This is a genomic window from Desulfosarcina cetonica JCM 12296 (genome assembly GCF_001311845.1).
GTDB lineage: Bacteria > Desulfobacterota > Desulfobacteria > Desulfobacterales > Desulfosarcinaceae > Desulfosarcina > Desulfosarcina cetonica.
Genome location: NZ_BBCC01000026.1, coordinates 1 through 51,986 on the forward strand (window position 1 = coordinate 1; position 51,986 = coordinate 51,986).

The following is a 51,986-nucleotide window of genomic DNA, read 5'->3' on the forward strand; positions in this document are numbered from 1 at the left end:
GGCCGTTGCCGCGTCCCGGGGACGGACGTACAGCAAAAGCCCTTTTCCCCGGGCGGTGATCAGCTCCCGGGCCTGCTGGAGCTTGCGTCCGCAGTCGCAAAGCAGCGAGCCCATGAAATCCCCCAGAAAACACTCGCGGTGAATCCTTACCAGCACCTCGTCCTCGGGCTGGATAGCTCCCTTGATCAAGGCGATGTAAGCATCATCCGGTGAGAATTCGGATGTGTAGGCGGCCACCTTCAGGGGACCGGCAGCCCTTGGCAGAGAGGTTTGCAGCAGGGTACGCCGGACCAATTGCTCCCGTGCGGTTCGATAGCGAATCAGATCGGCAATGGTAACGATGTTGAGATCATGCGTTTTGGCAAAACGGCAAAGGTCCGGCATCCGGGCCATGCTGCCGTCTTCGTTCATGATTTCACAGATGACACCGGCGGGTTCAAAACCGGCCAGCCGGGCCAGATCCACGGAGCCTTCGGTTTGGCCGGTGCGAACCAGAACGCCGCCGCGCCGCGCCCGCAGGGGAAAAATGTGGCCGGGACGAACGAAATCCGACGGGTTGGCCGTGGGCGACATGGCCTGGCGGATGGTATGCGCCCGATCCTGAGCCGAGATGCCGGTGGTGATGCCACAGGCCGCGTCGATGGAGACCGTGAACGCGGTCTCAAATGGGGAGTTGTTTTCCCGGACCATCGGATTCAGGCCCAGCTGATCCGCTTTTTGCGGCTCCAGGGTCAGGCAGATCAGCCCCCGGCCGTGGATAGCCATGAAATTGATGAATTCGGGTGTGACGGCTTCGGCGGCACAACACAGATCGCCCTCATTCTCACGGCCCTCATCATCGACCAGGATCACCATCCTGCCGTCCCGGATCTCTTGGATAGCAGTTTCGATGCCGACAATCAGGGAGTCTGACGCCATGGTCGCCTATGCCCCTTCCGCCCGCAGCATGGTGATGGCATTGTTCAATTTGTGGCTTCCCCACCTTTGAAAACAGCGGTTCTCAATATGGAACATGTCCAGAACCTTGCCCACGAGGTGGTTGACGATATCGTCTATGGTCTGGGGCAGGCAGTAAAACGCGGGAACCGGTGGAAGAATCGTCGCGCCCATGTCGGCAAGCTGCAGCATGAGGTTGAGGTGTCCTTTGTGAAAAGGCGTTTCCCGAGCAACAATAACCAGTTTGCGTTGTTCTTTCAGGTTGACGTCCGCAGCCCGAACGAGAAGGTTGTCATTGTAGGAGTGGGCGATGCCAGAGAGGGTTTTCATGGCACAGGGAATCACCACCATGCCTTCCACCAGAAACGAACCGCTGGCGATGTTGGCACCGATGTCGCGGATATCGTAGCAGGTGTGGGCCAGGGAAATTACATCGTCCACCGCCCAATTGGTTTCCATGTCGATGGTCTTTCGGGCGGCATCCGATATGACCAGATGCGTTTCGATATTGCTATTGGCAAGGGTTTCCAGAAGACGGATGCCGTAAATGGCACCGGTTGCTCCAGACATCCCGACGACCAGTCTTTTTTTCATGGGGCCCCCTTTCGATGGGTTATTGGTAGTTCATGGCCACGGTTAGCGCATGCTCGGGAAAACTGATTTTTTCAAACCCCTCCCGGCGGGGGCGGGTTGCATCGATGCCGATTTTGGCGGTCCGGAATCCCGGTTTTGCCGACGGATCGAGGACCTGCCCGCAAAGACCCGGAATGACGATCAGATCATCGTCCGGCTGAAAGCGGGTGGCCATGGCCCATTCCACGGCCAGCGGATCCCGAACATCGACATCCTCGTTGACGATGACGGCTTTTTTAATGGACTGAAACGAGAGCGCCATGGCGAGCAAACGACGGATCTCTCCCGGCCGGGCGCTGTCGATGGAAACGACCACGTGCGAGCCAAAGGTGCCGGGGACGAAGTGCAGATTGCGGATCGTGGGAAAAAGCATTTTCAGTTTCGGCAGTACATTGAGGCGGTGGACGAAGGCCAAGAGGTGATCCACTTCAAGGCCCTGGGGCAGCAGGGCTTGAAAGAACGGTGTTTGGTGAAGGGAAATGGATCGGACGTGGATGGTTGGGCTGGCAAAAGAGAGGTAGTAGCCGCTCACTTCTCCCAGCACCCCATCGATTTCTTTTTCCGCCGGGTCGATATGGCCTTCGATGATGATTTCGGCCTCAGCCGGTACCTGGAGTTCGGTGGTGGCCGCCGGCATCAGAACCACGGGTTGGCCGGTCAGCCCGCCCGCGGCACTGAACTTGTCCATATTGCCGGGGACTTTCAGCACCGTGGCAATGACCACTGCCGGATCGACTCCGATGGCCACGGCGATCTCCATGGGGGCTCCGGTCCGCCGATGATGCTGGTAGATGTCTGACAGCGGCGGATTGAGCAGGGAAATTCCCAGCTCGGCCGGGCCTCTGACCTCCAGGCGGTGCAGCCCCCGGCGCATGCCCCCGTTGTTGGGATCCCGGACCGATGAGACCCCGCAGGTAATGAAGGGGGCAGAATCCTTGGCATAGTGCGTCAGTACGGGCAGATACTCGCGAAGATCGAAGTTTTTGCCCGCCTCGATCACCCTTCGATCCGGATCACCATTTTGCAGAACCGGGTCGATCCACTGATCCTGGCTGGGCAGGTGTCCGCTTAAAAGGGTCTCCTCGGAGATGCACAGGGCGCTGGCCAGGCGTCGTTGGGCGCCCAGAATGTTGCCGACGATGGGCATCTGGTGGCCGTTGACCGTTTCGAAAAGGATGGCCGAACTGTCTTCACGATCCAGTTGGGCCAAAATCGCGGCCACCTCGAACCGGGGATCGACAGGCGTGCGGATGCGCCGGACATCCCCCTGTTGCTCCAAGTGCTCGATAAACCCCCTTAACCTTCCGATGGGTCTGGTCATATTCCCCTCCAACCAAAAGAAAGACTAATTTGACGTCTGCAAAGGCGTGATGGTGATTTTTTCGTCTATCCCGTGCTGCCCGTTGCGCCGCCTTCCCGGAGAGGCGATTTTCAACGATGAAAAGCCTCATCCCGGGAAGGACCGTGTGTCACTGGCGTTAGAATTTGCTGACTTCTTTGATCAGTTCGATGGACCAGGGTGTGTCGAGCAATTGACCCCGGCCGAGGCGGACCTTGAGAATATCCGAATATTTGGATTCGGATTTGGAGATCAGGGCCTTGGCGTAGAATGAGCGGTATTTGTACCTTCGATCGTCGGGGGTGAGTTCGCGGACGACCAATTCCAGCTCCTGATCCTCGGGCACGCTTGCCGGATCTTCCAGGACGAATGTATCGTATTCTCTGGCCATGTGTTTTTCTCCTTAATTTTTGTATCCGTAATTTTCCCAGTTGCTGAGAACTTTTTCCTGAATGTCCTTGGGATAGTTGGTGCTGAAGGCCACCTTCAGGGGCAAGTCGGACGTCGGCCAGTCCAGCGGGAAGAGACAATCGAACAGAACTTTGGCACCGACGCCCATCTTGCGCTCCTCAGGCGAGGCGTAGGGATTTAAGGGGGTGCCGATGTCATTTTCATACTTTCGGATACCGCGGATGGGATGGCACTTGGTGGAGAGGGCGTGGATCACTTCATCCTTGTTGTAAATATCGGTTTTGTCATCCACCACCACGATCATGTGGAACCAGGGGCCCAGTTTACTGCCAAAGGCCAGATTGGCGATTTGCGAGGCGATCCCGCTGTAGGCATGTTTGACGCCCACGACCACCATGTGGTGGGTCGACTCGGGCATCATGTAAACACCGGTAATGGGAATGCCCTGACTCTCGAGCAGTTTACGCATCTCCAGGCCGAGGGAGAAGGAGCGCAGGAGCTGGTTCTCGTCCGTGGGAATGCCCGGATTGCTCACCATGATCATGGGATTGTTGCGGTGGGTAATCGCCTTGATGCGGTATACCGTTCGCGGATCTCGCGGAGAGGTACGATAGCCGGTATATTCACCGAAGGGCGCTTCCAGGATACTGACGCTGGGATGAATTTCACCCTCGATAATGATTTCGGCATGGGCGGGAACTTCCAGGTCGCAGGTTTCGCACTTGACCAGTTCGACCGGTTCTCCGTGCAGCATGCCGGCCAGCTGATCCTCGGGAATCTGCGAGGGGGCGCACGAGGCGATGCTGGAGAGCGGATCGGCGGCAAGGACCACGGCAAAGGGCATGGGTTCGTTGCGCGGCACGTGCTTGCCGTGAAACATTTTGCCCATGTCGGAGAAGGGCAGCACCGGACCGACCATGGTCTTTTCATCGAACACCATGATGCGGTACATGCCCCAGTTGATCGCCCGGGTGTCCGGGTCCTTGGCGACCACGAAATGCCAGGTGGCCAGATAGCGGCCGCCGTCGCCTTCATGAACCATCGGTCCGGGCAGATGGAAGAGATTGGCATCGTCGCCGAGCAGGATATTTTCCTTGCAGGGTGCATCGGTGGCGTCGACCATCACCGGGGGAATGGGTTTCTCTTGGGTTCGGCGCACATACTCGTCGGCGATTTCCGGAATGGTAGCGTTCGGGTTCATCCCCATGCCAACGGCCAATCGACGATACGTGGACAAGGGACCTCCGAGGGCTTCGAACCCCGGATAATCGGTGATGTTTTGAAGTGGGGGCGGGCAGCTGGTTTTCACAAACTCTTCTGACAATGGCGCCCAGTTCGAGATCCCAGTCGACTTCCTGCTCGACCGTGACCAGGTCCCCACTCTCTTTCAATCGGGCGATAAATTCCCGGTTGTCTTTCGGACTGTTATAGCTCATGTTGAACTCCCGTTAAATGTGTCGCGCTTTTTGTTCATGATCGCGTCTTCTTATTGTCCGTATCCGTAATTCTCCCAGTTGCTGAGAACCTTTTCCTGAATGTGTTGCGGGTAGTTGGTGCTGAAGGCCACTTTAAGCGGCAGATCGGATGCCGGCCAATCCAGCGGGAAGAGACAGTCAAAGAGCACCTTGGCGCCCTGGCTCATCCTGCGTTCAGCCGGCGAGGCATACGGATTTAGCGGTGTTCCAACCTGATTGTCATACTTATGGATCCCTCGGACCGGATGACATTTGGTGGACAAGGCATGAATCACCTCATCTTTACTGTAGATGTCGGTTTTTTCATCCACGACCACGACCATGTGGAACCAGGGACTTAATTTGCTACCAAATATCAGGTTGGCGATCTGTGAGGCGATACCGGTGTAGGCCGGTTTGACGCCCACCACCACGAGATGGTGGGTGGATTCGGGCAACATGTAGACGCCCGTGATGGGAATCCCCTGGCTTTCGAGCAGTTTGTGCATTTCCAGCCCAAGCGAAAACGAGCGTAATAACTGGCCCTCGTCGGTCGGTACCCCCATGTTGGATACCATCATGATCGGGTCGTTGCGGTAGGTGATCGTTTTGACCCGGTACACGGTTCGTTTTTCTCTTGGCGAGGTGCGATAGCCGGTATATTCGCCAAAGGGGGCTTCCTCAATCATGACATTGGGGATGACTTCGCCTTCGATAATGATTTCCGAATGTGCAGGCACATACAGATCGCAGGTTTCACATTTGACCAGTTCCACTGGCTCGCCTCGCAGCATACCGGCAAGTTGATCCTCGGGAATCGGCGATGGGGCACAGGCGGCCAGACTGGAGATGGGATCGGCGGACAGTACCGCAGCAAATGGCATGGGCTCATTCCTGGGGACATATTTCCCATAAAACATTTTGCCCATATCGGAGAAGGGCAGTACCGGGCCCACCATGGTCTTCTCATCAAACACCATCATGCGGTACATGCCCCAGTTAATGGCTTGGGTGTCGGGGTCTTTTGACACAACAAAATGCCAGGTCGCCAGATAACGACCGCCGTCGCCATCATGGACCATGGGACCTGGCAGGTGAAGCAGATTGGCGTCGTCGCCGGTCAGGATGTTGGCTTTGCAGGGCGCCTCGCTCGCTCGATGATTACAGGATCGATGGGCTTTTCCTTGGTCCTCTGAACATAGGTGTTGGCGATTTCAGGAATGGGTGTGGCCGCATCCAGCCCCATGGCGATGGCCAATCGCCGATACGTGGCCATGGGTGCGCCGAATGCTTCAAATTCAGGATAATCGGTAATTTTCTTGAAGTAGGGGGCGGACAACTGGCCTTCACATACTCTTCTCACAATGGCGCCCATTTCAAGATCCCAATCGACTTCCTGGTTGACAGTGACCAGATCGCCGGACGCCTTCAATCGTTCGATGAATTCTCGATTGTCTTTTGGACTGTTGTAGGACATTTAATTTCTCCCTTCTTCGCCCTAAGACAGGCCGCCGTTTGATAATTGGGTGGTCACCGTTTCCCATTTGTCCTGGGCTTTGAGGATGAATTCGGCCAGTTCGCGGACCACCCCCTGGCCCCCGTCGGATTTCGTGATCAGGGCGGCCACGGCCTTGGCCTCGACGGCGCCGTTGGCCGGTGCCACGGGGAAACCGACCCGCCGCATGACACCCAGGTCGATCATTTCATCGCCGACATAGCAGAAATCCTGATCCGTCAGGCCGGACTCCTTTTCAAATTCGTCCAGCTTGGCGATTTTGGCGCTGGTTCCCCAGCGTTTGTCCGGCGGGACATTGTAGATTTCACCGACCACATCCATGGCCCGGGAGACCTTGCTGGTCAAAAACGAGACACCGATGCCGCCGGCCATCAGGCTTTGCAGCCGATTCGGTCAGCCAGGGAAAAACACTCGGATTTGGTGCCTTCGTTGGTGTAGTACAAGGTGTTGTCCGTTAAGATGCCATGGATGTCGAGGATGACGAATTTGACTGCTTTTGCCTGTTCGATCGCCGTTTGTGTATCAGTCATTTTTTTCTCCCTATATCCGGTTACTTGTAGCCCATCTTGGTGACCTTCTCGACCCAGCCGTCCCATTTGCCCATGGATCGCAGAATAAATTCGCACGATTCCCGGATCGGTCCGCGACCACCCGGCGCCGAAGTGATATAGTCAGCCGCCGCTTTTACTTCCGGAATGGCGTCGGCTGTGGCGATGGCGAGTCCAGCCTTCTTCATCGCTTCCAAATCCGTTATTTCACAGCCGACATAGGCCACCGCCTCATCCGTAATATCCAGCTCTTTGGTCAGCTCCTCGATCTTGGCCACTTTGTCATCCACCTTGTAGTAGTACTTGTCGAGCTTCAGCTCTTTGGCGCGGAAATACCCTTCACCATCAACGGAAGTAGCATCCAGAAAGGCGATGCGGATCCCGTTGGCCATCAGCGAAAGGTCGCCGAATCCATCCATGTGCCAGAAACCATAGCGGCGGTTGCCCTCGACATCGCAGTAAAATGTGTTTGGCGTGAGCACGCCGTGAATATCATGCCCGAACAGTTTTACTTTTTCTGCTTTTTTCATGGCACTGGCGGTGTCTTTTTGCGCTTCCATCACGACCTCCTTCATCTGAGCCGTTATAGGGGTAGTAGTGGGATCCGTTGCGCTGTCCAATTTGGCGAAAAGAAAAATGAATCCGGTTGTTGGATGCGGTCAACGGGTCGAGACTGAATGACACTGTTGGGAACGTCACTGTGTTTCCCAGGAAGAAATCGATAGAGCGGGCCGAAAGGCGTTGCCGGTTCATGTCCGATATTGGCGAAGATACGCGTAGGATGTCAATTTCATTAATATTATGCAAACCATAAAATCAAGTTATAGCTTTATGCGTAAATGATTAACGTGAATAATCATAAGTTGAGCTTATAGTTGAAATAAAATTTATGATTTTGACATTTCACGAATTCTCATTAATGCTTCCGGCAGTATTCTGCCATATCCTTCCTTACCCCAATGACAATTTTCAAAGGAGAATTCGTATGGACCCATCCGTATACTGGAATCCGATACTGGAAACGATGCCGCGAGAAAAGCTGCAGGCGTTGCAGCTGAAGAAATTCAAGCGTATTTTCACGTGGGCCTATGATAATTCACCCTTTTACCGTCGGTTATATCGTGATGCAGGCATCGAACCCGGCGATATCAAGACCTTCGCCGATATTCGCAAGGTTCCCAAAATCGAAAAATCGATGATGCGAGAAATACAGGGGCCGGGGAAGAACAACTATCCGTATGGCGATATTCTCTGTGTGCCCAAAACCGATGTTTGTTCCTATCGCCAGACCAGTGGGACCACCGGTCAGCCGGTCTACCAGGCCGACTCCTGGCAGGACTGGGAATGGGGCATTGAAGCATACAGCCACGCGCTCTGGGCTCAGACCTATCGCAATACCGACCGCATGCTGCTGCCCTTTGGTTACAATATTTTCGTCGCCTTTTGGGCGGCGCATTATGCTGCCGAGAAACTCGGCGTTGAAGTGGTTCCCGGCGGCGTGCTCAACACCGAGGCACGCATCCTGAAAATGCAGGAACTCGAAGCCAACGCCATGGCGGCCACGGTCAGCTATGTGTTGAACATGGGACGGGTGGCTCGGGAAAAAATGGGTATTGATCCGGCCAAGGACTTGAATATCCAGAAAATTACTGTCGCCGGCGAACCCGGCGGAAGCATCCCGGCCACCCGTCAACGCATGGAGGAGCTATGGGGTGCCAAGGTGTATGATCAGTGCGGCAGCACGGAGATCGGCCATTGGGGCTGGGAATGCCATCACCAGGCGGGGCTGCATGTCAACGAGGCGTTTTTCCTTTTTGAAATCGAAGACCTGGAGACCGGTGAGATCATCACCGAACCGGGCAAAAAGGGGCGTCTGGTGGCCACCGCCCTGGATCGCACGGCTCAACCCTGTATCCGTTTCGACGCCAAGGATATCATTCAGTGGAACGCGGAACCCTGTGCCTGTGGCCGTTCGTTTTGGCGACTGGACGGCGGCATCATCGGCCGGGCCGATGACATCACCAAGGTAAAAGGTGTTCTTTGGGCGCCATCGGCCGTGGAGGAAGTGGTTCGCGGGTTTGCCCAGCTCAGTGACGAGTACCAGATTATTCTCTCCAAGAAGGGCGATGCCGACCAGATCGAACTCAAGGTGGAATTGATGCCCGGTTATGAGAACAACGAGGCGGATGTTCGGCACGCGCTTTTGGCCAAATTACGGCTTCAGACCAACTTGAATTATCTCCTCGATTTTAAAACCTATGGCGACCTGCCGCGGTTCGAAGGCAAGGGAAAGCGTTTTCAGGATTTACGGCACAACTAGACGAAAGGAAAGGGCATATGAAACCGGAATTCGATCTTAACGCAATGGTGCAAAAAATCCAGACCCTTAAACAAAACGCCGCCGAGCTGAAAGCCGTGGCGGGTGGAATCGTCGCGGTGGATCGCAACATCAATCGCATTTCGGCCAGTATCCGGGTGATGGAACTGGATATCTGTGACGCGGCGGACATTCTGTTGGCAGGGGATTGAGGTCGATGGAGAACGCAAAGAGAAAGGATTGGCCAAGATGATGCCAAGATCATTGAAAGGGTTGGTCTGCTGGATCGGTTGTGTCGGATGGGTTTTGGGGGCCGTGTTTTCTTCCGAGGCCGCCACGCTGGGATCGCACTACCCTTTCGGCGGCGAAGGGGTGCTCGCCGCCACCGTCCCCCCACCGGGGTTTCACTACCGAGTCTACAACACCTGGTATAATCCCACCACCTTGAAGGATGACAATGGCGACGACGAAGATGTCGGTCTGGACCTGGACGTCTTTTCCATGGTGCACCGTTTCATCCATGTGACTGAGAAAAAAATTCTCGGTGCCGACTATTTCTACGATATCATCGTTCCCCTGGTCGACAAAGATCTCACCATTGCCGCGGCCGGGGTATCCGACAGCCAGTCCCTGGCCTTGGGGGACACGGTTTTCGAACTCTTCGGCTTGGCCTGGCATCAGCCCCGCTGGGATGCGGCCTTCGCCTGGCGGTGATTGCACCGACCGGTGAATACGACCTTGACAAACCCGCCTCACCGGGTTTGGGCTACTGGTCGGGCATGCTGACCTTGGGCGGTACCGTCTATTTTGATGAAGCCCGATCGTGGTCCTTCAGTGCCTTGACGCGGACGCTGGTCAACGGCGAACAGGACGATACGGATGTGCGACCCGGATCCGAGTTCGTCGTTGAATACGGCCTGGGCAAAGAAATTCCGATCAATGACAAACTCCTTGTGCGGCCGGGTATCTCCGGTTGTGCCTACTGGCAGTTCGAAGACGACAGCGACGATGGCCCGGGCACCTTGGCCGATGAACGCAAGGAGAGCTATGCCCTGGGAGCGGAAATTAACTTCTTCTGGCTGCCGCCGACCCTGTTCCAGGTCAACCTCAGGGCCTTGCGCGAGTTCGGCGCCAAGAACACCGTCCAGGGGTCGCAATTCGTCCTGACCCTGACGAAATCGTGGTAGCCAATATCGAGTAGCCAATGAGGGGCGGTCTCGCTTTTATATTGATTCCCTGGCTATGGACTTTATCCGGTGGATGGATTGCGATTTGCCTTTGAGATGTTATTTTTTTTACATTACCCAGACGATCAGGACCGTATCAAGCGTGGTGTAAGAAAAAGGGGGACAATATGGACAGCAAGATTGCACTGGTTACCGGGGGCAGCCGGGGACTCGGCAAAAACACGATTCTCCACTTGGCACAGCGGGGTGTTGACGCAATTTTCACCTACCACAGCAAGGCGGAAGCGGCCCGGCAGGTGGTTGCCGAGGTCGAGCGGACCGGACGCAAGGCAGTGGCGCTTCAATTGGATACGGGAGACACCAAAGCCTTTGCGGATTTTGCAAAACAGGTAAAACAGGCGTTAGAAGCACACTGGCAACAGGACCATTTCGATTTCCTGGTGAATAACGCCGGTGTCGGTCTGCGCGCGGCTTTCAGCGAAACCACCGAGGAACAGTTTGACCGCCTGATGAATATCAATTTCAAGGGCGTTTTTTTTCTGACCCAATCCGTGTTGCCGCTTATTGCCGACGGCGGCCGCATCGTCAACATCTCCAGTGGTCTGGCTCGTTTTTCATTACCGGGTCATGCCGCCTATGCGGCTGCAAAGGGTGCCGTGGAGGTCCTTACGCGCTATCTGGCAAAGGAGTTGGGAGATCGTCGGATTTGCGTCAACGCGGTTGCTCCCGGTGCCATCGAGACGGACTTCGGCGGCGGTGTGGTCCGCGATAACCGGGACGTGAACACCTTCATCGCGTCCCAGACCGCCTGGGGCGCGTGGGGCTGCCCGATGATATCGGGGCGATGGTTGCCTTGCTGCTTTGTGAGGGGAACCGGTGGATCAACGGCCAACGGATCGAGGCGTCCGGCGGCATCTTCCTATAGGTGGCGAGGTCGCCTTTGATGGGCGGCGGCGATGCAAGCACAAGCATAGCTTGAAACCTTTACGCTTCCGTCGTTGCCCTTTCTTCTTTGTCTCACCCCGACTTGCTTTCCTTTCGCAAAAAAAACTCATCGATTTCTTTCATCGGCCGATGAACGTATTGTTGGTTTAATCTGAACTTATTCGAAACTTGTCAGAACGATTCATTCCCAAAGCTTCCCTAAAGGTGGCCTCCATGCGCTTATTTTCTCGTCTTCGATCAAAATTGACATTGATTGGAATTCTGTTAAGTGTTGCGCCCTTGATTTGCCTGGCCGTTGCCGCTTTCATGATCTCAGGTAACATGAAAGGTGTTTTCTATAAGGAACTCAGCCAGATTGTTACTTCCGACCTGGATCATATCGTCCAGGGGGTTCAGGCGGTATGCAGCGCACAGCAGGAAACCATTCGGGACCAACTGAAGCACTCACTCAAACTTGCCGAGACGGTTGTCGCTCAAATTGGCGCGCCGCGTTTATCCGACCAAGAGACAATGTGGAAAATTACCAACCAATTCACCAAGGCAAAGCAAACCGTGCAGTTGCCCAAACTGATGCTTGGGGATCAATGGACCGGAAACAATGAGAAGCTCGAAATACCTTCCTTGGTCGTCGATGAGGTTCAGCGCATCGTGGCCGCCACCTGCACGATATTTCAACGCATCAATCCGGCTGGCGATATGTTGCGGGTCTCCACCAATGTCCTGAAAAAGGACGGCAAGCGAGCCATTGGAACCTACATCCCGCATCACAACCCTGATGGAAAACCCAATGCGGTTGTTGATGCCGTTTTGAAGGGAAAGACGTTTCAGGGGAGGGCTTTCGTCGTCAATCAATGGTATATCACGACCTATGCGCCGATTTACAATTCCGCTCGTGAAATCATCGGGATGCTGTATGTGGGGATTCCCCAAGAGAGTGTCAAAAGTCTGCGTGAGGCGATTTTGTCTACCCGGGTGGGCGAGCAGGGTTACGTCTTCGTTATCGATTCCAACGGCGATTATGTCATCTCGCGGGAGGGGCGGGACGATGGCCGCAATATCCTTGATGCCAAGGGCGTAGATGGCGCCCAACCCATCAAAGCGATCATCGGCAAAGCCCTGAGTCTTCAATCCGGTCAGATGGCTGGCCATGCTTACCAGTGGCAGGCCAGCGGTGACAGCGCTCCCAGGCATTACGTTTCACGCATCACCTATTTCAAGGATTGGGATTGGATCATCGTCGCCAACGCCTACCGGGATGAAATTTTCGGTGTTCAGGATGTTATCGACGGTCTTTTCCATAAAGGGTTCATCCTGATCCTTGCCATCATTGGTGCCACCATCACGGTTACCATGGTCGTGTGGCTGATGGTGGCCCGCGGCATTGTCCGGCCCATTGAAGAGGCATCCAAATTCGCTATTTCGCTCTCAAACGGAGATTTCCGCAACACGCTTGAAACGGGTAAGCGCCGATTCGGCCGGCAGTCCACCGAAATTTCGCACCTGATGGCGTCATTGAATCACCTGGTCGCTAATTTGGCGACGATGATCCGTGAAGTTAAAAACAGCGTTTCCACCCTGAACGTCTCGTCCGGCGAACTGGGTAATATTTCAAATGAGATGAACCAGGGTGCCGACCAAACATCGGGAAGGGCCGACGCCGTTGCGGCGGCATCGACGCAGATGAGTTCAAACATGACCACCGTTGCGGCAGCGACCGAACAGGCCGCAAGCAATGTCGACATTGTGGCCCATTCGACGGAAGAAATGAGTGCAACGGTCAAGGAAATCGCCAGCAACTCCGAACAGGCGCGAATCATGACCCAAAATGCCGTGGATCGGGCCAAAGATGCCTTTACCATGGTTGATGAACTGGGAACGGCCGCCCAGGCCATCGACAAGGTTACCGAGGTGATTACCGAGATATCCGAACAGACCAATCTTTTGGCACTTAACGCTACGATAGAAGCCGCCCGTGCCGGTGACGTTGGCAAAGGATTTGCCGTGGTGGCCAACGAGATCAAGGAATTGGCCGGGCAAACCGCCCGAGCCACCAATGATATTCGAGAAAAAATCGGTAATATTCAGCAATCCACAGCAGATACGGTGAAAGAAATAAGACAGATTTCCTCGGGTATTGTCGATGTGAACGAAATCGTCGGCAGCATTGCCGCTGCGGTTGAAGAACAGTCCGTTTCCACCGGGAATATTGCCGGGAATGTGATCCAGGCATCCCAGGGGATTCAGGAAGTCAGCCAAATGATCGCTCAAAGCTCTTCCGCTTCCGCCGATATATCAAAGGAAATCGAGTACGTTACGCTGTCCGCCGGTGAAATGGCCACGCGAAGCGCACAGGTGCGGATCAGTGCCCAGGATTTGCAAAAGCTGTCCGGACGCTTATCGGAGGCCGTTTCCCGATTCGATATTCCCGAAGCCCGGTTTGATATTGGCGCGGTCAAGAGCGTCCATCTTCAATGGCGGTCCCGGCTGGAAGAATTGCTGCATGGTCGTGAAACATTGAAGCGCGATGCCGTTGACGATCACCATCAATGCGCTTTCGGGAAATGGTATGACAGCATCGATACACCCGAGCTGACCGAAAGTGAAGCCTTCAAGCTCGCCGGCGCCCATCACAAGGCGGTCCACGCACAGGCCCGGCAGATCGTCGACAGCTATCATCGGGGTGAAAAAGGAAAAGCCAACGCGTTGATGACTACTTTTGAGGCGGAGCGGGAAAAGCTATTCTCAGCCCTTGATGAACTGTATCTGCACTGATCGAGGGGCGTGGCGGGTACAGCTGACTCGATTTAGGGCTTTACCTGATCGGTCGAGGCGTGTATGCATGCATAGCAACCCCGTTGCCGGCCCCCCGACGATATCTGTGACGGATACGGAGAAACTCAGCTGCCATGACCCGAAAGCGCGCCTTCGATATCGATCGCTTTGTCGCCACCATCGAAGCCAACTACCGCCAGTGGAATCCGCCCATCATCACCTTTATCGCCACCCGTGGGGCGACGCCCTTCGAGGTGCTGGTCTCCACACTCCTCTCCCTGCGCACCAAGGACGAGGTCACCGGATTGGCCGCCGAACGCCTTTTCGCCGTGGCCCGCACCCCCGAGGCCATGCTCCGGCTGACACCTGAGGCGATCGAGAAACGGATCTACCCGGTGGGATTCTATCCCACCAAGGCCAAGCGCCTGCTGGAGATCAGCCGGATCCTGTTGGACCGATACGACGGAGAGGTGCCCGACACCCTGGAGGCCCTCACCGCGCTGCCCGGCGTGGGCCGCAAGACCGCCAATCTGGTGCTCGTGGAGGGGTTCAAGATTCCGGCCATTTGCGTGGATACCCATGTGCACCGTATCAGCAACCGCATCGGCTACGTGAAGACCCGCACGCCGGACCAGACCGAGATGGCCCTGCGCAAGAAGCTGCCCAAACGCCACTGGATCCGCTATAACGAGCTCTTGGTGGCCTTTGGCCAGGTGATTTGCCGACCGGTCTCCCCCTTTTGCAGTCGCTGCCCGGTGGCTGAGATGTGCCCGAAAATCGGCGTGGACCGCCATCGTTGAACCCAGTTTACGATCAATGCGCGATTGATCGGCAAGGAGTCCCGTATGCCCAAGCAAACCGTCAAGCTCGTTTCCTGGAATGTCAACGGCTACCGCGCCGTCATGAAGAAGGAATTTCTGAAATCGGTCCGCGATCTGGATGTCGACATCCTGGGGCTGCAGGAAACCAAGCTCCAGGAGAACCAGCTCACCCGGGCCATGAAAACCATCGACGGCTACGATGCGGCCTTCTCCTTCTCCACGGTGAAGAAGGGCTACAGTGGCGTGGCGACCTATTCGCGATTGACGCCCAAGGCGGTGCGCCACGGCATCGGCGTCCCCCGGTTCGACGACGAGGGGCGCATCATCGAGTTGGAATTCGATGACTTCAGCCTTTTTAACGTCTATTTCCCCAACGGCCAGATGAACGATGCGCGCTTGCAGTACAAACTCGATTTCTACGAGGCCTTCTTCGCCTATACCGAACGCCTGCGTCAGCAAGGCCGGAGCCTGATCATTACCGGCGATTTCAACACGGCCCACAACGAAATCGATCTGAAGAACCCCGGCCCCAATTCGACCCGTTCCGGATTTCTTCCCATCGAGCGCCAGTGGATCGACCGCATCGTTGCCATGGGGTACGTGGATACTTTCCGGCATCTCTACCCCGACACGATCAAGTATTCATGGTGGACCTACCGCTTCAAGGCGCGTGAAAACAACGCCGGCTGGCGCATCGATTACTTCTTTGTCTCCGAGGATATGATCCGCAAGGGATGGGTCAAGGACGCCTTCATCGACAACACGGTGTTCGGCTCGGATCACTGCCCCGTGGGACTGGTTCTGGAGATCTAATTACTCAGCTTTGGTGTCGTCCGTTTTATCCTGTCTGTCCCCGACAGTCTCGTTTATGGCGTCGGACAGATCCTCTGCCGTGTAAGTCTCCTGAGCATCGCTCTCCAATCGAGACTTGCCAAGCTCCTCGATCTCCTTGGGCGTGGGTAAATCCTTAAGATCCTTCAGTTCAAACACCTCGAGAAAGTGCTTGGTGGTGGCGTAGATCAGCGGCCGGCCGGGGATCTCCTTGCGTCCCAGCACGCGGATCAGTTTGCGCTCCATGAGCATGCGCAGCACGCCGCCGCTGTCCACGCCGCGGATATGTTCGATGTCACTGCGGATGATCGGCTGGTTGTAGGCGATGATCGCCAGGGTTTCCAACGCGGCCCGGCTCAGACGGGGCGCGGACGGTTTGACCAGTCGCTTGATCCACGCGTTGTGGCGGGCCTGGGTGCGAAACTGGTAGCCGCCAGCCACCTGCCGGAGAACGAAACCGCCATCGCGCGCGTCGTATTCGGCGATCAGTTCGTCCACGGCCGCCTTGATCGCCTGGGTATCCTCGGCCTCGAGCACCCCCTTGAGCTGATCCATGGTCAGGGGCGATTCCGCGACGAAGAGCAGGCTCTCGATAATATATTTCAGGTCGTCGGCCATCTACTGGAAAAAAATTCTGATAATTCCCGTGGGAACGTGTTGGGCGATATGGACCAGGCCGAGCTTGGCCATCTCCAGGATCGCCAGGAAGGTGACAATGATGTCCGCACGTTCGCGGTGCTCGGTAAACAGTTCATCAAAGGTCATGGACGCCTTTTCCTCGAGGATCTCCGTCAACTCACGGATACGCTGCTGAACCGAAACCCGGTCCCGGGTCAAATCGACCCGATGGTCTGAACTGACCTTGTCCAAAATGTTTTGAAAGGCATCGATCAGCTCGAACAGGCCGATGCGGATGACCTGGTCGTCCGCCACATCCTTGAAAAGGTCGGGCTCCGGTTTGCGCGTAAAGGTGGAATCTCCCAACAGGTTGCGCTCGGCCAGCTGTTCGGCGGCGGATTTGATACGCAGGTATTCCAGGAGCGGGCGCGTGATTTCCAGCCGGGGATCTTCCTCTTCCGGTTCGCCCAACTGGGTTGGCAACAGCATTCTGGATTTGATGTGGGTCAGGGTGGATGCCATCAGAACGAAATCACCGGCAAAATCGATGTTCATCTGCTTCATCCACTCCAGGTACGCCAGATACTGTTCGGTAATCCGGGAGATGGGGATGTCGTAGATGTCCACCTCCGCTTTTTTGATCAGATGGACCAAAAGATCCATGGGGCCTTCGAAAATATTTTCCAGCTTGACCCGGTAGCGTTCCTCGTCACCGCCCGGATCAAAGCCGTCGCCTTTGATCTGATCCATTGTCACTGACATCACGGATAGTTTCTCATCTCTGGGGTGATCGAATGGGGTCGCGTTCTGACAGCGCCTTTGTCCTTAGATTGTGCCCGGAAGCTGTTTTCTGACGAAAGCGAATTCATCCTCCAGGGTTTTGACCTTACCGTTGAGTTTCGCTTCCAGGACCCTTTGGAGCGTCTGGCTGAACAAGGGCCCCGGTTGCAGGCCCAATGCCAACAGATCCTTGCCGGAGATGCCAACGGAAATATTGCGCAACTGGGTCTGGTAGAGTGAAATCCGTTTTTTGGCGGTTTCCGAATGACTGCAGGCCATCATGTAAAGAATCACTTCGGTTTTGAATATTTTGAGCCGGTTGAAGATTTCCGCGTTGTTCATGTGCTTGCGGCGTTCCAGTGAAATGAGACATTTTTCCACCCCCACGCGGGTGTCGGCAAACAGTTTTGCGTGACGTGGCGCAATGGTCAGGTGGCGGCAGATTTCCCGGGTCATGGCCAGGCCGCAATGACGGATCAACACCATGAAATAGACCGTCCAGCGCTCATAGGGTTCATCGATAAAAAGAAGATCGTGCCAATCGACAACCTTTTTAGCGCTATCCAACAGGCGTTTCAGGTCATTCTCGATTTTGAGCTTCGGGTGAATGACCTTCAATAACGCATAGTCCAAAAGGCGCATGATGGTCGGTACGGGATTTTCTTCCTTGAGGATCAGGACGAGTTCCGTATAGACGCGCTTGCCGGACAGGCGTTTAAAAAAATCCATTTTGACGGCATTGTCAATCAGACTGGAGGTCAGTTTGCCGATGGTGAAGCCGAAACGCTGTTCGAAGCGCAAGGCCCGGAACACGCGCGTGGGATCCTCCACGAAACTCAAGTTGTGCAGAACGCGCAGAACCTTGTCCTTGATATCCTTCTGTCCGTTGAAAAAGTCGATCAAGCGACCGAATTTGTTCGGGTTGAGTTGTACCGCCAGAGTGTTGATGGTAAAATCCCGGCGGAACATGTCCATTTTGATGGAACTCATTTCGACCACCGGAAGGGACGCCGGGAATTGGTAGTATTCCATGCGCGCCGAGGCCACGTCGATCTTGAAACCATCCGGGAAAATGATCACGGCGGTGCCGAACTTATGATGGGTGTGGGTTCGTGCCCCGTATTCCCGTGCAAAGGTCTTGGCGAAAGTGATGCCATTGCCTTCGACAACCACATCGATATCTTCGTTTTTGCGGTACAGGAACATGTCACGCACAAAACCACCGACCACGAATGCGTTATAGCCCAACTGGGTGGCTGTTTCTCCCAATTGATTGAGCGTTTGCAGAATCGGTTTGGCGAGCCGTTCGCGCATGAAATTCAGTACCATGCGTTGGCGTTTGCCGCTTGGTGGATCATCTACCCCCGGAAGCTCATGGTTGGACAAGCGGTTTTTCTGAACCAGTGTGTTGAGAAGATCGGTGCGGGTGATGACCCCCAGTACCCTGCCGTTTTCCACGACGGGCAGGATGCGTTGTTTGTTGCCGATGATTTTGTCCTGGATCTCCACAATATCGGCGTCTGGGTGAACATCGCAAATTTCCGTGCTCATATATTCGGCGATCGGTATGTCGCCCAGATCATGAAACAGCGCTTTCTCGATGACCTGGCGTGTGATGTATCCACTGAATGCATCTCCCGCGGGATCACTGGCGCCAACCAATAACGCATTGATGTTGTATCGGTTGAGGAGTTTCTTGGCGTCCAGGCAGGTGGTTTCGCGCACCGCCATGATCGCCGGGGCGGACATCAGATGGCGGGCCAGTCGCCGGGGATTGATTTTTGCGTATAGGGTTTCGATGAGCATCTGTTCCGCCTGGGCGATGGTCTTGCCCTTGATGGTGGCCGCGGCCGCAGATGGGTGGCCGCCGCCGCCAAGGTGATCCAGGATATCGCCGACATCCACATCCGCTGTGCGGCTTCTGGCGACCACATAGACCTTGTTCTCCATGAGTCCCAGGGCGAAGAGCGCGTCGATATTCTCCATTTTGGCCATTTTCTGGACCAGGAACGAGAAATCCGCAAAATAGTTGTCGGTGATGACGCTGGTCAGCACAATGTCGACGCCGTTGATGGTGAAATGCCGGGCGGTCTGGATCATATCATTCAGAAGGCCGATCTGCTCGGGATTGAATTCCCGGGTGATCATGCTGGAAATGACATTGAGGTTGGCGCCTTTGGACAGAAAATAGGCGGCTGCCTTGAAATCGTGCTCCGTCGTCGAAGGGAAGGAAAACGAGCCGGTGTCCTCGTAAATTCCCAGGCACATGATCGTCGCCTCTTCCGGGCTGATGGAAATCTCCTTTTCCCGTAAAATGGCGGACAGGATGGTGATCGTGGCACCGGTCAGCATGTGGTGTTCCTTGTGCGCCGGAATATCATCATCGTTTTTCGGGTGATGGTCGTAGATATGAATTTCCAGGCCCGGATTGTCCAGAACCTGACCGATGTCACCGATTCGGTTACGCCTTCGCGTGTCCACCAGGACAAGACGGCGAACCGCGGAAAAGTCGATTTTACTCAACTCGACGATATTGAAGAGATACACCATCGATTGGATAAAGAAATTCCGCAGGTTTTTTCCTGAGAGCCTGGAAAGACAACCTTGGCATCCGGGTACAGCTTCTGGGCGGCGAGCATCGACGCCATGGCATCGAAATCGGCGTTCACATGACTGGTGATGATGGTCAATGGCGGGGCAAGCGTTGTACGGTCGTTGATCATGGCCTCATGACTTTCTGTGCTTCCAACCCAGATTGGCATGCATTCCTATCGGATGGCGCTGAAAAGCAAATGGATATTACGCGTTTGAAGTTATTTTCGCAAGCTGATCTCGTTATCTCGGCTAAATCCCACCGTCCATTCGAAGGCTCACCAATGCCCCGATATTAATAAAGTTATTGTTGTTTTTGACGGTTTATGATAGCAAAAAAGAGCTTTGTTCGCATCGTGGATTCCGAGACACCTGCCTTCAATATGATGATCATTGACGTGAATTAACGTTTCAACCCAGCAATTCGAACGCACCATCTTTTTAGGATGATGACCCGGTTCATGATCAATGGAAAGGGCAGGCGCCAAAAAATGGCGTTTCAAGATGCGGTCACGATTCTTTTCGTTAATACGACGGTGGATTGCCGCGAACCCATCTAAAAATATTTCAGAAATTCCCAGAAAGGCCGAAATTGCAGAAAGGCGTTCATCCATGATGCCACGGCGATGCCAACCGGATCGTATCTGATAAAACATAACGTTGCGACAACTGAGCAATAATTGACATAGGGGGTTTTTATGCCGATTTACCTGTGGGAAGGCAAGAACCGGAACAATATCGTTCAGAAGGGTGAGATGGAGGCGGCCAGCGACGATGTTGTCCGCGCGAATCTCAACCGCCTTCGAATAACGCCAACCAAAATTAAGAAAAAGCCCAAAGACCTCTTCGAAAATGTCGCCTTTCTACAGCCCAAGGTCACCCAGAAGGATGTCATTCTTTTCTGTCGCCAGTTTTCCACCATGATCGATGCGGGTTTGCCGATTATTCAGTGCATGGACATCTTGCATGCCCAACAGGAGAATGCGACTTTCAAAAAAATGCTCAAGAGCATCAAGGAACAGGTGGAAAGTGGCTCCACCCTGGCCGACTCCCTGAAAAAATATCCACGCCAGTTCGATGATCTGTTTGTGAACATGGTAGCCGCCGGTGAAGCCGGTGGTATTCTGGATACGATTCTGAGGCGGCTTTCCGCATACATGGAGAAGGCGGCCAAGTTGAAAGGTCAGGTCAAGGGGGCCATGACCTACCCCATCGTCACCCTGATCATCGCCGTTCTCGTCGTGGCGGTCATCCTGGTGTTCGTCATCCCCGTCTTCCAGGAGATGTTTTCCGATATGGGTGGGACCCTGCCCGGGCCAACACTCATCGTCATTGCTATGAGTGAATTCGTGAAGGCCAAGATCCATTGGCTCATCATTGCGGTGATCCTCTTTATTTTTGCATTTAAAAGATATTATCGCACCGAGAAAGGCAGGCGTTTTGTCGATGCGGCCATACTTAAATTTCCGGTCTTCGGTCTTTTGATCCGTAAGGTGGCGGTCGCCAAATTTACCCGGACCATGGGAACCATGCTTTCCAGTGGCGTGGCCATTCTCGAAGCCTTGGATATCGTTGCCAAGACCGCCGGCAACAAAACGATTGAACGGGCGATCTACACGGTGAGAACCGGTATTGCAGAAGGTCGTACCATGGCTGATCCCCTGGCCGAAAGTGGCGTTTTCCCGGCAATGGTGTGCCAGATGATTTCCGTCGGCGAGTCGACCGGTGCCTTGGATTCCATGTTGCAGAAGATCGCTGATTTCTATGAAGAGGAAGTTGACCAGGCTGTCGAGAATTTAACCTCGTTGATTGAACCCTTCATGCTGGTTTTTCTAGGGGTGGTGATCGGTGGCTTGGTCATCGCCATGTATCTACCCGTTTTCAAGATGGCCGGAAATCTTTAGGACCGCTACCGGCGATTGGCTGAACGCGCGACAAATCCCCAGATTGGCCAAGAGGCGCTCGACCATAAACTCAACTGGTTGATGTCTTTGCGTTTTCTCTTTGCCTTGATGCTGGCCGGGTCAACGCTTACCTATCAGCTGGCCCATCGCCTGAACTTCACGGCGACGTCCGTCGTATTACTCTATGGGGTATCGGGGGTCATCCTTTTTTGTCGGCCATCTATGCCATTGTCTCGCCGATGGTTCAGAGGCACCAGCGATTATTCGCCTATGCCCAGATTTGCCTTGATGCCCTTTGCATCGATTTGATCATCTATGTGACCGGCGGTTCCACCAGTGTCTTCACCTTTCTCTATCTTCTGGTGGTGGTCTATTCCAGCGTGTTTGTCTTCAAGCGCGGCACGCTTTGCGTCGCCGGTTTATGCAGTGCGCTATTTACCGCATTGTTGATTTTGGAATTCAATGGAACCCTCAATCCGTTCGGCCCGGGTGGCGGGGGCAGCGGCACCCTGACCGGTCTACAGTTGGTTCAAAAATGCGCCATCATGGTCGTCGCCTGTTTTTCGGTGGCATTGCTCAGCGGTTATCTCTCCGACCAGGAGCGGCGTTCAAAGGCGGAACTCGTCGCCATGGAAGCCCATCTCCTGCGGGTTCAGAATCTGGCACAAATTGGTGAGATGGCTGCGGGACTGGCCCATGAAATCAAGAACCCCCTGCCTCCCTGTCGGGGGCGATCCAGATTTTGAAAAGCGAACTGAGCGCCGATCGAGACAATATGCGCCTGATGCAGATTGTCCTAAGGGAAACCGATCGCCTTGGCAGCCTGGTCAACAACTTTCTCACCTTCGCACGACCTTCTGCCGGACGCACCCAAGCCGTTGATTTGACCCAGGCCCTGGCCGAGATCATAACCCTGTTCGAGAAAGACAGTTCAGTCGGTCAACGCATCAAGATCGACTTCAACGCGCTTGCCGAGGCTCCCCGCATCGATATCGATCCCTTGCAGCTTCACCAAGTGATATGGAACCTGTTGTTGAACAGTGCCGAAGCCATCGTCCAGCAGGGACACATCTCGGTTACTGTACAGAAAATGAAAAATGAGCGCATCCTGGTCGAAGTCGCCGACAATGGCTGTGGGATGGATGAAACAACGCTGGATACGATTTTCAATCCGTTTTATACCACCAAACCCAATGGTACCGGCTTGGGGCTTTCCATTGTCTACCGCATTTTAGAGACATATGACTGCCATGTGGATGTTCAAAGCAAACCGGGTGTCGGCAGCCGATTTTGCCTCTATTTCAAACCGTCCCAACCACCGCAATGAATGTTTGTGGGTGGTATGAAATCATATACATCCCACCTGTCTCATGTATGCGATGTTGAACATTCCCGGCCCGCTAAACGCGCGCCCCTCATCCACAGCTGAGCCTAACCCGGGAAAAACGATATTTTATCCGGTAGTTGGGTTCTTTCTTCGCTGGTGCCCAGCATGGCATAATTCATGAAGATACCCTTCACGTAAACAGGTTTTCAGTAACCCCATGCTCGAAAAGGGCAAAACATCCGAAAGGATGTGACGCAAAGCCAACGGCCTAAGTCCAGTGATCTGGAGATGGCGGCAGGGCTGCCGAGCGGACACAGCATCCTCTGAATCTGCTGATGATCGCACGGCTTTTCAACGGAGAGATGCGAAAATGAAATTTTTTCCCCATTGCTTTGTCCGGATCTATTTCATCACCTTCACACTCCTTTTCATCACCACGACAACAGCCCTAGGGGCGAATGTTACCCTTCAATGGGACGCAAACAATCCGCCCCCCGAGGGGTACCGTGTTTTTGCGCGCGAAGCGGGCCAAGCCTACAATTACCAGACGCCGCTTTGGGAGGGTGAGACGACGACCTGCACGTTGATCGGGCTCGTTGAAGGGACCACGTATTATTTCGTCGTTCGGGCTTACCAAGGTGCGCTTGAAAGCGCCGACTCGGAAGAAGTCTCCTATACGCCTGCGGGAACAACCCTCAATCAGGCACCGACGGCTGTTGCCGGATCTGTTCAGAATGTCTACGAGGGAGATGCGGTGACCTTGGACGGGTCCGCTTCAAGCGATGCCGATGGCGTCATCCTCAGTTATCAATGGGTCCAAACCGCTGGAACCAACGTCACTTTAAGCGGCGCTTCACAATCTCAGGCGACCTTTACCGCACCTGTCGTCGAAAGCGATGGCGACGCCTTGACCTTCCGGTTGACGGTGCGTGACGATGACGGTGACATTTCCACCGCAACCACGACGGTGAACGTGTCAAAATCCAGCAGTACGGATGCCGATGGCGACCATGTGCCTGACGTATTGGATCTGTATCCCAATGACCCGACGGAATGGGCTGACCATGATGGCGATGGGATCGGCGATAATCAAGACGACGATGACGACAATGACGGCATGACCGATGATTGGGAATCGATCTATGGCCTGAATCCGCTTGAGGATGACAGCCTGTTGGACGCCGACGGAGATGGGGTCAGCAACCTGGCCGAATTCCAGGCCCAAACCGATCCCTCGGCATCTTCCACCAACACGGTGCCCGATGCCCCGCTGATCGAAGAAGCCTCCCCAGAGGAATTCGTCGGACTCACGCCAGTATTGGTTTCCGGGGCTTACTTTGATCCGGATAGCGACGAACATTATCAATCCCAATGGCAGATCAGTGCGGAAGCCGACTTTTCCGAATTGGTTCTGGATGAGACGAGCACGACGCAGCTGACCACCTACGGTGGGAGAGATGGTCCTTGAGTATGATACGGTCTATTACTGGCGGGTGCGGTTTATCGACGATCGCAACGGGCAATCCGATTGGTCGGCGGTCTCGATGTTCATTACCGCCGAGAATATGGACGATGTCGATACCAATGGAATCCCGGACGACCAGGAGGTCGGTGGCGGTCTCGATCTGGATCAGAACGGGATCGATGATACCCTGGAAAATAGATTCAGACTGTTCAATTCTGTGGACGGTCAAACCACGCTCGGCATCAAGGCCGAATCCGACAATATCGTGCTGTTTTCCGTGAAATCGCTGTCTTCGGCAACCGTTTCCGATCAGTCGGTGACCATGGGCTTTGGCCTGATCGGCTTCAAGCTTTACCTTGACGAGGTCGGTTCCTCGGCGACGGTAACGATCTACTTCTCGCGTCAAGTCGCAAAAAATGCGCGGCTTTTCAAATACGCTGCCGACAGCGGATGGCAAGTCTATGAACATGCGGTATTCGCGAAAAATCGAAAGAGCGTTACCTTGACGCTGGTCGATGGGGGGATCGGGGATGAGGACGGCGTTGCCAACGGCATTATTGTTGATCCCTCGGGCATCGGCACGGTGGATTCCACGTCCTCCGACGCCGTTTCCACATCCAGCACCAGCGCATCTTCGGGCGGTGGTGGGGGTGGCGGCGGTGGTGGTTGTTTTATCACCGTCAGTGCCCAGGACGCCGCCTGGCCGGCGTCCATGCCATCAACGGCAGCGACCTTCATGATTCTGCTGCTATTGACGGCCGGCGGCCTATGCGCCGTTTTTCATGTGTCCAGTCCCATTCGGGGCCGGCATGAGGACAAACGTTAATCGCGGATGGGAAATAAACGCCAAGGCGTCCTTAAACATCCCGGATGGATGCACATCCGGGATGTTTTCTTTTTTTATCAGGTTAAAGGCAATCCGGGCCACGCGGTCGGATGCGCCAGGCCCCCCTAACACGTTTCTGACGCGCAGCAGTTCCGCCCTGATTTGATTCAATCGCTTGGGGTTGTTCAGCATTCCTGAAACGGTGGCGGCGATTTCAGCAGGGGAGGCGTCTGCCTGGATCAATTCGGGAAGCAACGACTTTTGGGCGATCAGGTTGACGATGCCGATATGTTTGACTTTGATCAGTCGTCTGCCCAGCCAGTAGCTTAAGGGGGAGACTTTGTAGATGATGACCAGGGGAATGCCATGAAGGGCCGCTTCCAACGTGACCGTGCCCGAGGCGGCGACAAGGAGTTGGCTTTGTTTGAACAGGGTGCTTGCCGGGCCCTTGACCACCTTGATATCGAGTGGTTCTGCTATCCGGTTGACGGTGTCATCGATCAGTTTCGCATCGATGGAATCCGCGCAAGACACCAAGAACCGGGTCGTGGGACAATCCTGCCGAATTTTCTTGGCGGCGGCGATCATCACCGGGAGGAGCGTCGTGACCTCTTTTTCCCTTGATCCCGGCAAAAGACCGATGGTCGTCGGTGATGGCGTGGATAACCGGGTCATGTCCGCCGCCTGCGGTTGAATTCGATCCAACAGGGGGTGACCGACAAAGGTAACGGGGACACGATGTTTGAGGTAAAAGGGGAGTTCAAACGGCAGGATGACGGCCATGTGATCCACCAGGCGTTTGATCGTCTTTACCCGATTCTGACGCCAGGCCCAGATTTGGGGGCTGATGTAATAGAGCACCGGGATGTTTTGCCGTTTGGCGATGGCCGCAACCCGAAAGTTGAAATCCGGGTAATCGATCAGAATCAAAAGGTGGGGCCTGAGGCGTGATAGGGCGTTTTTCACCCGCTGCATGGCCTGCCGGATCGCCGGCAGCTTGGTCAAGACCTCCGTAATGCCGACGACCGAAAGGGTATTGGCATCCAGCAGCAACTCAACCCCCTCGGCACGCATGGCACTGCCGCCGATACCGCACAGAAACACCTGGCGGTCGTATCTTTTCAAGGATTCCGCCAGCTTGGCGCCATGCATGTCTCCGGAAGCCTCGCCGGCGATGATCATGATGCGTTTTGAAGACATTTTCATGGGGATATCAACAGGCAACGTGCTGATTGGTTTCCTGGATCTGGTTCATGATCGAAAGCGCGATAGCCAGGGCATCACGTCCCATTTGGGCGGTCACCAGCGGTTGATGGCGATGCCGCACCGCATGAACGAAGGCTTTCAACTCATCGTCCAGGGCATCGCCCTTGTCAACGGTCAGCACCTCGATGCCCATTCCCGGAATCAGTCCGCCGGACTGGCTCTCGTCGGGATGGACATGGGTGATCTGATGATTGGCGAAATCGATGGATATGTAGGCGTTTTTCTGAAACAACCGGAACTTGCGTTCATTTTTCGCCGAAATCCGACTGGCGGTCACATTGGCGACGGCACCGTTGACAAATTCCAGGCGGGCATTGGCAATGTCGATATTGCCGGAAATGACGGGAATCCCTGCCGCATGGACCGATTTGATCTCCGACCGGACCAGGTGCAGGATCAGATCGATGTCGTGGATCATCAGATCCAACACCACGCTGACATCGGTGCAGCGTCCCTGGAAAATACTCAGGCGATGGGATTCGATGAAGCGGGGTTGAACGATTTTTCCCCGAAGGGCGACCGCCACCGGGTTGAAGCGTTCCAGGTGGCCCACCTGAACAATTCGGTTCTTGGCCTGGGCGATGCGAATCAGATCGTCCGCGTCTTCAAGCCGGCTGGTGATGGGCTTTTCGATGAGGACATCCACACCCTGATCGAGGAAGTCCCGGGCGATCCGATAGTGGTCCGGCGTCGGTGCGGCGATACTGACGGCATCGACTTTCCCGAAAAGGGCCTGATGATCCTGAAAATGAAGGGTGGCATTGTCGCGTGCCACGGCTTGGCCTTGTGCCGTATCCGGGTCAACCACGCCGACCAGCTCCACATCGGGCATATGATGGTATTTCTGGGCGTGGAACTTTCCCAGATAACCGACCCCCACGACACCGATACGCAGTTTCGAATCCATCGGTTTCATTAAATCCTATAATTCTTTCTTTTATTCACAGACGATGGTGATGTTATTGGCATCGGCGCTTTGAATCATTTCCGCACGATCGAAAACGACGGTTTTTTCAGCTTCGATGGCCAGTACGCGGACATCCGCCTGAATCATGGTTTCAACCGTGCGTATGCCCACCGAGGGCACGTCGAAGCGAAAATCTTGATTGGGCTTGCAGACTTTGACCAGCACGGCCTGACCCCGACCCAAGCGGCCGCCGCGTTCGATGGTGGCGTCGGTCCCGTCGATGGCTTCGACCGCCAGAATACTGCCGCCCCCCACGACAACGCTTTGTCCGATATCCAAACGACCGATCTCCCTGGCCACGGTAAACCCCAATTCAATATCCCGCCGTTCCGCCCGGGTCGGTTTGCGTCGGGTCCACACCCCTTTTGTGGCCAACAGCTCGGGGAGCAGGAAGGTCGATGGCGCAATGGTGATGCCTTCACCCTCCAGGCGTCGGCAAAAGCGCGCATAATCGCATCATCATGGGTGTGGCGCATGCCCGCAATGATCGCAATGGCCTTCATATCCGGCTTTACGTCGGAAAACAGGCGGGTTTTCCGCACGGCGCCCAGCATCACCGCCCGACGGATATCGTTTTGTTTGAAGAAGCGAATCAGCCGTTTGACCTGGCCCAGGTGCAACCACTCGATCTTTTCCGATAGCGCCGCCAATTCCGGATCTGCCTCGTTGACATAGGCTGCCGTGAACACGCGAAAATCTTGCTTTGTGGCAATCCGTGAAAACAGAAGTGGAAACTGGCCACTACCGGCGATGAGCCCGATTTTTTCGGTCATGAGAAAATTACCGTCCGGGGACGCATTATCGGGTAATCCCCCTTTCGGAGGCCTTGATGAAGCTGATGAAATTTTCGACCTCCGGCACGAGTTCCACTTCGGCCCGAACCCGGGAAATGGCTTCGTTGAGCGTCAACCCGTAGCGAAACAGAATGCGATAGGTTTTCTTCAATGCCGCCAGGGCCTGTTCGGAGAAACCATGGCGTTTGAGACCGACGCGATTCAGACCGTGCAGGACCGCGCGGTCGCCGGCCGCGATCACATATGGGGGAACGTCTTTAACGACGGCGGACTTGCCGCCGACAAACGCATAGTCACCAACCCGGACGAACTGGTGGATGGCCACCAGGCCGCCAACCGAGGCGAAGTCACCGATGGTGATGTGGCCCGCCAGGGTGGAGTTGTTGGCCATGACGACCATTTTTCCCACATGGCAATCGTGGGCGATGTGCGTATACGCCATCAGGAAGGATTTGTCGCCGACTTCGGTGACACCGCCGCCGGGTTCGGTCCCCCGATGAATGGTGACGAACTCACGGACGGTCACGTTGGCCCCGATTTTTACATAGCTCTCTTCTCCCCCGAATTTGAGATCCTGGGGAATGGCGCCGATGGCGGCAAACTGAAAAATCCGGCATCCGGGGCCAATGGTGACGAAGGGGTCGATCACCACATGGGCGCCGATCCAGGTTCCGTCGCCGATGGTGACATGGTCACCAATGATCGAGTAAGCGCCAATCTCCACCTCGTTTCCAATTTTGGCGGTGGGACTGACAATTGCAGAGGGGTGAATCATGTTAATCTCCATACGCGGCCATCAGTTGGGCTTCGGCGACAATTTTTTCATCGACTTTGGCGACCCCGGCCATCTTGACGACTTTTGATCTGAGTTTGAGCATTTCCAGTTCAAGGATCAGTTGATCCCCCGGAACGACCGGTTTCCGGAAGCGGACTTTGTCGAATCCCATGAACAGGATCAGCTTGCCCTGGTTTTCCGGCGGATGGGACTGGGTGACGAGAACGCCGCCGGCCTGTCCCATGGCCTCGACAATCAGAACACCGGGCATGATCGGCGTGTCGGGGAAATGCCCTTGGAAGAAGGGCTCGTTGATGGTGACATTTTTAAGGGCGACGATGCGTTCATTCTTGACGAATTCGATCACCCGGTCCACCAGCAAAAAGGGAAAACGGTGCGGCAGGTTCTGCATGATCGAGTTGATATCAAATACCGTATCCATGAATAGGCCTCCGCTGGGTCAAGTGTTCGCGATGATTTTTTCGAGGGCAGCGATTTTCTTTTCCAGCTCGCTGATCTGTTTTTTCATGTCCGGCAACGCCGGGACGATCCGCTGAACGCGAAGCCAGGTGCGGTGTGGCATTGACGGCAGGCCGGAGGAGACCACTTCGCCGTCGGCGATGGGTTTGCCGACACCCGTCATCGGCCCCACGGTGACATGGTTGCCAAGGGTCAAATGCCCGGAAATCCCGGCCTGTCCGGCCAGAATGGCATGATGACCGATTTGCGTGCTGCCGGCAATGCCGACCTGGGCGACAACCACGCTGTCTTCACCGATGACCACATTATGGGCGATATGAACCAGGTTGTCCGTCTTGACCCCTCGCTGGATCCACGTTCGGCCGAAGGTCGCCCGATCGATGGTGTTGCCGGCCCCCAATTCCACGTCGTCATCGATCTGCACGATGCCCATCTGGGGGATCTTGTGGTAGTGCCCGCCATCGGGGACGAAGCCGAACCCATCGCTGCCGATGACGGTTCCCGGGTGGATGGTGACGCGATGGCCGATGCGGCAGCCATGCATGATGGTCACATGGGGAAAAAGGGTCACCTCGTTGCCGATCCGGACATCCGGGCCGATATAGACGCCATCGTGAATGACGCAACGATTGCCGATGGTCGTGCCCTCGCCGATGGTGACAAACGCACCGATATGGACCGCCTCGCCGAGGTGGACATCTTTGCCGATCTGTGCCCGGTCGCTGATTCCAGGCGCCGGCGGGACCGTTGGATGGTACATGGCCACCACCTGGGTGAATGCAAACTGGGGATTGTCCGCAAGGAGCAGATTGATGCCCGGCACCGGCTTGCATGTCCGCGGCACGATAACCGCGCCCGCCTGGACGGCTGAAATCCGGTTAAGGTATTTGCTGCCGGTGGCAAACGTGATCTGGTCCGGCCCGGCCTCATCAAAAGGTGCCACCCCGGTAATGTGCTTTTGCCCATCGCCGGCCAGGTCGCTGGCGATCCTGCCGGCAATTTGCGCGAGTGTATAGTCGAATGCCACCTTATTTGCCCTTTTTTCCTTTCAATGCATCATGCCGTTTGATGACTTCGTCGGTAATATCGATATTGGACCGGGAATAGATGACGCTACGTTTGTCCAGGATCATCAGGTAGCCGCCTGATTTCCCAATATCATCGATAATTTGAAGCGTCTGTTCCTGGAGCCCGCGCATCAAATTGTTTTTCAGTTCCTGAAGGTCCCCCTCGTACTTTTTTTGCAGACTTTTGAAATCACCGATCTTGATCCGGAAATCGCGTTCCTTTTGCTCGCGCATGTCCTTGTCCATCACCATGGCTTCGCGTTCGAGGGTTTTCTTGAGTGCCTCGATCTCGCTTCCCTTCTGCTTGAGTTCGGCTTCCATCTTTTTGCCTTTGGCGTTCAGTTCAGCCTTGATGGATTTACCCGCATTGGAATCGTCAACCAGACGCTGGAAGTCGACCAGGCCAATCTTGACCGAATCGGCACCGAAGGCCGTTCCGCAAAAACCATCATCGAGATCAGGGAAAATATCATCCATTTGCTTGCAGATCGCATACGAACTCCTTTCCATCCTTGCATCATGTGGTGTTGAAATATCCAACACGTTGGATTATCGGGCCAATCCAACGGGCTGGCAACCGGTCGCTGGGGGGACCGCCCATGTTTGCCGGTTTGGCCTTGTATCAGAAGGCGGCACCCATAGAAAATTCCCATCTTGCGCTGGAATCCTCGTCATCGCGCGGATCCAGGATATGGCCGGCTTCAATGCGAATCGGTCCGATGGGCGAGTACCAGCGAATACCATACCCGGCACTTTGACGAAGATCGCCGAGATCGATGGTCTCGTCGGCATAGACATTGCCGGTATCGTAAAAGATCACCCCAACGACGCCCAAGTCCTTAACGATGGGATAGGTGAATTCGAGGTTGAACTGAACATAGGAGAGCCCGCCTTCCTCGGATTCTTCCCCATCGCTGTTGATCGTTGGGATATTGATATCCTGATAGTCGAACCCGCGGATGGAATTCATGCCTCCCAGATAGAACTTTTCATAGTCCGGCAAGGTATACCCGTCGATCTGGCGGACCACACCGGTCTCGCCATGCAGGAAGGTCACCAGGTCTTTGAAGACAGGGATATACCAACCCAATTCGGCGGTGACCTTGTTGAAACCGATGTCGCCACCGAGGCCCGCATAGGTATAAGTCAGCCGGTGATTCTGGCCATTGGTCGTGTTAAAGGTCTTGTCTCTGGAATCGTAAGAGATGGCCGTCGTCACGGCGCTGGTGGCGTTGGTGCCTTCCAGGGCCTTGATATTGTCATTGGCGTCATCGTCGATGTCATCCAGATCGGTAATGTCGTAGCGATAGGCCAGGGATGCCCGCGTGTAGTCCCAAATGGGGTAGCTGAATCCGATGGTGCCACCGCGGCTCGTCCGGTCGTAGGTGTCGTATTCGCGGGTCTGGCGATAGAGACTGGCGGTTCCGGCCAGGGGGATGTCGAATAACCACGGCTCGGTGAAGCTGAGGTTGTAAAGATCCGACGAACCGCCAATCTGTCCGCTCAGCTTGAGAATTTGTCCACGGCCAAACAGGTTGCGCTGGGTAACCGACCCGGTGACGAAAAAGTTGTCAACCGTCGAGTAGCCCGCCCCGAAAGTAAAACTGCCGGTAGGCTTTTCCTTGACTTCCACCTTGACGCGCATGCGATCATCCGCACTGCCCTTGGGCGTGTCGACCTTGACATCCTCAAAATAATCCAAGCGGTTCAGGTTACGCACACTGCGTTTCAGGCGGCTGCCGGAGTAAAGCTGTTGCTCATAGATGCGCAATTCCCGCCGAATGACCTTATCCCGGGTGCGTGTGTTGCCGACAATCTCGATGTCCTCGAAGTAGACCTTCTCACCTTTGTCGATGGTATAGGTGATATCCACCAGGTGGGTTTGGTCGTTCTCCTTGGTCAGCGGGTTGACGCTGGCATAGGCATAGCCCGCATTCGCATAGACATCGGTCAGGGAGACAATGTCCTGACGAACCGTTTCGCGGCTGAAATAAGGTACCTTGGCGATTTTCAGGAAGGGCATGAGCTTTTCTTTGGGGACGATCAGAAGATCCCCTTCGATGTCGATTCGACCGACGCGGAAACGCTCGCCCTCTTCGATCTTGAAGGTGATGTGGATCGATTGGCCGGTAAAATCCACCACGGGATCGGCGACTTTGGCATGGATGAACCCGTTGGTTTGATAATGGGCCATGATCCGGCCGGCATCCTGTTTGAGGTCTTCCCGGTTCAGCTCTCCGGAAGAGGTCAGCCAGGAGAAGAATCCTTCTCCGAGGTTTTAATCAGCTTGAGCAGTTCTTTGTCACTGAAGGTCGTGTTGCCTTCGAAGGTGATCTTGTCGATTTTCACCTTGTCGCCCTCTTCGATAATAAATTCGATATCGGCCTGGTTGTTCTCCTGCTCGTGGACGGCATAGGTGATTTTGACGTTGTGGTAGTTTTTTTCCTTGTACATGCTTTCGAGCTGGTCGATATTGGATTTGAGCGTAAAAATATTCAATATCGAGCCGGTGCTGATACTCAAGTTCTCACGCATTTTTTCATCGTCGAAAACCTGGTTGCCGCTGAACGAGATCCTGCGGATGGTCGGTTTCTCGGTCACATGAAAGATCAGGGTTTTCCCCTCGGGGGTTGTCTCGGTTTCCACCCGGATGTCATCGAAGTAGCCCATCTTGTAGATATTTTTCACATCTTTGGCGATTTCGCCGGCGCGCAGGACATCACCGGTTTTGACCCGGATCGCCCGTTCAATGGCATCGGTTTCGATGCGGCGGTTTCCTTCGACCCGCACCTGGACCACCAGATCCTGACTATACAGCTTGCGTAAGAGCTTTTGAGCGGATTTGTTGACCAGGGCCCTCAGGCTTTCCATGCCGGCCCCGGCTTCATAGACCGAGAAAACCGGCTTTGTGTCTATGGATGGGGCCATGCTGACATCCAGGCTGATACTGTCGCCGATACGGGTCAAACTGCCCCAGACCACATAATCGGCACCCGCATCAAGGGCGATTTGGCGAAGCGTTGCCGTTGATGCCGCCGTTGGCGAGCTTCGTGCCGTTGCGCCGCGCCGGCGTCGACCATGACAGCGCCCTCGGCCTGAAGGGCTTCCCGGATATATTTCGGAATATCCTCCTTCAAGTAAGCCAGATCCTGGCTGGTATGGATTTCAAAAGGCAGAACCAGCACGCGGACCGGCTCGGCGGAGAAGGCAGGGTGGATCCAAAAAAGGAAAATCAACACTAAAAGAGAATAACGCCTCAACATGACATCCCCCTGGATGGTTGCGGTTCCGTTTCGAGCATCATCCGTTGGTTTGGCAGCATTTTCGAGAAAAGCCGGCAAGACTCTGTATTCATCGATTTTTACCCGCGACTATATCGGTTTTCATATCGTTAAGGAAGTGGCAAGCGTTGCCGGTTCATCGAGTTCATGTAATTGGCCGTTCATGATGGTCACCCGTCGTGAAACCAGCGCGGCCAACGCGGGGTTATGGGTGACCACCACCAATGCCATGCCCATCTCCTGGTTCAACTCCATGAGCAAGGCGTGAATCAGATCGCTGTTCTTGCGGTCCAGGTTCCCTGTGGGTTCGTCGGCCAGCAAAATATCCGGTTGCATCACCAGCGCCCGCGCCAGGGCCACGCGTTGCTGTTCACCGCCGGAAAGTTCCCCGGCGCGGTGTTCGAGCCGCGATTCAAGGCCCACGCGAACCAGGATCGCTTTTGCCGCTTCCATGGCCGGCCGTTTTTCCATACCGCTGATCAAGGCCGGCATCATGGCGTTTTCCAGGGCCGTGAATTCCGGCAGCAGGTGATGGAATTGGAAGACGAAACCAATCGTGCGGTTACGGAAACGGGCCAGTTGAATATCGTCGAGCTGGAGCACGTCCTTGCCCGAATAGCGGAGCTCCCCGCTATCGGGTCGATCCAGCGTGCCGAGGATGTGCAGCAGGGTGGACTTGCCGATGCCGGATGCGCCCACGATGCCGATGGTCTCTTGGCGGTCCAGCCTGAAAGACAGGTTGTCGATGACCTGGATCCGGGCGCGCTGTGGTTGTACGTCTTGCCGATGGCAATCGCTTGAATCAACGGGTCACCGTCGGATGATCGATGCCGGTCGGCGTTCACCGTGGATGGGCGATGGTTTCTATCCATGGCGCAAGGCCTCCACGGGATCGACACCCGCTGCCTGTCGGGCCGGGTAGATGGTCGCGGCGAGACAAATGATCAGGGCACAACTGGCGATCATCAAAACATCCGTCATTTTGAGGTTTACCGGCAACGTCGTGATATAATAAAGGTCGGCGGGGAGATGAACAACGTCATAGCGCTTCAATAGCGAACAAAGCGTCACACCGGATACCGTTCCCAACACGATCCCCCAACAACCGATCACCAGTCCCTTGATGACAAAGATCCGGCCGATGGCGCTGGCCGTTGCCCCCATGGTTTTCAATATGGCGATATCCTTTCGTTTTTCCATGACCATCATGACCAGTGAACCGGCGATGTTGAATGCCGCCACCAGCACGATCAGGGCGAGGATGATAAACATGACGGTCTTTTCGAGTTGCAGGGCTGAAAAGAGATTCCGGTTCATCTGCTTCCAGCCCTCAATGGTGTAGGCATCGCCGAGTTTTTGGGTCAGCCGGTGGATCGTCGCATCCACCTGGTCGATGTCATTCAGACGAATTTCGATACCACTGACGGCGTCAGGCATGCGGAGCATCTTCTGGGCTTCGGCAAGGTCGATGAAAGCCAGCGTACCGTCGAATTCATACATGCCGGATGCGAAAAGGTCGACCACCTGAAACTTGACCATGGCCGGAATATGCCCGACCGGGGAGAGCATCCCCCGGGGAGAAATCATGTATAGCGTATCTCCGCGGACGACACCCAGGCTGGCGGCCAGTTCCTTGCCGAGAATGATCCCCGGAAGGTGCCGGATTTTCCCATTGTCATCCTTGACGGTGTTCTGCTCGGCAAGACGACCGCTGTTCAGGCCCTTGATGAACTCCCGAGCGTGGTTTGCATCAACGCCTCTCAGGACGGCGCCTGCCGCCCGGTTGGTGGTTCGCAGGACCACCTGGGTGGTGATGAACGGTTCCGCGGATTTGACGCCGGCGGTTGCTTGCACCGTCTGCAGGACCGTCCGGTAAGCATTGAAGGAATGGTTTTTCCGGGTGATGACGATATGCGGCCGAACCCCCATGATGCGGGTTTTCAGGTCGGATTCGAAGCCGGCCATAACGGCAATCACCACGATCAGCGCCATCACACCCACCGTCACCCCGGCAATGGACAATGCGGAAATCAAGGAGATGAAGGCCCGTTTCTGACGCGTCCTGAGATAACGCCCGGATACAAATGCCACAAATGACATGCGATAGCCAGTCCCGTCTGGGTTTTTCGACCCTTACGCGGTTTTGGGGACGCTTGCCCTGGGTTTCATGTGCGGGAACAAGATGACTTCACGAATGGACGGTGCGTCGGTTAGCAGCATGACCAATCGGTCGATGCCGATGCCTTCGCCGGCCGTTGGCGGCATACCGTATTCCAAGGCTTCGATATAATCATCGTCCATGTAATGCGCTTCACTGTCACCGGCCTTGCGATCCTCCACCTGTTGAAGGAAGCGTCCGCGCTGGTCCTCCGGATCGTTGAGTTCGGAAAAGCCGTTGGCCAGTTCCCGGCCGGCGATAAACAGCTCGAAACGTTCGGTCAATGCGGGGCTGACATCGCTTCGCCGGGAAAGCGGAGAAACCTCGGCCGGATAACCGGTAATGAAGGTGGGTTGGATCAGGTGGGGCTCGACCAGGGCGTCGAAGAGTTTAGTGATCACCTTGCCGAGCCGTTCCGTTTTGGTCACCGTGATACCCTTTGAAACGGCGAATTCAAGCAATTTGGCCTTGTCCGTCAAAATGGCCGAATCCACACCCCCGATTTGCTCCAGGGCATCGAACAGGGCCATGCGCTTCCATGGGCCTCCCATCTGAATCTCATGCCCCTGGTAGGTGATTTGCGTGCCACCGGTAATGGATTGGGTAATCTGCGCCAGCATCGTTTCGGTGAGGTCCATGAGATCTTCGTAGGTGGCGTATGCCTGGTAGAACTCAACCATGGTAAATTCGGGATTGTGGCGGGTGGAGACGCCCTCATTGCGGAAATTGCGGTTGATTTCAAACACCCGCTCAAAGCCGCCCACCACCAACCGTTTAAGATAGAGCTCCGGTGCGATGCGCAGGTACAGGTCGATATCCAGCGCGTTATGGTGGGTAACGAAGGGAGTCGCCTCGGCGCCGCCGGGAATCGGCTGCATCATGGGCGTCTCGACTTCAAGGAAATCCCGGGAGAGAAAGAACTCGCGCATGGCCTGGATAATGCGGCTGCGACGGATGAAGATCTCCTTCACCTCGGGGTTCATAATGAGGTCGATGTAGCGCTGGCGGTATCGCTTTTCAGGATCTTTCAATCCATGAAATTTTTCCGGCAAAGGCCGCGTGGATTTGCAGAGGAGCTCCAGGTGGGTGGCCAGAAGGGTCCATTCACCGGTCTTGGTCCGAAACAGGCTGCCCTGGATGCCCACGAAATCCCCCACATCAAGGCGCTTGAACAGCTCATAGGCCGAATCGCCAACCTTGTCCTTACGGATGTAGGCCTGCATGAGACCGCTGCGATCCTTGAAGCGGACGAAGGCGGACTTGCCGAAACGGTTGATGGCCATCATCCGACCCGCAACGGTAAATACGGTGGCGTCCTCGCTTTGGTCATCGGCGAAGTTTTCGATATGGGTGCTGATATCGTGGATGGTGTGACTGACCGTATACCCATTGGGGAAAAGGTTAACCCCTTCTTCTTTCAGGCTTTCCGCTTTCGCTTTGCGTTTGCTCAACAGATCTTTTGCGTTGTCCATGCTGTCTCCGCTGTGAATGCACGCCGCATCCGTAATTACAAAGGGCGATATCTTGCCGATGCGCCCTGGTCGATCGTCGTGTTGCGCCTGGCCGGCGCTGCCCGTTGCCGTTTTCGCGCGGCAGCCGGCCAGGAAATTGTAAACCCCTTCTGCTATCGTATTTGGGTGATGGTGTCAAGGTGCCCATAAAACATGCAAAAAGGCGAGAGGGAGACTGGCTGAGAAAACAGATGAAAGAATGCTCCCGAGGATGGTGCAACAGAAAGAAAAGGGCTGGGAAGAGGACAATCCTGGATTGACAGCGGGGTCGCCGCCTAGATGAACCGCGCTTCCCATGGGCAATCTTCCCGACGGCGAGAAGATTGCCCATGGGTTGTGGTTTAGCAGCCGCAGCCGCTGCCACCGCAATCGCAGCTGCCGCTGGGGCACTGATCGCTGTTGCAGCCGGCGTGCTGAGGGGTACCCGTTTCGCTGATGCCCACGACTTTGAGGGCAAAGGTCAGATTCTGTCCGGCCAGGGGGTGGTTCAGGTCGAAGACCACCTTTTCGTCATCGATGCTGTCAACCCGTGCCGGGATCTGCTGGCCCTGGGGGGTATTCAACATCAAGGTCTGACCCACTCCGGCGTGACGCCTACGGGGACCTGTGAACGGGGAAAATCGACCATACGCTCAGCATCCCGATGGCCATAGGCCTCTTCAGGAGGGAGGGTGACGGTTTTGGTTTCGTTGATGGCCATACCCATGAGGGCCGCTTCAAATCCCGGGATGACGCTACCGGCGCCCATTTGGACCTCCAGGGGGTGACGCCCCTCGCTGGAATCAAACACCTCGCCGCTATCCAAGGTCCCGGTGTAATCGACACTCACGAAGAGACCGTTTTCAACTTTCTGCATGCCAACCTCCATTCATTTAATGTAAATAGTTCCGGACAACATGACCACGAATCCCCCCGTGTCAAGAAATGCATTCACTTGTGCATGCTTGACAGTGATCGAATTTGCCGTAGGTTCGAAACAGACCCTTTCATGCCGAATCCGTCATGACCATTACCCCTCAAGGAGGTTTGAGATGCGAATCGAAAAGGACTCGCTGGGCGAGAAGCCGGTTCCCGATGACGCCTGGTACGGTATCCATACCTGCCGGTCGATTGAAAATTTCGATGCTGCCGGCGAGGTGCTGCCGCTGTCGATCGTTTACGCCATCGTGCGCCTCAAGGCGGCTTGCGCGACGGCCAACGAAACGCTCGGTCTCCTGGATGCCGAGCGCGCTTCGGCGATCAAAGCTGCCTGTGCGGCCATTCTGGCCGGTGGGTACGCGGATCAGTTTCCCGTCGATGTTTTTCAGGCCGGTTCCGGGACGTCCACCCAGATGAACGTGAACGAGGTCATCGCCAATCTGGCCGCCGTCAAACTGGGCGGCGCACGCGGTGAGCGGGAACGGGTCCATCCCAACGACCATGTGAACAAGGGGCAGTCGACCAACAATATCTTTCCATCCGCCATTCGCCTGGCCGGTGTGCAATTGAATCGGGATCTGACAGTGGCCATCGACGGGCTGGTGGCTTCCCTCACTGAAAAGGCGAACCAATTTGCCCCGGTGGCCAAAAGCGGGCGCACCCACCTTCAGGATGCCGTGCCCATCACCTTGGGCCAGGAATTCGGGGCCTATGCCCACAGCCTGGAAAAGGCCCGGGCACGGCTGGCCGCGGCGGCTGACGGATTGCTGGAAATCGGCGTGGGCGGAAATGCGGTGGGGACCGGAATCAATACCCAAAAGGCCTTTCGATCGCTGATCGTCGATGCCCTCAACCAGACCACGGGGTTTGCTTTCAGGGTGGCCGAAAACGGCGTCGAGATGACGCAGTTCATGACCGACATGGGGCAGATGTCCGCCGCCTTGCGGCTCTTGGCCATGGATTTGCTAAAGATAACCAATGACCTGCGTCTGTTGGCCTCCGGGCCCAATACGGGGCTGGCCGAGATCCGGCTGCCGGCCGTGGAGCCCGGATCATCGATCATGCCGGGCAAGGTCAACCCCAGTATCTGCGAAGCCGCCAACATGGCCTGCATCCAGGTGGTCGGTTACGATGCAACCGTCGCCATGGCCTGCGGTCTGGGGCAACTGGAACTTAACACCCACATGCCGCTGATTGGCACCAACCTGATCAAATCCTTCGGCGTGTTGACCCGTACCCTTAAGATGCTGGATGAGCGCTGCATCCAAGGGATCGCGGCGAATGCAGCCGTCTGCCAACGCAATTTTGAATCCAGTGCGGGGCTGGCCACCATTCTCAATCCGGCTCTGGGATACGATCGGGTGGCCGCCCTGGTCAAGGAGGGGCTGTCCTCCGGCAAGAATCTCAAGACCCTGGTGCTGGAAAAGGCATTGCTGAACGAAAAGGCCCTGGACGATCTATTGGCCGGTGCCTTCGGCCCCAACTTGGATTAGGTGCCCGGTCGGATGGTCTGGGTGGACGAATCTCCGAACCATGGGCTATGGCGAATCCGATGGGGGCGATGCGGGTCCCGCCATGCGCAGGTGCTTATCAAAGATGGCCATGTTGCTGTTTAGCATACGATCGGTCATCAAGTCGGCCATGGCCGCCTGATAATGGACGGTGTCGATGCCGGGAATCAGCCGCTGGCCGCAGATTTCGGCCAGGACGACCATGTTCTGCATCCGGATGTCGGGAAGATCGGCCTGGAACACCGCGTGGACCTGGATTCCCTGTTTCCGGGCGAAGGCTCGATTTCCGCCGGGCGGGTTTCGGCCGTCTGATTCAGACGCACGGAAAGGGGTTGCCAGGATGTGTTGTAATAGACCAGTACGCCTTTTGGCTTCAACTGGGTTGCCATTGCCCGCAAAGCCTCGTGACGCTCCAGAGCGATGACCAGATCGGCTCGGCCGGCAGGCACCAGGGGCGAAAAAATTTCCGTTCCCAGGCGGATGTGAGAGACGACAATTCCGCCGCGTTGGGCCAGTCCGTGGGTGTCGACGCTTTTCACCGCATGCCCGGCATGATCCGCCGCCCGCAGGATGGTTTCACTGATCAAACCGATGCCCTGGCCACCCACGCCGGTCAGGTAGATGTTGAAGGCCTTCATGCCGCACCTCCTGGGTTGGACTTGCCTGGGTCTGACTTGCCGGCCGGGACGATGGCCTGGGTCGGGCAGGTCTGAATGCAACTGCCGTCACCGATGCAAAGATCGGTATTGATGGTCACCTTGCCCTGATCATCCCGGTTAAAGGTGGGGCAGCCGAAGGTCTCCACGCAGGTATGCACGCGCTCGCACACGGTCTGGTCGATAACCACGTGACGCTGCTCGTAGCCGGCGGTCTTGCGCCTTTCGCGGGTGAACTTGAGCATGCAGGGATGCCGGGCGATCACCACACTGAAGTCGTCAATGGCGACGGCTTCGCGCACCAGTTGGGTCAACTTGGCCTGCTGGTAGGTATCCACGTCGAAGATGTGCTTGACTCCCAGACCGTCCAGAACCTGGCGGACGGGAATCGCATCGGTTGGCGTGTTGACGTTGCGTCCGCTGGCGGCGTGGTCCTGGTGTCCCGTCATGGCGGTGGTGCCGTTTTCCATCAGGATCAGGGTAATCGGGTGCCGGTTGAAAACCGCATTGATGATCCCGGGCAGGGCCGCATGGAAGAAGGTCGAGTCACCCATGAAGGCCACGACCTTGCGACGGGTGTTGAACAGACGCAGGCCGCTGGCCATGGCCGTGGATGCGCCCATGCACATGAGCAATTGCCCCATGGCGTAGGGGGCCTGAAATCCCAGGGTGTGACAACCGATGTCGGCCACGGTGATATCCGTTGGGGCAAGCGCCTGTTTGATGGCGTGGAATGCGCTGCGGTGGCCGCAGCCCGGGCAAAGTTGGGCCGGCCGGGCCGGTGCCGGATCGTCGCGCCGGATGAGAGTTGACGGCGCCACCATGTCCGGCCAGATGCCCGCGATTATCTGGCGTACCTTGTCCGGGGTATACTCGCCGACCCAATCGTCAAGATCGGTCTTGCCGATGATCTTCACCGGCAGGCCTTCGTCAAAGGCGATGGCCTTGATCTGAACCTCCAGCACATCATCCAGTTCCTCGAGAATCTTGACCGCTTGATGGTGATTCAAAAAATCGACAATGGTTTTTCGGGGCAGGGGATGAACGTAGGCCAGTTTGAGAATGTCGGGGCGATGGGCCGCGTCGTTGACGACTTCCATCAGGGAGAGGAACGGCAGCCCCATGGTGATGATCCCGCGTTGGCGGTTGGCGTTGTCCACCAGGCGGTTGAGCGGACTCGCCTCGGCCCGCTGGCGTACGCTTTCGAGCCGTTGCAGGGCTTTGCGTTTCTGCTCCAGGGCCATGTGGGTCAGGGGAATATAAGGGCCGTTGGCCGGGTCGAAGCGCGGCGCATCATCCCGTGGTTCAGGATTCCAGGCGCCGAAGGCCACTTTTTGCTTGGCATGGCAGACATGCGTGGTCAGACGCAGGATCACCGGCATCTTCAGCGATTGGGAAAGCCGCGCCGCCTCGCGGTAGAAGTGGTAGACTTCGGCCGGATCGGCCGGTTCGAGCACCGGGGTGTAGCTGAGCTTGGCGTAGTGGCGGTTGTCCTGCTCGTTCTGGGAGGAGTTGGCCCCCGGGTCGTCGCCCAGCACCACCACCATTCCGCCGATGATGTTCATCAAGCTCAGTTGGACGAAGGTGTCGGCCGCCACGTTGAGGCCGACGCTTTTGAAGAAAACAGTCGCGAGATGGCCGTTCAGGGCCGCCCCGTAGGCCAGCTCGGTGGCCACTTTTTCATTGGTGGAGAACTCGAAATAAAAAGGACGCTGGTCTTGGGGCATCGTGCCGATGGCGGTGGCGATTTCCGGTGTCGGCGACCCGGGATAGGAACTCACCACGCGGGTGCCCGCTTCCACCATGGCCCTGACGATAGCGGTATTGCCCATCACGATTTCCGAAAAAGGCTCTCGCCTGAGCAGCATTTCTCCCATATGCTTCATGGTGCGTCTCCTGATGCGGGATGGTCAATCCATCTGGCTGGTGGGGCGGATAAATCTGATGAACTCGTAAAAAACATTTCCGACGGACTCGTAACAAGCCCGAGATCAAGGCTTGCGAATCCTTAAGGAATGAGGCGTACTTTTGCGTACGCCGCAGTGACGAGGGATACGCGTAACGCCGATATCGGGCTTGTTACGAGTCCGTCAATCTTGGTTATCACTGTAGGCCCATCAGGAAAAGTTGTCAAATGACGGCCGCCTTTGGATACCCGTGACGCGGCTCGAAAATCGCGCTTGAAATCCACCGGTTTCTAACCTATAGAAATGCATCGTTTCCCGATGACGTGTCGTCATGCTGAGGGGCCCCATGGCCGATTTGCAACTGTCCGCTTGGCAAGAGCAAATGGTTTGCGTGAACCGTGCCGAATACGGCGATGCCGTCGACGCGATGCATTGGGTTTCTCAGGCCGGTGCCGTGGCGGCCGAAACCGAGCGCGGCCAGCGGCTCAAGGCCATGGAACCCCGATTAAGGCTGGCATTCAACGCCACCAAACCCCATCTCGGCCCGCTTTCTCCCGGGTGTCGCATCTGCGGTGAAGGCGGCTGGTCCTGCCTTTTCATCAACGGGAAATGCAATTGTCGTTGCTTTTACTGCCCCACCCCCCAGGCGGAAATCGGTGTGCCCACGACCAACCGGATCTCCTTTGCCCAATCGGCGGATTATGGCGACTATGTTTTTCAAATGGCATTCGACGGCGTCAGCATCAGCGGCGGTGAGCCGCTCTTGACCCCGGAAACGACGCTGCGTTTCCTGGATTCGATCAACCGAATCCGGCCTCGGCCGCGACACCTCTGGATGTACACCAATGGAACGCTGTTGACCGCCGATCTCGTCAAGCGCCTGAAAGCAGTGGGATTGGACGAGATCCGCTTTGACCTCAGTGCCGCCCAATACGACACGCAAAAGATCCGCCTGGCGGTGGGGCACATTCCCGTTGTTACCGTGGAAATCCCCGCCATTCCGGAAGATTTCGCACGTCTGGTCGATCTGTTGCCGCGTCTCAAAACCCTTGGCGTCAATCATCTCAATCTGCACCAGCTTCGTATGACACCTTATAATCGAACCCGTTTGGTCGACCGCGGCTACACTTTTCTGCATGGCGAAAAAGTGACCGTTTTGGAATCCGAATTGACGGCCCTGGCACTCATGCAGCATGTCGTCGAGCATCGGCTCGACCTTTCGGTGAACTATTGTTCGTTCGTTTTCAAGAATCGGTTCCAGAAGGCCGCGGTGCGTCGCCGCAGTGCCCGGCTGATGGCCAAAGCCCATGAGGATGTCACTTCCAGCGGGTATATTCGTGCCACCTGCCTGGTTGGTGACCCGGAACGCCTTGGGCGCCAGGCCGAGCAGTTGAGCCGGACTGGCGTGGAGACGTCCCTGTGGGCCATCAACAGTGCCAAGGACCGGCTGTTCTTTCATCCCTCGCTGTGGCGACAAATGACCGCCGCCGGACTGAACATGGGGGTGACCTATTACGAGGCGCTGTTGTGCCCCCATATTTCCTATCGACGGGTATTCAAGACCATCGACGTCAACCGTGAAAAACGCATTTTCGTCGAAAAGCAGATCGTTTGCCGTGAAATCACGTTGGATGTCCGGCAGCAGCGCCGATTCGAGGCCCTGGTGATCCATCCCGATGGTCTTGCCCACCCCAAACCCACTGAAAAAGAAACCGGCTTTGAAGACTATGAGTTCATTGCTCCCGGTCTGCAAACCTACTTCTAAGCCGGCATGGGCGTTCGACCTGAAAACCCAATTCCAGGCGCAAACGCTGAAGGCGCGCCCGGCGTCTTGACATCCCGTGGCATGGCTCATATTCTGATTTCACCGACGGCAATTTCGTTTCGTCCACCGTTTGAATAAATTCTCAAGGAGGGCTTCGTGACGACAAATACCCGTGTCCAGCATACCAGGCCCATTTGATTGTAACGGGCCGAGTCCAGGGGGTTTTTTTCAGGGTGGAAACCCAACGGGCGGCAAGCCAATTCGGTGTGCACGGCTGGGTGCGGAACAAGCGCGATGGCACAGTGGAGGCGATTGTCGAAGGACCCGAACTGGATGTCATCGCATTGATCAATTGGTGCCGCAAAGGTCCCCCTCGGGCCCATGTGGAACGGGTGGACGTCACCTGGGGGGACTACCAGGGCGAATTCGACCATTTTGATATTCGCTATTGAGGCTGTATAGCTGAATAAAGGAGGCCGACATGTCAGCGATGACTTCACTGCAGAAGGCTGAAAAGTTCGAAATTGAGAAATACAGCGCGCCCAAGGATGTTCATTCCCTTGCCAAGACCCATGTGCCATACACCGGTTCACCGCAAAAACACCCCCGGGATGCGGATCAGATCATTCTGATTCCCGATCCATACAATGACCTCGGTCCCTATCTGGAATTCAGCCGGAACGACATCACCCATGTGGAAAAGCTCGCCAATGTGGTCAACATGGCCGGCGAAACCGTTACCATGGCGCGTATCTGGGTAAAAAAGGCAGCCTGGCGATTCAGTGCACGCCCTTCCGGGTTGCCGCGCTCTGATCCCTTTTCTTGACGCTTACGCTGCCGGGGCCGCCCGTGTGCCTGGTGGCGCAGTGGCTCGCTGGGCGGTCTTTTGCACCCACCATGGCCGCTAAGACCGCTGCCCGCGAGCCACCAGGCCGGCCATCATTTGCAAAAAATGATAAAATAAGGCATGATACGATCATCCTTGACGATGCGCTGTGACGACCGGCCATTTCCTGACAGTCTGTTTTTCCTCATTTTCGAGCCACTCCCATTGACCCGACCATCAAAGAAGGGGGACGCGTGATCGTTGTCGTTGGTGAAATTTTGATCGATCGGTTTCCATCCTATGAGCGTATCGGGGGGGCGCCGTTCAATTTCGCCTTTCATCTTAAAAAACTGGGTTTTTCGGTGCGTTTTTTCAGCCGGGTGGGAGATGACCGCCATGGCCGGCGGATTGTCGCCCGGTTGGGTGAACATGGCTTTGCCACCGACGATATCCAGGTTGACCGGAACCATCCGACCGGAACGGTTCAGGTGGATCTGGACGCAGACGGCGTTCCCCATTTCGATATTCGCCGGAATGTGGCCTACGACCACCTTGCGTTGGGGACGGCCGTCCATGGGAAAGCGGCTCGCCAGGCCCGCATGATCTATTTCGGCAGCCTCTTGCAACGCACGGATCCGGGTTGCGAAAGGGTTCAGGCGTTTCTCCAACAGGCGGGCCGGCAGACCACCTGTTTCCTCGATATCAACATGCGGCCCCCCCATGTCAATCCACGATCCCTGGCGGCATCTCTGGTTCACGCCGATTTGCTCAAACTCAATGAGGAGGAATTGGCCGATCTGATGCTTCGGTTGGGCGGCCCCACGGATGCCGCGGACAGCCTTGCCTGGTTGATGGATACCTACGCGATTCCCATCCTGGCCCTCACGCGGGGAAGCCATGGCAGCACATTTGTCTCCAAGGATGCGCAGATCGATCAGCCTGCCGACCGGGATGGCGACATCGTTGACACGGTGGGCGCCGGGGATGGCTATGCGGCGATTTTGGCCGCCGGCTTTCTTCTGCGGCGCCCCTGGCCGGAGACGATCGCCCAGGCTTCCCGCTTTGCCGGTGGGATTTGCCGCATTCCCGGCGCCGTGCCCGAGGATGAGGGTATGTACGCCGATGTTCGACGGTTGATGAAAGGACACTTCGATGACCGTTAACGGACCTTATATTCAACTGTTCAGCCTTCACGGGTTGATTCGTGCCACCAACCTGGAGATGGGCCGTGATGCAGACACCGGCGGCCAGGTCAAATACGTGCTGGAGCTGGGGCGCTGTCTCAGTGCCCGGGAGGACATCGGCCAGGTGGATCTTTTTACCCGACTGATCGCCGACAAACGCGTTTCCGTCGACTACCGCCAACCGATCGAGGTGGTGAATGATAAGTTCCGCATCATTCGCATCCAGTGCGGCGGGCGCCAATATATTCGTAAAGAGCTGTTGTGGCCCCATCTCGAGGAGTATGTGGACAAGACCATCAAATTCATCAAACGCAGCGGCGTCATGCCGGACATCGTTCACGGCCATTATCCCGATGCCGGTTACGTGGCCGCCCAGTTGGCCGACAACCTGGGGCTGCCTTTTATTTACACCGGGCATTCCCTGGGACGCGCCAAAAAAGCGCGGCTCTTGGATCAGGGCATGACCGAGGCGGAGATGGTCAAGAAGTTCAAGATCGATTGGCGCATTGCCGTTGAGGAACAACTTCTGGCTCGGGCCGACTTGGTGATCACCAGCACCCGTCACGAAATCGATGAGCAATATGGCCTTTACCACAACAGAAATGTCCCGGAGTATCAGGTCATCCCACCTGGTATTGATGTCGAAACATTTTATCCGTATTACCATCAGCACTTCGACAATGACATCCAGACGGAAAAGGCCCGCTATGCCCAGGCCTCGATTCTCAAGGAACTGAACCGGTTTTTCATGAATCCGGAAAAGCCGCTGATTCTGGCCCTCAGCCGTCCGGACAAACGCAAGAACATCTCGGGGCTTGTTCAGACCTATGGCGATGATCTGGAATTGCAGGCCATGGCCAACCTGGCTGTGTTCGCCGGCTTGCGCAAGGACATCGACGCCATGGCGGACAACGAGAAGGAAGTCCTCACCGAGATGCTGCTGGCCATGGACAAATATGACCTTTACGGCAAGATGGCCATCCCTAAAAAGCATGATTTCGAATACGAAGTGCCGGCGTTGTATCGGATTGCCGCGGAAACGGGCGGGGTGTTCATCAACCCCGCCTTGACCGAACCCTTTGGCCTGACCCTCCTGGAGGCCTCGGCTACCGGCGTGCCCATCGTGGCCACCAACGACGGCGGTCCCAACGACATTATCCGCAACTGCGAAAATGGCATCCTCGTGGATGCCACCGATACGCAGCAGATTGCCGACGCCCTGCGCAAAATCATCACCGACAAGGAACTTTGGACCCGCTATTCAAAAAACGGCATCATGAACGTACGCAAGTACTACACCTGGGAAAGCCATGCCGCATCCTATGCCGAGCGGATCGGAGGACTCATGGACGATAATCAGAAGCTTGAACTCAAAGCGGCCCGACCCGCCGATGCCGTTGGCCGTCGACTCATGCGCCTGACCCATTTCTTGGTCACCGATATTGATAACACCTTGATTGGGGACGATAACTCGCGGCTTGCGGACCTCATGGAAATCTTGCAACGCCATCGGCAGCAAATCGGATTTGGCGTGGCCACCGGTAGAACCTCCGAATCGGCAAGGACAATATTGGCCAAATTCGGAATTCCCGATCCGGACGTGATCATCTGCTCGGTGGGCAGCGCGCTTTTCTACGGCCGCAGCGAAACGCCCGATCCAGGCTGGGCCAGTCATATCAGCAGTCGATGGAATCGCGAGAAAATCGTTGACCTGCTCAAGTCTGTTGATTTTCTCGAATACCAGGAGGAAGAAAATCAGCGCCGGTTCAAGGTCAGTTATTACATGGATCCGGACAAGGATCGGTTGGCTCTGGTTCACGATCGCCTGCTGGCGCACCGCTGCCGACACACCCTGATCTACTCCCACGACCGGTATCTGGACATTCTGCCTTTTCGGGCGTCCAAGGGCAAGGCCATTCGCTACCTGGGCTATCGGTGGGAGATTCCATTGGCCAATTTTATCGTGTGCGGGGATTCGGGCAATGACGAAGAGATGCTGCGTGGTGAGCCGCGGGGTGTGGTGGTGGGCAATTACAGCCACGAACTCGAGGGGTTGAAAGGCGGCCGAAATGTCTTTTTTGCCACGCAGCCCTGTTCCGGTGGCATTCTCGAAGGGCTGCAACACTATCGCTTTATCGAAGAAATCAAAGGAGCCTGAGCCATGCCCATCAAGAACAACGTTCAGTTGATCGTCTACCCGGACAGCCTGGGCAAGGATCTTGTCGAGCTTCATTATGTGTTGCGCCGCTACCTGAGCAGGGCCATAGGTGGCATCCATCTGCTGCCTTTTTATCCTTCGTCGGCCGATCGGGGATTTGCTCCGCTGACCTATGACACGGTCGACCCGGTGTTTGGTTCCTGGCGCGATATCGATCTCATCGGTGAGGAGTTTGACCTGGTGATCGACTTCATGGTCAATCACATTTCCCGGCAATCCACCTACTTCCTGGATTATCTGGAAAAGGGGGCGGACTCGGAATTCGCCGACATGTTTCTGACCTTCGACAAACTCAGCCCCGACGGTGAAATCAGCGACGAGGATCTCGCCAAGGTCTACACGCGCAAGCCCCGGCCGCCATACACCATTGTTCATCGTGCCGATGGTTCCAAGGAAAAGATCTGGTGCACCTTTGACTATGAGCAGATCGATCTGGATTGGGAATCCCCCAAGACCCGTGAGGTGATGCGCCGTTATCTGATTCAGCTTTCGCGTTCACCGGCCAAAATGATCCGCATGGATGCTTTTGCCTACAGCACCTTCAAACTTGGAACCAATTGCTTCTTCCTGGAACCGCAGGTCTGGGAACTGCTGGATTGGCTGGGGAATTACGTCGCGCCCTTTGGCGTGGAAATCCTGCCTGAAGTCCATGAGCATTTCCGTTATCACCAGAAGATTTCCGAGCATGGATATTGGACCTATGATTTTTCCTTGCCCATGCTGATGCTGCATACCTTGTATCATCATAGCAGCCATGTGCTCAAACAGTGGCTGGCCATTTGCCCGCACAAGCAGATGACGACCCTGGATACCCATGACGGTATCGGTGTGGTGGACGTTCAGGATCTGATCGATCCCGATACCTTGCAGAAAACCCTGGACGTCCTGGATGAGAAAGGCGCCAACACACGCAAGATCTTTTCCGGCCCGGAGTATGAAAACCTGGATATTTATCAGGTCAACTGCACCTATTATTCGGCCTTGGGCGCGAATGATGACGCCTATATCGCCGCCCGGGCGATCCAGTTTTTCACGCCCGGGATTCCCCAGGTTTACTATGTGGGGCTCCTGGCCGGAGAGAACGACATCGCCCTGGTGCAGCACACCAAGAACGGCCGCGATATCAACCGGCATAACTACAGTCTGGAGGAGATCGAGGGGGAAATCGACAAGCCGGTGGTCAAGCGCTTGCTGCGGCTCATGGAGTTCAGGAATACCTGCCGGGCGTTTGAAGGTCGTTTTGTCATTGAGGATTCGCCGGATGATCAGCTGAAGGTCTCCTGGACCCGCATGCCCTTTCGCGCCGTTTTACATGTGGATTTGCATTCCTACATGGCCCACATCGACTATTATGACGAAAAGCGGGAGCGCATGGCCGAATTCACCGCCTGATCCGGGTTGTGATCATGCCCAAGCCGAGCGCGGATATCGGGCAAATCGGCCATTTCTGGATAGGCACTATTTGGGCGTGCAAACGCAGACGTCATCCTCTCCGGGAGCGCTGCTGGGGACCTTGTGACCATATTCCACGGCATCGCTGAAATCCATGAGGATCGCGATGTCGTTGCCGCCGCTGACCTGTGTTTTGGCATGCGGATAGCGTTTCTTGAAGACCTGCAACATGGCCGTATTCTCTCTCAGAACAGTGGCGGAGAAACCGGTGAACCCATTTTCCTTGGCAATCCGTTGCATGGTTGCGAGCAGGTGAGAGGCGATACCCATGCTCTGGAAATCCTCACGCACCACGAAAGCCACTTCGGCGCGGTTGTCGCTATCGTCGGCATAGGAGCCGATGGCAATGATCTCCTGGTGTCCGCCGATCCGTACCTGGCCGATCATGGACATGTTTTTGCGGTAGTCCACGCTGGCCCACTGCTTCTGAACCACTTCGTGGGAGAAAAGCTTCATTTTGTAGAAAAAACGGAAATAGATGGTCTTTTCCTGCAGTGAGTAAAAGAAGTTCCGGTAGCGAACTCGTCGGACGGCAGCAGCGGCCTGAACTCGACGGTTTTGCCGTTCTTCAGGATCATGCGGTTCTTATATCCCTCAAGGAAGATCAGATCGTCCTGGGACGGTGGCAACTGGTCGGCAAAGATGTAGTGCCGCGATTTGGCCACATCGATGAGTTCCTCGCGGAATTTGGGATGGGCGATCTGGGCCAATTCCATGACGCGCTGGTAGATGCTTTTGCCGGAAAGCTCGGCGATACCGTATTCGGTGACCACGAAATTAACGTCGCCGCGCGTGGTGGCGACCCCGGCGCCTTCGCTCAGGTGGGGCACGATTCGGGACACTTTACCGTTCTGGGCCGTGGAGGGCAGGGCGATGACGGAGAAGCCCCCTTTGGACATGGCGCTGCCGCGCAAGAAGTCGACCTGGTCGCCGATGCCGCTGTAGAAAAGGTGGCCCATGGAGTCCGTGCACACCTGGCCGGTCAGGTCGACTTCGAGGGCCGAGCTGATCGAAATGAGATTGTCGTTACGGGCGATGACCGTGGGATCGTTGACGAACTCCGACGATCGGAAGTAAAACATCGGGTTGCTGTCCACGTACTGGTAGAGCTTTTCCGACCCCATGCACAGCGAAGCGACGGCCCGGCCGGGAAGCATGGTTTTCTTGCGGTTGGTGATCACTTGCTGCTCGAACAAGGGCAGGAACGCATCGGTGATCAACTGGGTGTGAATACCCAAGTCACGCTTGTCCATCAGCTGTTGCAAGATGGTGTTGGGCAGGTGACCGAAACCGATCTGCAGGGTGGCGCCATCATCCACCAATTGGTTGACGTAAAACCCGATGCGATCGGCAACCTCTGGATTTTTAAAGCTGGGCACGGCTTCGACGAGCGGCTCCTCATAGGGAACCAAATAATCGATCTCGTCGATATGGACCATGCTGTCACCCCAGGTTGCCGGCATGCGTGGGTTGACCTGGGCGATCACCATTTTGGCGTTCTGCATCCCGGCCAGGGTGATATCCACCGAAACGCCCAGGCTGCAATAGCCGAATTTGTCCGGTGGGCTGACCTGGATCAGGGCCACGTCCAGCCCGATGCGCCGGTTGGCGAAGTAGCGCGGAATCTGGGAGAGATAGGTGGGAATGTAATCGATTTTGCCCTCGAAGGCGGCTTTTCTCATGGAGGCGCTGATGAAGAAAAGTTTGAGGGAAAAGCGTTTCATGAACTTGGGATCATCCACATAATCGGAAAAGGTCCACGAAAGCATTTGGTAGATCATGATATCTTGCATATTCAGATCTTCCACCAAGGTCCGAATCAGGTGCTGGGGTTCGCCACACCCGGTGCCGACGAAGACGCGGCTGCCGTTTTTGATTTTGGCGATAGCGGTTTCGGCGTCGAGCAGTTTGTCGGGGCAAGATTCTTTTAAATCCATGGACAGCTCCATGACGGTTATATAGTGCCCATCCAGAAATGGCTAATTTGCCCGACATCCTTGTTCCGCGAAATACTCCGATCGACTACAA

Annotated in this window: 51 protein-coding genes, 4 pseudogenes and 1 riboswitch; of the genes and pseudogenes, 19 read left to right on the plus strand and 36 right to left on the minus strand. The window is 55.8% G+C overall.

Features of this window, described 5'->3' with window-relative positions; genetic code table 11:
- The 11 genes and pseudogenes from ribB to JCM12296_RS08365 all read right to left on the minus strand — a co-directional run.
- The coding region (gene ribB / locus JCM12296_RS08330) for a 3,4-dihydroxy-2-butanone-4-phosphate synthase (protein ID WP_054691485.1) at positions 1 to 918 on the minus strand (918 nt) is incomplete at its 3' end.
- A 6-nt stretch (positions 919 to 924) separates the two neighbouring features.
- Positions 925 to 1,530, minus strand: a complete 606-nt coding sequence (locus tag JCM12296_RS08335; RefSeq protein WP_054691486.1) for a UbiX family flavin prenyltransferase — start codon at positions 1,528 to 1,530, stop codon at positions 925 to 927.
- A gap of 19 nt (positions 1,531 to 1,549) precedes the next feature.
- Complete coding sequence (locus tag JCM12296_RS08340; protein ID WP_083455962.1) at positions 1,550 to 2,890, minus strand: UbiD family decarboxylase; 1,341 nt, start codon at positions 2,888 to 2,890, stop codon at positions 1,550 to 1,552.
- A 157-nt stretch (positions 2,891 to 3,047) separates the two neighbouring features.
- Positions 3,048 to 3,299 (minus strand): phenylphosphate carboxylase subunit gamma, encoded by a 252-nt coding sequence (locus JCM12296_RS08345; RefSeq protein WP_054691488.1) that lies wholly within the window; start codon positions 3,297 to 3,299, stop codon positions 3,048 to 3,050.
- A gap of 12 nt (positions 3,300 to 3,311) precedes the next feature.
- A complete protein-coding gene (ppcA, locus tag JCM12296_RS08350) occupies positions 3,312 to 4,628 on the minus strand; it encodes a phenylphosphate carboxylase subunit alpha (RefSeq protein WP_218188013.1) in 1,317 nt (438 codons plus the stop codon).
- A 31-nt stretch (positions 4,629 to 4,659) separates the two neighbouring features.
- A pseudogene (locus JCM12296_RS50300) lies at positions 4,660 to 4,755 on the minus strand (hypothetical protein); the annotation flags it as partial.
- A gap of 50 nt (positions 4,756 to 4,805) precedes the next feature.
- Positions 4,806 to 5,900, minus strand: a complete 1,095-nt coding sequence (locus JCM12296_RS08355; RefSeq protein WP_218188017.1) for a UbiD family decarboxylase domain-containing protein — start codon at positions 5,898 to 5,900, stop codon at positions 4,806 to 4,808.
- Positions 5,894 to 6,250 carry a UbiD family decarboxylase gene (locus tag JCM12296_RS41540; protein ID WP_218188014.1) on the minus strand — a complete coding sequence of 119 codons (357 nt, stop codon included), beginning with the start codon at positions 6,248 to 6,250 and terminating at the stop codon, positions 5,894 to 5,896. The genes JCM12296_RS08355 and JCM12296_RS41540 overlap by 7 nt, the downstream gene beginning before the upstream one ends.
- A gap of 21 nt (positions 6,251 to 6,271) precedes the next feature.
- Positions 6,272 to 6,661: an HAD hydrolase family protein gene (locus tag JCM12296_RS08360; RefSeq protein WP_054691489.1), complete on the minus strand. Its 390-nt coding sequence runs from the start codon at positions 6,659 to 6,661 to the stop codon at positions 6,272 to 6,274.
- Positions 6,661 to 6,819, minus strand: a complete 159-nt coding sequence (locus JCM12296_RS38000) for an HAD family hydrolase (protein WP_157067470.1) — start codon at positions 6,817 to 6,819, stop codon at positions 6,661 to 6,663. Before JCM12296_RS38000 ends, JCM12296_RS08360 begins: the two co-directional genes overlap by 1 nt.
- Before the next feature lie 20 nt (positions 6,820 to 6,839).
- On the minus strand, positions 6,840 to 7,397 hold the full coding sequence (locus JCM12296_RS08365; protein ID WP_054691490.1) for a KdsC family phosphatase: 558 nt from the start codon (positions 7,395 to 7,397) through the stop codon (positions 6,840 to 6,842).
- A gap of 425 nt (positions 7,398 to 7,822) precedes the next feature.
- On the opposite strand from JCM12296_RS08365, the gene JCM12296_RS08370 reads away from it, so the two are divergent.
- The 7 genes and pseudogenes from JCM12296_RS08370 (at position 7,823) to JCM12296_RS08400 (ending at position 15,692) form a co-directional block, all read left to right on the plus strand.
- Positions 7,823 to 9,157, plus strand: a complete 1,335-nt coding sequence (locus JCM12296_RS08370; protein WP_054691491.1) for a phenylacetate--CoA ligase family protein — start codon at positions 7,823 to 7,825, stop codon at positions 9,155 to 9,157.
- Positions 9,158 to 9,174: 17 nt separating this feature from the next.
- Positions 9,175 to 9,366, plus strand: coding sequence for a hypothetical protein (locus JCM12296_RS08375; protein WP_054691492.1), 192 nt, complete (start codon positions 9,175 to 9,177; stop codon positions 9,364 to 9,366).
- 289 nt (positions 9,367 to 9,655) lie between these two features.
- Positions 9,656 to 10,341, plus strand: a pseudogene (locus tag JCM12296_RS08380) (SphA family protein).
- 167 nt (positions 10,342 to 10,508) lie between these two features.
- Positions 10,509 to 11,285, plus strand: a complete 777-nt coding sequence (locus JCM12296_RS08385) for an SDR family NAD(P)-dependent oxidoreductase (RefSeq protein ID WP_246804069.1) — start codon at positions 10,509 to 10,511, stop codon at positions 11,283 to 11,285.
- Between the two features lie 322 nt (positions 11,286 to 11,607).
- The gene (locus JCM12296_RS08390) at positions 11,608 to 14,058 is read left to right on the plus strand and encodes a Cache 3/Cache 2 fusion domain-containing protein (RefSeq protein ID WP_172683816.1); all 2,451 of its coding nucleotides are present in this window, start codon (positions 11,608 to 11,610) and stop codon (positions 14,056 to 14,058) included.
- Between the two features lie 134 nt (positions 14,059 to 14,192).
- Positions 14,193 to 14,858, plus strand: a complete 666-nt coding sequence (locus JCM12296_RS08395) for an endonuclease III domain-containing protein (RefSeq protein WP_054691495.1) — start codon at positions 14,193 to 14,195, stop codon at positions 14,856 to 14,858.
- Positions 14,859 to 14,903: 45 nt separating this feature from the next.
- Positions 14,904 to 15,692, plus strand: coding sequence for an exodeoxyribonuclease III (locus tag JCM12296_RS08400; protein WP_054691497.1), 789 nt, complete (start codon positions 14,904 to 14,906; stop codon positions 15,690 to 15,692).
- Here JCM12296_RS08400 and scpB read toward each other — a convergent pair whose 3' ends face one another.
- The 5 genes from scpB to JCM12296_RS38005 all read right to left on the minus strand — a co-directional run bounded on the left by scpB (position 15,693) and on the right by JCM12296_RS38005 (position 20,314).
- Positions 15,693 to 16,328 carry an SMC-Scp complex subunit ScpB gene (gene scpB, locus JCM12296_RS08405; RefSeq protein ID WP_083455965.1) on the minus strand — a complete coding sequence of 212 codons (636 nt, stop codon included), beginning with the start codon at positions 16,326 to 16,328 and terminating at the stop codon, positions 15,693 to 15,695.
- Complete coding sequence (locus JCM12296_RS08410) at positions 16,329 to 17,090, minus strand: segregation and condensation protein A (RefSeq protein ID WP_246804070.1); 762 nt, start codon at positions 17,088 to 17,090, stop codon at positions 16,329 to 16,331.
- Between the two features lie 63 nt (positions 17,091 to 17,153).
- Positions 17,154 to 19,658, minus strand: coding sequence for a CBS domain-containing protein (locus JCM12296_RS08415; protein ID WP_246804071.1), 2,505 nt, complete (start codon positions 19,656 to 19,658; stop codon positions 17,154 to 17,156).
- Positions 19,628 to 19,870 carry a DHH family phosphoesterase gene (locus JCM12296_RS43810; protein WP_246804072.1) on the minus strand — a complete coding sequence of 81 codons (243 nt, stop codon included), beginning with the start codon at positions 19,868 to 19,870 and terminating at the stop codon, positions 19,628 to 19,630. Before JCM12296_RS43810 ends, JCM12296_RS08415 begins: the two co-directional genes overlap by 31 nt.
- A 108-nt stretch (positions 19,871 to 19,978) precedes the next feature.
- Positions 19,979 to 20,314, minus strand: a complete 336-nt coding sequence (locus JCM12296_RS38005; protein WP_157067471.1) for a hypothetical protein — start codon at positions 20,312 to 20,314, stop codon at positions 19,979 to 19,981.
- An 84-nt stretch (positions 20,315 to 20,398) separates the two neighbouring features.
- Here JCM12296_RS38005 and JCM12296_RS08420 point away from each other — a divergent pair, with 84 nt between their 5' ends.
- From JCM12296_RS08420 to JCM12296_RS08440, 5 genes are all read left to right on the plus strand, one after another.
- A complete protein-coding gene (locus JCM12296_RS08420; protein WP_054691500.1) occupies positions 20,399 to 21,604 on the plus strand; it encodes a type II secretion system F family protein in 1,206 nt (401 codons plus the stop codon).
- Between the two features lie 209 nt (positions 21,605 to 21,813).
- Complete coding sequence (locus tag JCM12296_RS08425) at positions 21,814 to 22,350, plus strand: sensor histidine kinase (protein WP_054691502.1); 537 nt, start codon at positions 21,814 to 21,816, stop codon at positions 22,348 to 22,350.
- Positions 22,347 to 22,931 (plus strand): sensor histidine kinase, encoded by a 585-nt coding sequence (locus JCM12296_RS08430; protein ID WP_054691504.1) that lies wholly within the window; start codon positions 22,347 to 22,349, stop codon positions 22,929 to 22,931. The genes JCM12296_RS08425 and JCM12296_RS08430 overlap by 4 nt, the downstream gene beginning before the upstream one ends.
- Positions 22,932 to 23,150: 219 nt before the next feature.
- A riboswitch (cyclic di-GMP riboswitch) is annotated at positions 23,151 to 23,239 on the plus strand.
- 62 nt (positions 23,240 to 23,301) lie between these two features.
- Complete coding sequence (locus JCM12296_RS08435; RefSeq protein ID WP_054691505.1) at positions 23,302 to 24,399, plus strand: fibronectin type III domain-containing protein; 1,098 nt, start codon at positions 23,302 to 23,304, stop codon at positions 24,397 to 24,399.
- The gene (locus JCM12296_RS08440) at positions 24,389 to 25,222 is read left to right on the plus strand and encodes a choice-of-anchor U domain-containing protein (RefSeq protein WP_054691507.1); all 834 of its coding nucleotides are present in this window, start codon (positions 24,389 to 24,391) and stop codon (positions 25,220 to 25,222) included. The genes JCM12296_RS08435 and JCM12296_RS08440 overlap by 11 nt, the downstream gene beginning before the upstream one ends.
- Here JCM12296_RS08440 and lpxB read toward each other — a convergent pair.
- From lpxB to JCM12296_RS43830, 16 genes and pseudogenes are all read right to left on the minus strand, one after another.
- Positions 25,163 to 26,428, minus strand: a complete 1,266-nt coding sequence (gene lpxB / locus JCM12296_RS08445; RefSeq protein WP_054691509.1) for a lipid-A-disaccharide synthase — start codon at positions 26,426 to 26,428, stop codon at positions 25,163 to 25,165. The two genes, JCM12296_RS08440 and lpxB, sit on opposite strands and share 60 nt — an antisense overlap.
- A 7-nt stretch (positions 26,429 to 26,435) precedes the next feature.
- Entirely contained in the window at positions 26,436 to 27,395 is a 960-nt protein-coding gene (locus tag JCM12296_RS08450; RefSeq protein WP_157067472.1) for a Gfo/Idh/MocA family protein, read from the minus strand.
- Positions 27,396 to 27,425: 30 nt separating this feature from the next.
- On the minus strand, positions 27,426 to 27,830 hold the full coding sequence (locus JCM12296_RS43815; protein WP_246804073.1) for an LpxI family protein: 405 nt from the start codon (positions 27,828 to 27,830) through the stop codon (positions 27,426 to 27,428).
- 113 nt (positions 27,831 to 27,943) lie between these two features.
- Positions 27,944 to 28,228 (minus strand): annotated as a pseudogene (locus JCM12296_RS43820) (DUF1009 domain-containing protein); the annotation flags it as partial.
- Positions 28,229 to 28,253: 25 nt separating this feature from the next.
- Positions 28,254 to 29,024, minus strand: coding sequence for an acyl-ACP--UDP-N-acetylglucosamine O-acyltransferase (lpxA, locus tag JCM12296_RS08460; RefSeq protein WP_054691513.1), 771 nt, complete (start codon positions 29,022 to 29,024; stop codon positions 28,254 to 28,256).
- Position 29,025: 1 nt separating this feature from the next.
- Entirely contained in the window at positions 29,026 to 29,466 is a 441-nt protein-coding gene (gene fabZ / locus JCM12296_RS08465; protein ID WP_054691516.1) for a 3-hydroxyacyl-ACP dehydratase FabZ, read from the minus strand.
- A gap of 18 nt (positions 29,467 to 29,484) precedes the next feature.
- Positions 29,485 to 30,531, minus strand: coding sequence for a UDP-3-O-(3-hydroxymyristoyl)glucosamine N-acyltransferase (gene lpxD / locus JCM12296_RS08470; protein ID WP_054691518.1), 1,047 nt, complete (start codon positions 30,529 to 30,531; stop codon positions 29,485 to 29,487).
- A 1-nt stretch (position 30,532) separates the two neighbouring features.
- Positions 30,533 to 31,048: an OmpH/Skp family outer membrane protein gene (locus tag JCM12296_RS08475; protein WP_054691520.1), complete on the minus strand. Its 516-nt coding sequence runs from the start codon at positions 31,046 to 31,048 to the stop codon at positions 30,533 to 30,535.
- Between the two features lie 145 nt (positions 31,049 to 31,193).
- Entirely contained in the window at positions 31,194 to 32,822 is a 1,629-nt protein-coding gene (gene bamA / locus JCM12296_RS08480) for an outer membrane protein assembly factor BamA (protein WP_083455967.1), read from the minus strand.
- Positions 32,819 to 33,553: a POTRA domain-containing protein gene (locus JCM12296_RS08485; protein WP_157067473.1), complete on the minus strand. Its 735-nt coding sequence runs from the start codon at positions 33,551 to 33,553 to the stop codon at positions 32,819 to 32,821. Before JCM12296_RS08485 ends, bamA begins: the two co-directional genes overlap by 4 nt.
- Complete coding sequence (locus JCM12296_RS08490; protein WP_157067474.1) at positions 33,535 to 33,834, minus strand: hypothetical protein; 300 nt, start codon at positions 33,832 to 33,834, stop codon at positions 33,535 to 33,537. Before JCM12296_RS08490 ends, JCM12296_RS08485 begins: the two co-directional genes overlap by 19 nt.
- A 120-nt stretch (positions 33,835 to 33,954) precedes the next feature.
- Positions 33,955 to 34,551, minus strand: coding sequence for an ABC transporter ATP-binding protein (locus JCM12296_RS08495; protein WP_246804074.1), 597 nt, complete (start codon positions 34,549 to 34,551; stop codon positions 33,955 to 33,957).
- Between the two features lie 165 nt (positions 34,552 to 34,716).
- Positions 34,717 to 35,952, minus strand: a complete 1,236-nt coding sequence (locus tag JCM12296_RS08500; RefSeq protein ID WP_054691529.1) for a lipoprotein-releasing ABC transporter permease subunit — start codon at positions 35,950 to 35,952, stop codon at positions 34,717 to 34,719.
- A gap of 33 nt (positions 35,953 to 35,985) precedes the next feature.
- Positions 35,986 to 37,482, minus strand: a complete 1,497-nt coding sequence (gene lysS / locus JCM12296_RS08505; protein ID WP_054691531.1) for a lysine--tRNA ligase — start codon at positions 37,480 to 37,482, stop codon at positions 35,986 to 35,988.
- Positions 37,483 to 37,862: 380 nt separating this feature from the next.
- Positions 37,863 to 38,087 (minus strand): FKBP-type peptidyl-prolyl cis-trans isomerase, encoded by a 225-nt coding sequence (locus JCM12296_RS43825; RefSeq protein WP_246804075.1) that lies wholly within the window; start codon positions 38,085 to 38,087, stop codon positions 37,863 to 37,865.
- On the minus strand, positions 38,087 to 38,377 hold the full coding sequence (locus tag JCM12296_RS43830; RefSeq protein WP_246804076.1) for an FKBP-type peptidyl-prolyl cis-trans isomerase: 291 nt from the start codon (positions 38,375 to 38,377) through the stop codon (positions 38,087 to 38,089). The genes JCM12296_RS43825 and JCM12296_RS43830 overlap by 1 nt, the downstream gene beginning before the upstream one ends.
- Before the next feature lie 175 nt (positions 38,378 to 38,552).
- Between JCM12296_RS43830 and JCM12296_RS08515 the strand changes: the two genes are divergently transcribed.
- Positions 38,553 to 39,932 carry an aspartate ammonia-lyase gene (locus JCM12296_RS08515; protein ID WP_054691533.1) on the plus strand — a complete coding sequence of 460 codons (1,380 nt, stop codon included), beginning with the start codon at positions 38,553 to 38,555 and terminating at the stop codon, positions 39,930 to 39,932.
- A gap of 45 nt (positions 39,933 to 39,977) precedes the next feature.
- On the opposite strand, the gene JCM12296_RS41545 is transcribed toward JCM12296_RS08515, so the two are convergent.
- Genes JCM12296_RS41545 through JCM12296_RS08525 form a run of 3 tightly spaced genes read right to left on the minus strand, consistent with a single transcriptional unit; the run spans position 39,978 to position 42,492 of the window.
- A complete protein-coding gene (locus tag JCM12296_RS41545; protein ID WP_218188015.1) occupies positions 39,978 to 40,154 on the minus strand; it encodes a hypothetical protein in 177 nt (58 codons plus the stop codon).
- Positions 40,118 to 40,588, minus strand: a complete 471-nt coding sequence (locus JCM12296_RS08520; protein WP_218188016.1) for a 2-oxoacid:acceptor oxidoreductase family protein — start codon at positions 40,586 to 40,588, stop codon at positions 40,118 to 40,120. Before JCM12296_RS08520 ends, JCM12296_RS41545 begins: the two co-directional genes overlap by 37 nt.
- Positions 40,585 to 42,492, minus strand: coding sequence for a thiamine pyrophosphate-dependent enzyme (locus JCM12296_RS08525; protein WP_054691535.1), 1,908 nt, complete (start codon positions 42,490 to 42,492; stop codon positions 40,585 to 40,587). Before JCM12296_RS08525 ends, JCM12296_RS08520 begins: the two co-directional genes overlap by 4 nt.
- A gap of 367 nt (positions 42,493 to 42,859) precedes the next feature.
- Here JCM12296_RS08525 and JCM12296_RS08530 point away from each other — a divergent pair, with 367 nt between their 5' ends.
- The 6 genes from JCM12296_RS08530 to gtfA all read left to right on the plus strand — a co-directional run bounded on the left by JCM12296_RS08530 (position 42,860) and on the right by gtfA (position 49,898).
- A complete protein-coding gene (locus tag JCM12296_RS08530; protein WP_054691537.1) occupies positions 42,860 to 44,278 on the plus strand; it encodes a radical SAM protein in 1,419 nt (472 codons plus the stop codon).
- A 194-nt stretch (positions 44,279 to 44,472) separates the two neighbouring features.
- On the plus strand, positions 44,473 to 44,730 hold the full coding sequence (locus JCM12296_RS08535; protein WP_281491960.1) for an acylphosphatase: 258 nt from the start codon (positions 44,473 to 44,475) through the stop codon (positions 44,728 to 44,730).
- A gap of 29 nt (positions 44,731 to 44,759) precedes the next feature.
- A complete protein-coding gene (locus JCM12296_RS08540; protein ID WP_054691542.1) occupies positions 44,760 to 45,104 on the plus strand; it encodes a hypothetical protein in 345 nt (114 codons plus the stop codon).
- Positions 45,105 to 45,358: 254 nt separating this feature from the next.
- The gene (locus JCM12296_RS08545) at positions 45,359 to 46,267 is read left to right on the plus strand and encodes a carbohydrate kinase family protein (protein WP_054691544.1); all 909 of its coding nucleotides are present in this window, start codon (positions 45,359 to 45,361) and stop codon (positions 46,265 to 46,267) included.
- Positions 46,257 to 48,446: an HAD-IIB family hydrolase gene (locus JCM12296_RS08550; RefSeq protein WP_054691546.1), complete on the plus strand. Its 2,190-nt coding sequence runs from the start codon at positions 46,257 to 46,259 to the stop codon at positions 48,444 to 48,446. Before JCM12296_RS08545 ends, JCM12296_RS08550 begins: the two co-directional genes overlap by 11 nt.
- A 3-nt stretch (positions 48,447 to 48,449) precedes the next feature.
- Positions 48,450 to 49,898, plus strand: coding sequence for a sucrose phosphorylase (gene gtfA / locus JCM12296_RS08555; RefSeq protein ID WP_054691548.1), 1,449 nt, complete (start codon positions 48,450 to 48,452; stop codon positions 49,896 to 49,898).
- Positions 49,899 to 49,964: 66 nt separating this feature from the next.
- Here gtfA and JCM12296_RS08560 read toward each other — a convergent pair.
- Positions 49,965 to 51,895: pseudogene (locus JCM12296_RS08560) on the minus strand (GNAT family N-acetyltransferase).
- Positions 51,896 to 51,986: the final 91 nt, after the last annotated feature.

Excerpts from the sequence above, each read along its gene's own strand:
- JCM12296_RS08335 (WP_054691486.1), bottom strand. The coding sequence starts at position 1,530 with ATGAAAAAAAGACTGGTCGTCGGGATGTCTGGAGCAACCGGTGCCATT.
- JCM12296_RS08340 (WP_083455962.1), bottom strand. The coding sequence starts at position 2,890 with ATGACCAGACCCATCGGAAGGTTAAGGGGGTTTATCGAGCACTTGGAG.
- JCM12296_RS08345 (WP_054691488.1), bottom strand. The coding sequence starts at position 3,299 with ATGGCCAGAGAATACGATACATTCGTCCTGGAAGATCCGGCAAGCGTG.
- JCM12296_RS41540 (WP_218188014.1), bottom strand. The coding sequence starts at position 6,250 with ATGTCCTACAACAGTCCAAAAGACAATCGAGAATTCATCGAACGATTG.
- JCM12296_RS08360 (WP_054691489.1), bottom strand. The coding sequence starts at position 6,661 with ATGGCCGGCGGCATCGGTGTCTCGTTTTTGACCAGCAAGGTCTCCCGG.
- JCM12296_RS38000 (WP_157067470.1), bottom strand. The coding sequence starts at position 6,819 with ATGACTGATACACAAACGGCGATCGAACAGGCAAAAGCAGTCAAATTC.
- JCM12296_RS08365 (WP_054691490.1), bottom strand. The coding sequence starts at position 7,397 with ATGGAAGCGCAAAAAGACACCGCCAGTGCCATGAAAAAAGCAGAAAAA.
- JCM12296_RS08370 (WP_054691491.1), top strand. The coding sequence starts at position 7,823 with ATGGACCCATCCGTATACTGGAATCCGATACTGGAAACGATGCCGCGA.
- JCM12296_RS08375 (WP_054691492.1), top strand. The coding sequence starts at position 9,175 with ATGAAACCGGAATTCGATCTTAACGCAATGGTGCAAAAAATCCAGACC.
- JCM12296_RS08385 (WP_246804069.1), top strand. The coding sequence starts at position 10,509 with ATGGACAGCAAGATTGCACTGGTTACCGGGGGCAGCCGGGGACTCGGC.
- JCM12296_RS08390 (WP_172683816.1), top strand. The coding sequence starts at position 11,608 with ATGAAAGGTGTTTTCTATAAGGAACTCAGCCAGATTGTTACTTCCGAC.
- JCM12296_RS08395 (WP_054691495.1), top strand. The coding sequence starts at position 14,193 with ATGACCCGAAAGCGCGCCTTCGATATCGATCGCTTTGTCGCCACCATC.
- JCM12296_RS08400 (WP_054691497.1), top strand. The coding sequence starts at position 14,904 with ATGCCCAAGCAAACCGTCAAGCTCGTTTCCTGGAATGTCAACGGCTAC.
- scpB (WP_083455965.1), bottom strand. The coding sequence starts at position 16,328 with ATGGCCGACGACCTGAAATATATTATCGAGAGCCTGCTCTTCGTCGCG.
- JCM12296_RS08410 (WP_246804070.1), bottom strand. The coding sequence starts at position 17,090 with ATGTCAGTGACAATGGATCAGATCAAAGGCGACGGCTTTGATCCGGGC.
- JCM12296_RS08415 (WP_246804071.1), bottom strand. The coding sequence starts at position 19,658 with ATGGTGTATCTCTTCAATATCGTCGAGTTGAGTAAAATCGACTTTTCC.
- JCM12296_RS43810 (WP_246804072.1), bottom strand. The coding sequence starts at position 19,870 with ATGCCAATCTGGGTTGGAAGCACAGAAAGTCATGAGGCCATGATCAAC.
- JCM12296_RS38005 (WP_157067471.1), bottom strand. The coding sequence starts at position 20,314 with ATGGATGAACGCCTTTCTGCAATTTCGGCCTTTCTGGGAATTTCTGAA.
- JCM12296_RS08420 (WP_054691500.1), top strand. The coding sequence starts at position 20,399 with ATGCCGATTTACCTGTGGGAAGGCAAGAACCGGAACAATATCGTTCAG.
- JCM12296_RS08435 (WP_054691505.1), top strand. The coding sequence starts at position 23,302 with ATGAAATTTTTTCCCCATTGCTTTGTCCGGATCTATTTCATCACCTTC.
- JCM12296_RS08440 (WP_054691507.1), top strand. The coding sequence starts at position 24,389 with ATGGTCCTTGAGTATGATACGGTCTATTACTGGCGGGTGCGGTTTATC.
- lpxB (WP_054691509.1), bottom strand. The coding sequence starts at position 26,428 with ATGAAAATGTCTTCAAAACGCATCATGATCATCGCCGGCGAGGCTTCC.
- JCM12296_RS08450 (WP_157067472.1), bottom strand. The coding sequence starts at position 27,395 with ATGGATTCGAAACTGCGTATCGGTGTCGTGGGGGTCGGTTATCTGGGA.
- lpxA (WP_054691513.1), bottom strand. The coding sequence starts at position 29,024 with ATGATTCACCCCTCTGCAATTGTCAGTCCCACCGCCAAAATTGGAAAC.
- fabZ (WP_054691516.1), bottom strand. The coding sequence starts at position 29,466 with ATGGATACGGTATTTGATATCAACTCGATCATGCAGAACCTGCCGCAC.
- JCM12296_RS08475 (WP_054691520.1), bottom strand. The coding sequence starts at position 31,048 with ATGGATGATATTTTCCCTGATCTCGATGATGGTTTTTGCGGAACGGCC.
- JCM12296_RS08490 (WP_157067474.1), bottom strand. The coding sequence starts at position 33,834 with ATGTTGAGGCGTTATTCTCTTTTAGTGTTGATTTTCCTTTTTTGGATC.
- JCM12296_RS08500 (WP_054691529.1), bottom strand. The coding sequence starts at position 35,952 with ATGTCATTTGTGGCATTTGTATCCGGGCGTTATCTCAGGACGCGTCAG.
- lysS (WP_054691531.1), bottom strand. The coding sequence starts at position 37,482 with ATGGACAACGCAAAAGATCTGTTGAGCAAACGCAAAGCGAAAGCGGAA.
- JCM12296_RS43825 (WP_246804075.1), bottom strand. The coding sequence starts at position 38,087 with ATGTTGAATACCCCCCAGGGCCAGCAGATCCCGGCACGGGTTGACAGC.
- JCM12296_RS43830 (WP_246804076.1), bottom strand. The coding sequence starts at position 38,377 with ATGCAGAAAGTTGAAAACGGTCTCTTCGTGAGTGTCGATTACACCGGG.
- JCM12296_RS08515 (WP_054691533.1), top strand. The coding sequence starts at position 38,553 with ATGCGAATCGAAAAGGACTCGCTGGGCGAGAAGCCGGTTCCCGATGAC.
- JCM12296_RS41545 (WP_218188015.1), bottom strand. The coding sequence starts at position 40,154 with ATGGTCGTCCTGGCCGAAATCTGCGGCCAGCGGCTGATTCCCGGCATC.
- JCM12296_RS08520 (WP_218188016.1), bottom strand. The coding sequence starts at position 40,588 with ATGAAGGCCTTCAACATCTACCTGACCGGCGTGGGTGGCCAGGGCATC.
- JCM12296_RS08525 (WP_054691535.1), bottom strand. The coding sequence starts at position 42,492 with ATGAAGCATATGGGAGAAATGCTGCTCAGGCGAGAGCCTTTTTCGGAA.
- JCM12296_RS08530 (WP_054691537.1), top strand. The coding sequence starts at position 42,860 with ATGGCCGATTTGCAACTGTCCGCTTGGCAAGAGCAAATGGTTTGCGTG.
- JCM12296_RS08540 (WP_054691542.1), top strand. The coding sequence starts at position 44,760 with ATGTCAGCGATGACTTCACTGCAGAAGGCTGAAAAGTTCGAAATTGAG.
- JCM12296_RS08550 (WP_054691546.1), top strand. The coding sequence starts at position 46,257 with ATGACCGTTAACGGACCTTATATTCAACTGTTCAGCCTTCACGGGTTG.
- gtfA (WP_054691548.1), top strand. The coding sequence starts at position 48,450 with ATGCCCATCAAGAACAACGTTCAGTTGATCGTCTACCCGGACAGCCTG.